The following is a 54661-nucleotide window of genomic DNA, read 5'->3' as shown; positions in this document are numbered from 1 at the left end:
GGCCGGGTCGCTGCTGTGCAGCCTCGCGCCCGGCCTCGGCTGGCTGGTCGCGGCGCGGGTCGTGCAGGCGGCCGGCGGGTCGATGCTCAACCCGGTGGCCATGTCGATCATCACCAACACCTTCACCGAGCCGCGCGAGCGGGCCCGCGCGATCGGCGTCTGGGGCGGCGTGGTCGGGATCAGCATGGCCGCCGGACCGCTGGTCGGCGGCGTCCTGGTCGACTCGGTCGGCTGGCGCTCGATCTTCTGGCTGAACCTGCCGATCGGGCTCGCCGCGCTCGTCCTGACCCGGCTGTTCGTGCCCGAGTCGCGCGCGCCGCACCCGCGCCGCCCGGACCCGGCCGGCCAGCTGCTCATGATCGTCACGCTCGGCGCGCTCACCTACGCGATCATCGAGGGCGCCGAGCTGGGCTGGACGTCCCCGGTGGTGCTCGGTTGCGCCGCGGCCGCCGCCCTCGCGCTCGCGCTGTTCGTCCGGCACGCGCTGCGCGTCCCCGAGCCGCTGATCGACGTCCGGTTCTTCCGCAGTCTGCCGTTCTCCGGCGCGACGCTGATCGCGATCTGCGCGTTCTCCGCGCTCGCCGGGTTCCTCTTCCTCAACTCGATCTACCTGCAGAGCGTGCGCGGGCTGACCGCGCTGCACGCCGGGCTCTACCTGCTGCCCATGGCCGCGGTGACCGGGATCGTCGCGCCGTTCTCCGGACGGCTCACCGGGTCGCGCGGCCCGCGCCTGCCGCTCCAGATCGCCGGGGCGACGATGCTGGCCAGCGCCCTGCTGTTCGCCGCGTTCGACGGCGAGACCCGCGACTCCACGCTGTTCGCCGCCTACATCCTGTTCGGCATCGGGTTCGGGACGGTCAACTCGCCGATCACCAACACCGCCGTCTCCGGCATGCCGCGCGCGCAGGCCGGGGTCGCCGCCGCCGTCGCGTCCACCAGCCGGCAGATCGGGCAGGCCCTCGGCGTCGCGGTCTTCGGCGCGGTCCTCGGCGTCGCGGGCGCCTCGACCGCGCACGGCGGCGGCGCGCATGGCGGCGGGGGCCGTCCGGCGCTCGCGGGCGCGGACTTCGTCGCCGCCGCCCGCCCCGCGTACTGGATCATGGCCGGTTGCGCGGCCGCCGTGCTGGTCCTCGGTACCATCACGACCGGACGGCGCGCCGTCCGCACCGCGGAGCGCACCGCCGCCGCCACCGCGACCGACACGCCGAGGACCCCGGTGAGGACCCCATGACGAGCACCCCGTCCACCCCCGGGACGTCCGGCTCCGGCGCGTCCGCGACGTCCGGCTCGGCCGAGGACGAGCCGGTCCGCCGGACGTGGACGAAGCTGCAGGTGCTGCTGCGCGTGCACGGCGACCGGCGGCAGGAGGCGACCGAGGCGCTCGGCATGAGCTTCTTCCGCATCAAGGCGCTGCGGCGCGTCGCGGCGCGCGGCCCGATCGCGCTGCGCGACCTGGCGGACCTGCTGCTCACCGACCGCCCCTACACGACCCTCGTGGTGGACGACCTGGCCGGGCGCGGGCTCGTCGAGCGCATCCCGAACCCGGCCGACCGGCGGTCCAAGCTCGTCCGCGCGACCGAGCCGGGCCTGGCCGCCGCCGCCGAGGCCGAGCGCATCCTCAAGACGCCGCCGCCCTCGATGTACGACCTGCCCGCCGACGATCTCGCCGCGCTCGACCGCATCATCGACCGCATCATGGCCGACCCCGAACCCGAGTCCCCGCCCTCGGCGGCATGGGCCTCGGAGTTCTAGTCACCGGACGTCGTAGTCGGCGAGATCCGGGCAAGCCGGACCCGATCAGCCGCTTGCACATCGGCTCGTCCGGCGGGGTGGGCTTGCGGCGCAGTGCGCCGCGCGTCAGGACGGGCGGTTGTGGCCGGCGTCGGCGTCCATGCGGGCCCAGTCGTCGTCCCACAGGGTGTCGCGGTAGCGGTCGCAGCGGCGGCGGACCGCCAGGTAGACGCCGAAGACGGGCAGCGCCACGGCCAGCCCGGCGCCCGTCGCGGCGTAGACGGTGTCGGTGACCGTCCGGCCGTGCGGGCGCGGCGGTGTGGTGGCGTTGCCGTGCAGGTCGACCCAGATCCTGTGGTGCGAGCCCGCCTTGGCGTTCTTCCAGGCCGTCAGCACGCCGACGCGGGTGCTGCCGTCGGGCGCGGTCCAGTGCGCGCGCAGCGTCTCGTGCACGTACCGGTCGCCCGCCGGGCCCACGCCGATCGCCTCGGCCGTCGCTACCGCGTGGTACCGGACGGACCGCTCCGCGTGCTCCGCCTTCATCCCGGCCCGGTACGACCAGGTCGCGCAGGACAGCGCGGCCAGCGGCGCCGCGATCAGCACCAGGCCGAGCAGGACGTAGGCGATGGCGCGCTGGACCCGGTCGACCGGACGGCGCAGCTCGCTCGGCAGCAGGCCCGCTCTTCGCGCCCAACGGCGCAGCCGCGCGCCGGCCGCCTGCCTCGCGTCCCCGTCCTCGGCGGCGTGGCGCCGCGCCCCGGAACGGAACCAGCTCATCGTCGTCACCTCCCCGGGAGAACCCGGCAAGAGGCCCTTGGCCATCCTTTGCCAGGATATTCCCGAGTGCGGCTCCGGGCACAGACCCGATACGTTTTCGGGAGGTCCGTTAGGCCCGTCGCGTGGCCCGCAGCCCCTGCCGTCACTGGCTTCCCGGCCGGTCGGGCCGCAAGGCAAAATTTCTGACCCACCCTGGTTATGGACGGTCCGGATGCAGTCATGATCCACCCGCGCGCGGGCGGCGGCGGCGTTTTGCGGTCATGTCCCGGACGGGCCGTCCTCGCGGACCAGGGCGAGCAGCTCGGCCACTCCGGCCGCGGCGCCCTTCGCGTAGGTGTCGACGTCGGGCATCGCGTCGAAGTCGGCGGTGATCCCGAAGTAGAGCGTCCCGCAGTAGGAGATGATCGCCGTCGCGACGCGGATCCCGCCGGTGAGCGGGACGTACGGGTGCAGTTCGAGCAGCCTGCGCCCCATCACGTACAGCGGGAAGTCGGGGCCGGGCACGTTCGTCGTCACCGTCTGGACGAGCCCCTGCCGCAGCCGCACGGGCATCCGCGCCGCGAGCGACAGCAGCGCCGGGGCGACGGCGGTGTCGGTGAGGCGGGTGAGCGTCCGGGTGCCCGCCGCCTGCTCGCTGCGCTTCACGTCGTCGGTCTGCTCGCGGATCCGGCGCAGCCGCTCCAGCGGGTCCGGCACGCCCACCGGCAGGTTCACGAACACGGCCGCGACGCGGTTGTTCATCTCGCCGCGCTGGCTCTGCTCGCGGACCGACACCGGCACCGCCGACCGGACGATCGAGTCCGGCGCGAGGTCGCCGCGCGCGTTCAGCAGGTCCCGGAACCCGGCGGTCACCGCGGCGAGGACGACGTCGTTGACCGTCCCGCCGAGGGTCCGCTTGACCGCCTTCACCTCGTCCAGCGGGACGGTCTGCCAGCACCAGCGGCGGTGCGGGCCGATCGGGCCGTTCAGCGACGCCGCCGCCGGGCGCGCGAACCTGGCCGTCGCCCGGCCCGCGCCGAGCGCGAACGCGCCGATCCGCCGCAGGTCCCGCGCGACGCCGAACTCGCGCGCCACGTCCACGCCCTGCGCGACGGGCCGGGTGACCGCGCGCCGCGCCGCGTCCGCGAGCAGGTCCAGCGCGGACGGCTCGGGCGCGGGCGTCCACGGCTGCGGCTCGTCCGGCGGGCGGTAGTCGGGGGACAGGTCGAACATGACGGTCGCCAGGTCCATGCCGGCGACGCCGTCCACCATGCAGTGGTGCACCTTGGCGATCAGCGCCCAGCGGTCGTCCGCCAGGCCCTCCACCAGCCAGATCTCCCACAGCGGCTTGTCCGGGTCGAGGCGCTGGCCGAGCACCCGGCCGGCCAGGTTGCGCAGCTGCTCGTCGGTGCCCGGGCCCGGCACGGCCGTGTGCCGCACGTGGTACAGGATGTTGAAGTGCGGGTCGTCCGCCCAGACGGGCCGTCCGAGGTGCAGCGGGACGCTCCGGACCCGCTGCCGGTAGCGCGGCACGAGCGGCAGCCGCGCCACGATCTGCCGGATCACGTCGCCGTAGGACGGCGCGGGGCCCTCGAACACCACCACCGACGCCACGTGCAGCGGGGTGTTCTCGTCCTCCAGGAGGTAGAAGCTGGCGTCGAGCCCGGACATGTGATGCACCGTCGCCTCACACTCTCGTGTTGTGCTGCCAGGGGTGCGTAAGAGGCTTCCCATTGACACGCCGTCCAACCGGCATAGGCGCCAGGCGTTGTTCGAGTGCACGCCGCGCGGGTTCAGCGGGCGACGCGTGCGGGCTCAGGCGGCGGCGGAGCGTGCGCGGCGGCGCGGACGGCGCGTCCTGGACGGGACGGCGCGCGGGATCGTCTGCTCGCGGACGAACGCGCCGATCTCGTGCAGCGCCGCCAGCCCCTCCGGAACCAGGTCGGCGAACACCTGGAAGACGTGCACCTGGTTCTCCCAGACCTGCAACCGGCACGGGACGCCCGCGGCGGTGAGGCGCTCGGCCATCAGCTCGGCGTCCGGGAGCAGCATCTCGCTGGAGCTGACCTGGATCAGCGTCGGCGGCAGGTCGCCCAGCTCACCGTTCACCGGCGACGCGGCCGGGTCCACGGCGCCCTCGGTGAGCAGCGCCGCGAGCCGCCGGACGCGGCGCGCCGGCAGGTAGGCGTCGGACCGCGCGTTGGCGTGCTCGACCTTGGCGGTGTGGTCGAGGTCGGTGAGCGGCGCGACCGCGACCAGCCCCGCCGGGCGCGGCAGCCCCTCCTCCATCGCGCGCAGCGTCGCCGCGAAGGTGAGGAACCCGCCCGCCGAGTCGCCCGCGACGACGATCCGGTCCGCGGAGTAGCCCTGGCCGAGCAGCCAGCGGTACGCCTTGACGCAGTCCTCGACGGAGGCCGCGAGCGGAGCCTGCGGCAGCTGCCGGTACGCGACCGACAGGACGGGCGCCCCGGACGCCGCGGCGATCCGCGCGATCATCCGGCGGTGCGTGCGCAGCCCGCAGGAGAAGAACCCGCCGCCGTGGAAGTACAGCACCGCCCGGTCGGACGCGGCGTGCGGCGCGCGCACCCACTCGGCGCGGAAGTCGTCGAACGGCACCGGCTCGACCTCCGCCCAGCGCGGCGTCGGCAGCGCGAGCGGCGCGGCGAGGTCGATCGCGACCGCCGGACGCAGGCCGCGGTGCGTCAGCGGCCACACCGACAGCAGCGGGCCGACCGTCAGGCGCAGCCCGCGCGCGGTCAGCCGGGACCGGACGGTCGTGCCGGGCCGGGACTCGACGAGAGGCTGCATGTTCTCTCCCCACGGTGCGCGGACGCGGTCGCCGTGCGCTCCCGGCGGCCGGTCGGGACACCTGGTGACCAAGCGGTCATTCGGGTGACCCTGCGTCAACCTCGCACCGCTGCGATCACCATGTCAAGAGGTTCACGCGCAGGAAACGTGACGTCCGGACGCGCCTTGTCACACGGCTACTAAATTCGACGGACCGGTGCGCACTCCAGTTCACCCCGCGCCGCTCTTTAGGGGTTCAGAGCATTTTCTGAGGGGTGGGGGCAGTCCTCGCGGGCGGGGCGGACCGCGAGTGCGGCGAGCGCGCCGAGCACGCACAGCCCCGCGGTGATCCAGAAGATCTCCTGGTACTCGGTGTGCAGCGCCGCCTTCACCGCCGCCTTGTACGCCGCGAACTTCTCCTTGAAGCCCTCGTCGAACGGCAGCGGCATCTCCAGGTGCGCCGTCAGGTCGCCGAACCGGTAGAAGCCCCATGCGGACAGCCCGGCGATGCCGAGCAGCATCCCCATCATCCGCGCGACGACCACCGCCGCCGACGCGACCCCGTGCCGCGCCGCCGGGACGAACCGCAGCACCGCCGACGACACCGGCGCGATCACCAGCCCGAGGCCCAGCCCGGTGACCACCAGGTCGGCGTCCACCCGGGGGACGGGCCCGTACGAGGCGTGCACGGCGTCCAGGGGCCAGGTCGCGATCAGGACGAACCCGACCGCCGCGACCGCCATCCCGGCGGCCATCGGCCACCGCTCACCGAACCGGCGCGCGAGCCATCCGCCGCCGACGGCCGCGATCGGCAGCGCGACCAGGAACCGCGTGAGCAGCAGCGCGCCGCCCACGTCGTCCTTGCCGAGCAGGGTGCGCGCCATCAGCACGACGTCCACCAGCGTGGCCATCAGCGCGGCCCCGGACAGCAGGCTGACGCCGAGCGTCGCCAGCAGCGGACCCCGCCGGACGCCGGACAGGTCGAACAGCCGCGTCCGCGCCCGCATCTCCCACAGGACGAACACGACCAGCGCGGCAAGCCCCGCCGGAAGCAGCGCCCACCCCCACGGCGGCAGCGCCGACCGCTGCGGATCCGGGTTGTAGAGCCCCACGACCAGCAGCCCGAGCCCGAGCGCCAGGAGCGCGCCGCCCACGACGTCCACGCCCTGAGCCCGCTCCTTCGGCCGTCCGCCGGGCACCGTGAAGAACACCGCGACCATCGCCGCCACGCTCAGCGGGACGTTGATCCAGAAGATCGCGCGCCAGCCCAGCGCCGCCGCGACGCCCACCCCGTACAGCGGGCCGAGCACGCTGCCGAGCTCCTGCGCCGCGCCGACCGCGCCGAGCACGACCGACCGGTTCCGCTCCGGCCACAGGTCCCCGGCGAGCGCCATCGTCACCGGCAGCAGCGCGCCTCCGGCAACGCCCTGCACGACCCGTCCGGCCGTCAGCGCCCAGATCGCGTCCTTGCCGTCCAGGTGCACCGGCCACTCCCCGGCGAGCGCCGTGACCAGCGACCCGACCGCGAACAGCGCCAGGCACCCCTGCAGGACGGCCCGCCGCCCGAACCGGTCCGACAGCTGCCCGAGCAGCGGCATCGCCGCCACGTACCCGAGCAGGAACCCGGTGATCACCGGCGTGATCCGCTCCAGCCGGTTCACCGGCAGGCTCAGGTCGGTCACGATCGTGACCAGCACCGTGGAGATCACGTACGCGTCCAGCGAGGCCAGCAGCACCACCGCCGCCCCGACCCCGATCGCGGTCCGCCGCCTGCCGTCCGCCGCCACCTCGGCGGCCCCGGCCGTCACGGTCACTGCGGCGCGCTGATCTTGTAGGGCTGGTCGTACTCGGTGAACACGATCGTCGCCGAGCCGCCCTTCGGCATCGTCCCCTTCACCTGGACGAGCCGGTGCGACGCCTTGTCGATCCACAGCTGCCCCGGCAGGTCGCTGTCGATGCCCGGAACGATCTTCCCGATGGACGCCTTGGGCAGCGTCCCGCCGACCCGGTAGCAGTCCTTGCCGTTGACCTTCTCCTCCGCCTGCGCCTTCGGGTCCGAGATCGACGACAGCATCTTCGCGACCCCCCGGTCCGGATCGAGCACCGCCGAGGTGTCGTACATCGTCCCGGCCAGCAGCTTCGGCACCTTCCGCCAGCTCTTGCCGGTCACGCCCTTGATGTACACCGAGTCACCGACCGCGACCAGCTGCATCTCCCCGACGGCCCCGGACTGCGCGACCTGCACCGTCCCCTCGCCGTCCCCGTTGCGCAGCAGCTTCAGGTCGCCCCCGTGCACCATCAGCCCCGGATCGCCCTCGGTCCGCAGCGTCACCCCGACGCTGGTGACCTTCCCCATCGCGTCCGCCGACTGCTTCACCACCTGCGCGGCGTCGAAATGGGCCGTGGTCTCCTTCGACCCGCCCCCGCCCTTGCACCCCGCCGCGACCAGCAGGGCGACCACCACGACCACGAACCGCCGCACAACCTTGGACATAGCCCGGACCCTACCGACCGGTCACCACCCCCGTCACTCGGCACGAGGTATGATCCCGCCCCACCCCAGAGGACTACGGTGGCCGCCCCACGCCTCCCGCCGCTAAGATGAGCCCCGACACGCCCCCAGACCGCACCAGCACACCCGGGGGTGACTCCAGGGGCGGTAGCTCAGCCGGTCAGAGCAGGGGACTCATAATCCCTGGGTCGCGGGTTCGAGTCCCGCCCGCCCTACCTGATCAAAACCCCCTGACCTGCGAAAACGCGATCCGGGCCTGGACTTTCCAAGATCATGGGAACACCATGGGAACACCAGGTTTTCCGGGAGCCCCGGGGGAGCGGCAAGCCACGACCGGAAAGGCGGCGCGGGGTTACCAAGGGACGGTCTGGCCGAAGCGGTCCAGATAGGCCAGGCCGGGCGTGCCCAGTCGGGAGAGCAGGACGTCCACGAGCAAGGGGACGGTGTCCTCGATGGTGAACGGCGCGTCCGGACCACCCAGGGCGGTGCGTATCCAGCCCGGCGCCATGAGGACGAAGGCCCGCTGCGTCTCAGGTTGCCGGGCCGCGAAGCTCCGCATGAACATGTTCAGGGCTGCTTTGCTTCCCCGGTAGACCTCGCGGCCTCCGGTCGTGTTGTTCGTGATGCTGGCCTGTCCGGAGGACATCGCCCCGAGGAGTCCCGCCGGTGGAACCAGGTCTTCGAGGGCTTCGATCACGCGCATGGGGCTGAGCGCGTTGGTGACCATCACGTCGATGAAGTCGGCTGTCGGAACCGCGCCGATGGGCGTCTGCTCGTTGTTGGTGGTGCCCGCATTGACGAAGAGCACGTCGAGTCGGCGGTGCGCCAGACGTTCGTGCAGCGGGGGCAGGTGGTCGGGGTCGTTGATATCGAGATGCTCGATGGTCACCCGACCGTCGGCGTGGTCCGCGAGTTCGTGCAGCGGCGTTCGGGCAGTGGTGTCGCGAACGGTGCCGACGACGTTCCAGCCCCTGTCGAGGAACTCCGCCGCCATCGCGTGGCCGAGGCCGCGCGAGGCGCCGACGATGAGGGCGGTCGGTGGGTGTTGTTGGGTGCCAGTCGATGACATCCAGCGTCATCTCCGTTCTTCGAGCGTTGTACTCCGTTCGGGCATCGTCGATGCCCCGGGATCGGCACAGGGCGCTGCCAACTGTGCGCTTCAAGTGTTCCGTCCTGCCTTCCTCGCAGGCGAGCCACGAGCGCTCGTTTGTAGGATTACCGATATGGCAAGGGGTGCTCATGACGGAATCCGCTTCAGTGCAGCCTGACGATGTGCGAATCATTCGGGCGCTGCAGATCGCTCCGCGGGCGTCGTTCGCGGCGATCGCGACCGCTCTCGGCCTGACCGAGGGCGCCGTCAACCGTCGGTATCGCCGCCTGCGCGCCGACGGCGTCATCCGCGTGGCCGGCGTGGTCAACCCGGGCGCCCTGGGGCAGAGCAGGTGGCTGGTGCGACTGCGCTGCCGCCCCGGCAGTGTCGCGGCGATCGCCGACGCGCTCGCCGACCGTGACGACGTGAATTGGGTGGCCCTGAGCGCGGCGGGCTGCGAGATCACCTGCGCGATCCAGTCGCGGACGCGGGAGCAACGCGAGGACCTCCTGGGGCAGCGGCTTCCCCGCACCGCAGCGGTGCTCGACATCAACGCCTTCGCCATGCTCCGCCAATTCCTCGGAGGCCGCGCCCACTACTGGTCCGCCCTGCAGGGCACCCTGTCCCCGGATGAGGAGGCGGCGCTGGGGAGCGGCGGGCCCCCCTTCGCCGAGTCTCCGGTCGTCACTCGCGAGCCCGTACACCTCACCCCCGAGGACGAGAAGATGCTCGATGCGCTCGCCGCGGACGGCCGCGCCAGCCTCGTCGATCTCGCCGCAGCCGCCGACCTCACCCCGGGACGCGTCTCGCGACGCCTTGACGCTCTGCTCCAGCACCGCGCCGTCCACATCGACGTCGAGATCGCCGCAGCGGCCATGGGGTATCACGCTCGCGCGAACCTCTGGCTTCGCGTGCACCCGTCGGCGGTGAAGAGCGCGGGCCGCGCACTGGCGCAGGAACCCGAGATCGCGTTCGCCGCGGCCATCTCCGGGCCCTGGAACATCCACGCCGTCGCACACTGCCGGGACCTCGACGAACTGTTCGAGTTCACCTCGGACCGCATCGGGTCCCTGACCGGACTGCAGAGCATGGAGGTCTCACCCGTGCTGAGGCACGTCAAGCAGGCCGGCACCCGGCTCTCCGACGATCGCCTCATCGAGCCGTCCAGCACTCGCCCGCGCCGCTGAGAGCCGGAGCCGCCACCACCTGCTCGCCCACCCGCACGAGCCGTCCCCGCCCCGAAACCCGCCTTCGAGCGACTGGAGCGAACGTGGCGACGGTGCCCGCTGTCGGCAGGTCGGCGGTGGAGGCGGAGTCGGCCAGCAGACCCCCCGCGCCGGCCGCGGCGTCGCCCAGCTCTTGGTCGGGCAGGTGCCCCGGCAGCTTGAGCGCATCAGCGACCAGCCCGTCCACCAAAACGGCCCTCGCTTGCGTCACCAGGCAGGGCCAGGACACCGGTCGCTACGCCAAGGCCGTCGAACAGCTCGGCTCGGCCCGGGGCGAGGTGCGGCTCGGCGGCATCTACGCGCTGCAACGCCTGGCCCAGGATTCCGGTCGCGACCGCCCGACCATCGTCCACGTGCTGGCCGCGTACGCGCGCACCCGATGGAGGCGCACCTGACCCCGCGCGAACCTGTGGCACGCAGACCTGTCCGGTGCGGACCTGACGGGGCGAATCTGCCGCAGGCGGTGCTGAGCTTTCGGGCGTTGAGCGGTTCCAAGCCGTCGCCGGTGGAGGCCCGTCGCCGGGGGCGCGGATAGTCGGCGGGCCCGCGGCTCCGGCGGCGGGCGTGGTGCGGGGCCAGTGGTCAGGGACCCGAGTCGGCGGGGTGGTCTGGGGACTGTTGCACTCAGTGCAGGGACGCGCAATCGACCAACACCACTTGCAACGGCTTTCCCGCAGGTCATCGGCCTGAGCTGCCGGTGTCAGGCGGACGCTGGGGCAGCGGCGTGAGTAGATGGTCGAGCATGGTGTGCAGGAACGTGCGGAAGCCTTCCAGGTCGCGGCCGCCGCTGTCGCTGTGGCGGTGGCGCCCTTGGTCCGAGCCGCTGCCGATGACGCCCCCGGACAGGAAGCCGTAGACGCACCAGACCACGCTCCAGACCAGGTAGTCGGGTGCGACGTCGGGCGGGAGGAGGTCCTTGATAGTGCCGGCGATCTGGACCGACAGGGACCGGGTGTAGCGCTCTTCAAGGTCGGGCAGGTCGGCGGCGTCGCCCATCCAGCGGTGCTGCCACAGCGCCAGGACGTGCGGATGGGCGACGAAGAAGTCCAAGTAGGCGTCCGCGAGCGTGATGACGCCCTGCTTGCTCGGGGTGAAGCGGGCGAGCGCGGCCTCCAGGGCGCTCCGTTCGAGGTCGTCGGCGTGCTGCATGACGGCCAGGTACATCTCCGCCTTGGTCCGGGCCACGCTGTGGACGACGTTGATGTCGTAGCCCGCCGCGTCGACGATCGTTTGCAGCGTCACCCCGTCGTACCCGAGTTCAGCGAATATCCGGAGGGCCGTCGCGATCAGGTGGTCGTGTTCTTCTCCCATCGTGTGATCACTGTAAGTCATGAGCGACCTGCGCTGTGTGCTCGCGGGGGTGGGAGTTGCGTTCCCACCCCTGTTCCCCCGGTCACCGTGTCCGGCCAGGGGCCATGGCGAAACGTCCTTGCCCGGGCGCAGAGGGGTGGACGAGGCGATCCAGCACGTTGAGGCCGAGGGCGGTGAGGCCAGGGACAAAGTGCGGCTGCCGGCCGGGTGCCAGGTGGGCGTGGTCGGTGAAGGACTGCCAGGCGGTGAGGGCGGCCAGCGGCAGGCTGGATGCGGCGACGCGATCGGTGGTCGTGGGCTTGGCGGCCAGCTGGGCCGCGGGGATGGTCACGTAGTCGGCCGCGCCGCCGCTGCCCGCGAAGTCCAGGAGTGCGTACACCGCGGCTGGGTTGGGCCCGGGTGGGTGCTCGACGGGTCGGCCGGCCGCGCTCCCCGATGGCGGCCATCGCTGTCTGCCGGGCCGCGACGGTGCCCCCCTCGCAGGGGGGTGCCTCTATGTCTTTCGTCAAGCGGGGCGTGGGGGTCTGTGTTCGTAGTGGGTGCCGTCGCGGAGCATGGCGAATAGGACGCTGATGCGGTGTCTGGCGAGGCGGAGGAGGGCTTGGGTGTGGGTTTTGCCGCGGGTGCGGCAGCGGTCGTAGTAGGTGCGGGAGGCTGGGTCGTGGAGGGCGGCGAAGGCGGAGAGGAACATGGCGCGTTTGAGTTGCCGGTTGCCGCCTCTGGGTGCGTGTTCGCCGGTGATCGAGGTGCCTGAGGACTTGGTCGCGGGGGCGAGGCCGGCGTAGGAGGCCAGGTGGCCGGGGGTGGGGAAGCTGGTGCCGTCGCCGACGGTGGCCAGCAGGACGGCGGCGGTCCTGGCTCCGACTCCGGGCATCGAGGTCAGGACCTGGGAAAGAGGGTGGGCCTCCAGCAGGGTTTCGATCTCGGTTTCAAGAGCCCGTCGCTGCTGGTGGACGGCTGCCAGGGAACGGGCGAGTGAGGGGATCACCAGGTCGAGGGTGCTGGTGCCGGGGACGATCACGGTCTGCTGGTCCAGGGCGTCGAAGACTTCGTCGATCAGCCGGGCTGCCATGCGCGGGGCCTTGGGTCTGATGGTCTCCATCAGTCTGCGGCGTCCGGCTTTGCGTAGAGCCTGCGGGGAGCCGTGGCGTTCCAGCAGCCAGGTGACGGCGGGGTGGTCCAGGCGCGGGCCCAGGATGCGTTCGAGGCTGGGGTGGAACTGGGTGAGCAGGCCGCGGATGCGGTTGCTGGTGCGGGTGGCCTCGGCCGCCAGGTCCTGGTCGAACCCGACCAGCACGGTCAGCTCGGCGGTGATCTGGTCGGCCAGCTCGAGTGTCCGCAGGGTGTGCGGCATGGTGCGTGCGGCGTCTGCGATCACCGCGGCGTCACGTGCGTCGGTTTTGGCCTCGCCCGGATACAGGTCGGCGATCCTGCGCATCGCCAGGCCGGGCAGGTAGGCGACCCTGCAGCCGGCGTCCCGGGCGACGGCCAGGGGCAGGGCGCCGATCGATGCGGGCTGGTCCACGATCACCAGGACGGTGCCGAACTTGCTGGTGAGCTTGTCCAACAGCGTGCGCAGCTTCGGTTCGCTGTTGGGCAGTTGCTTGTCGAAGACCTTCTTGCCGGACGGTGTCAGTCCGTGCCCGTGATGGAAGCTCTTACCGACGTCCAGACCGAGGAACACGCCCACGTCTTGGGTGCTGACCACTCCCACCATCCCAGGGAAGTTCCGGACGCCGGCCTCGGCGTCGGTGTCGTACTCGCGCATCCACGTTATGCAGACCTGCCGCCCGAGGACGGTCGGGCGTTGCGCCCGGCCAGGCGGTGGTCGGGCCTCTCATCAGCGTCTCCGACGACACCTCTCGGGCCCGGTGACACCACCCCCCAGGTCATCGGTTCGACAGGGGGGAACAGTCATACCGGGCCCGGAGGCCAGCGGCCCTCTTGCAGGACCACGAAAAACATAACGGGGGCACCGTGCTTCACCTGGCGGAGTCCCGAGGTGGACAGCTTTGTGCGGAGGTGGGGGGCGCTATTGCGGGGGGTTTTCTTCCGCTGTGCGCAGTGCCTGGCCGGAGGCGGTTTTCAGGGTGTCGACCCAGGCGTCGAGGCGCCGTTTGAGCGTGGCGCTCGCGCTGCCGTAGGAGTTGTTGAGCTGGTACGGGTCGGTGGTCAGGTCGTACAGCTCGTGCTCGCCGGTGTCGTAGGCGACGTAGTTGAGGGGGTCGGCGATGCCGAGGGTGTTGGGTTTGGCGCGGAGGCTGGCGTAGACGGGGGCGCCGCCGGTGGCCAGTGCTTGGGCGTCGCCGGGGTCCTGGGGTTCCAGGAGGTTGGTCTGGGTGTTGGTGTTCAGTGTGCTGGGTCCGGCGTGCTCGTTCAGGAAGGCCAGGCGCCACGGGGTGGGGGTGACCCCCTTGAGGAACGGTACGAGGGATCGGCCGTCGACGAAATCCGGGGGTGTCACGCCGGCCAGTTGGGCGAAGGTCGGCGCGAAGTCGGTGTTGAGCGTGAAGGCGTTGACGGTCGCGCCGGCCGGAACGCCCGGTCCGCGGATGACGAGCGGGACGTTGAGGTCTTCCTCGTAGGCGGTGTTCTTGCCGGAGTTCAGCCGGTGCTGGCCCTGGTGGAATCCGTTGTCGGAGGTGAAGACGATATAGGTGTTGTTCAGGACGCCCTGTGCCTGCAGGGTGTTGATGGTGTTCTGGAGCAGGTCGGTGACCGACCGGAGCGATTCCCGGCGCCGCTCGTACAGGTTGTCGATGTTGGTGATCTGGGTCTGGTCGAGCAGCGGCTTGTCGCGTATCCAGGCCGGCTTGTCGCTCACGTCGGCTTCGTTGAACGACGGCGTCCGCGGCGCCTTGGCGTTCGGGTAGATGCCGTCATAGCGGGGCGGCGGGGTCGCCGGTCCGTGCGGGATGAACGGGGCGACGTAGGTGAAGAAGGGCTTGTCCGGATAGGTGGTCGTGGTGTTCTTGATGAAGGCGGACAGCTTGTTGGATATGACGTCGACGCCGTAGTCCGCTGCCGTGCTGCCGTAGTGCACGGTCGTCCCGTTGTCGTTGACGTCGTAGTTGTACTCGCTGTAGGGGCTTCCGCCATTAGGGCTGAACCACCTGGTCCAGCCGGGGGGAATGTAGGTGCTGCTGGGCGCCCCGTTGGGGTAGCCGTTCAGATACTTGCCGAAAAGCGCGGTACGGTACCCGGCGTCCTGGAGCCAGGTCGCGACCGTTGAACTCTCCAGCCCCTTGTTGTAGACGCTCTGGAACCCGCCCCCGGTGGCCGCGTCGTTGGTGAAGATCCCGGTGTTGTGGGCGCACTGCCCGCGCAGCGTCGACGTCCGGGACGGGCAGCAGAGGGAGAGTTCGACGAACTGCTTGGTGAAGGTGGTGCCCTGGCTGGTCAGGAGCGACTGGAGCCCGTCGTCCTTGGCGAAGACGTCCTCGTTGAGATCATCGGTCAGGATGAAGACGATGTTGGGTCGCCCCGTCGTGGCGGCCGAGGCCGACGGGCCCTTGAGGCGCGGGCCCGCGGAGACCGCCCCCGCGAGCAGTACGAGCGCCAGCAGCACTGAGGGGAGCGCCGGTCTCCGGCGGTACACCGAGAGCAATTTCATACTAACAAGGTAGGTAAAGTATATTTTAGCGTCAACGGCCTCATCCGGCCGGGCATGATCGGTGCGCCCACCGCCTGGACCTGTCCCCGGGCCCGTCCGACCACTGGTGTGATGCGGATCACTGATCATTCTGGACGCCGTCGTGAAATCGGCGGGGCGTGCGGGCAATCAGCGATGATCTTTCTCCGAAGGAAGGCATCCGAGCATGCACCTGACCCACCCCCCGCCCGCGGCGAGCGCCGGGGCCACCGCGTCCGGCGGGAGCGCGGCGTCCGGCGGCGCCGACCGTGAGGCGGACGTCGCGGGCGAAGCGGAGTCCGACGCGTCGGTGATCGAGAGGTCCCGGGACGAACCGGAGCTGTTCTCGCTGATCTTCGACCGGTACCACGCGCGGATCCACCGCTACGCGGCAGCGCGCCTCGGCGCGGCCGCCGCCGAGGACGTCACGGCCGACACGTTCCTGGCGGCCTTCGACCAGCGGCACCGCTTCGACCCGGCGCACTCCGAGGCGCGCCCGTGGCTCTACGGGATCGCGGCCAACCTGATCAGCCGGCACCGCCGCGCCGAGACCCGGTTCTACCGTGCGATGGAACGCACCGCCCGCCGCGACGACGAGCCCGGCCACGCCGACCAGGTCATCGACCGGACGGCCGCCGGGCAGCTGCACCCGACGCTCGCCCGCGGCCTGGCCCGGCTGTCCAAGGACGATCGCGCGGCGCTCACGCTGATCGCCTTCGCCGGGCTCAGCTACGCCGAGGCCGCCGTCGCCCTGGGCGTCCCGCCCGGCACCGTCGGCTCCCGTGTCAACCGCGCGCGCCGCAAGCTGCGCGCCGCCCTGAAGGCCGTGACCGATGAATGACCTGCGCCCTCTCCACCGCTACCATGACGCGCTGCCCGACCCCGACCCGAGCACCGTCGGGCGCATGCGCGCGCGTGTGAACGACCACCTGGACGGCCGGACCGCCGCGGTCGCGCCACGGCGTCGGATCCGTCCCGCCTGGGGGTTGGCCGTTGTCGGAGCGGCCGCCGCCGCGGTGGTCGCCACCGCCACGCTGGTCCCGGGGAACACCGGCACTGGAAGCACCCGGCCTGCCCCGCACGCGTCGGACGACTCCGGCCGGACGGTCCTGCTCGCCGCCGCCGAACGCGCCGCGACGCAGCCCACCGGGAAGTACTGGCGCGTCGTGACCACCAGCGACCGCCGGGACGCGCCCGTGGACGCCGAGTGGGTCACTCTCGACGGGCGGCGCTGGGTCGCCTACCGCGATCCCCAGCCGGCTCCTGGGCAGAAGCCCGGAGAACTGCTCAAGTCGAAGGGACTCGGGCCGATCGCGACCTCGGTCCTCGGCGAGAACCCGCCGCTGTCCCGGCTGCTGGCACTGCCGACCCAACCGAAGGCTCTCCGGGCCCTCGCCGAACGCAACGCCGGCAGGCCGGGGGACATCGAGAGCGTCACCGAGGCCCTGGTCGGTCTGCTGACCGACCAGCCCACCACCCCCGGGACCCGCGCCGCCGCCTTCCGGGCGCTGGCCGACGTCCCCGGGGTGCGGTCGCTCGGCCCCCAGACCGACTCGCGCGGGCGGAAGGGCACGGGCCTCGCGTTCGACTTCACCACGCCCGCAGGGCGGTTCCACAACCGGCTCGTCATCGACCCCCGCACGTCCCAGGTGCTGTCGAAGACGACGTCGGGCTACAAGAACAAGCGCCTGGTGAGCGGGACGCTCCTCTACCTGGCGACCGGCTGGACCAATGAAAGCCCGAGGATTCCGTGAAGCGCCTTTCCCAGGCCGCCCTGCTGGCGGCCGGTCTCGTCTTGCCCCTCGCGTCGCCCGCCCTGTCCGAAACCCGAGCCCACGCCCAGGCCGCGCCGGGCAGGGCCGCGTCCGGCGTCCGCGCCGGCGTGAAGACGGTGAAGCTGCCCACCGGCGACCGGGTCCGCGTCCGGAACGGCGCGGTCGTCGGCATCGATCCCGGGCCGGGCCGCGACCGCGTCTCCTTCCAGCAGGCCGGGCATGGCGACGACCTGGTCGTCCTGCCCTCGGACGCCGTCCAGCGCCGGATGGACCCGCGGCTGTTCAGGCTCAGCGGCTCGACCGCGCCGCTGCGGCGCACCGCCACCGCGGCGGCCGATCACGCTTTCACGCTCAACGTCCTCGGACGGCAGGGCGAACCCGTCACCGCCGCGGCGTTCGTGACCAGCCGCGACGACCCCGCGTTCGGGACGTGGCTCGTCCACGCCGGTGAAGAGGCGCGCCTGCCCGCCGGCAGGTACGCGGTGTCGGCCTTCGCCGGCACGGGCGGCCCGGACGACCCCCGCCTCGAACTCGTCGCACCGGACGTGCGGATCGACGGGGACAAGACGCTGACGCTCGACGGACGCCGTGCCCGCCGCGTCAAAGTGGGCGTCGCCCGGTCCACCGCCAGGGCGGGCGTCTGGACCGTCGGGACGTTCGTGAAGGCGGCGCCCGGGTCGGACCACGCCTACGACGGCAACGTGACGTTCCTGCCGGACGGTGCCGAGTTCTACGCGGATGTCGTCGATCCGACCCCCGACTTCGTCTTCGTCGCCCGGGGCGTCTTCACCGAACCGCACATCCGGGTCGATGCCGGTGGCGAATCGCCGTTCCCCGTGGACGTCAACTACGCCAGGGACGACGACGGGCAGGACTCGCCCCCGCTGCTCGGCGTCTTCGATCTCAAGGCGGTGAACGGCGGCGCGGGCACGCCGGACGATCTCAAGGACGCGGCGGGCGCCCTGGTCGTCCTCGATCCGTCCGCAGGCGGCGCCCCGCTTCCCGAGAAGGTGCAGAACGTCGCGAAAGCCGGTGGACGAGCCGTCCTGCTGGCCGGGACGGCGCCGTCCTACACCGGTGAGCTGGCGCTGCCGACCTTGGTGGCCTCGAACGACGCGGGCCCGCGGCTGAAGCGGCTGACCGAGACCGCCCCGGTTTCGGTCACGACGCACGGGATCGCGACCAGCCCGTACAGCTACAACGTCGTCCACCCGACGGTCGGCGGGATTCCGGACAACCCGGCCTACACCGACCGGGACGAGGACCTCGTGGCGGGCCGCGTCACCTACCGCGCCCCGGGAGCCCCCGGGAACGCGATCCTGGCGCCCGGCGCCGTCTTCGGCGACGTGGAACTCGGCAACCTCGGGGAGCAGATCCCCGTGCCGACCACCCGGACCGAGTACGTCACGCCGCTCGCCGGTCTCAAGTACGGCCGCGTCCTGATGGGCGCCGGGGACGGCGCGCCGTACGTGGCCTCCGGGTCCCGCGAGTACCGTCCGGGGGACCGGTTCACCGACACGATGTTCAAGGGCGTCATGGGCCCCTGGCTCGCGACCCCGCCCGCGCCGCTGAAGGGCGTCCTCCGTCCCGCGTGGATCTTCCGCAAGGGGGACACCATCGACGTGAACGTCCCGACGTTCACCGACGACGGTCCGGACCACACCGGAGGCAACTACGCCGACTCCGAGGCGTCCGCCGGACTGACCCGCCTCTACCGCAATGGCGCCCTGGTCAGCGAGAACACCGAGCCGGGCCAGGGCGCGTTCCAGGTCCCCGCCGAGCCGGGCGCGTACCGGCTCGACGTCGCCGCCAAGGTGGGCGACCCGCGCTGGCAGGCCACGACCGGCGTCCACACGTCCTGGACGTTCACCTCCGCCGGGACCAGCGCCACGACACCGCTCCCGTTGCTGTCCGTCCGCTTCTCGCCCTGGCTGAACGACCTCAACCAGGGACCCGCCGGTAAGGACGTCGCCATCCCCGTCAGCGTCGAGCACCAGGCAGGATCGTCCGCGTCCCCGGTCACGTCGCTCGTCGTGAAGGCGTCCTTCGACGACGGCGCGCATTGGAACCCGCTACCGCTGGTCCGCGACGGTGACCACTGGGTCGTCCGCCTACGCAACCCCAGCCGCGGCCCCGTCTCCCTCCGCGCCGTCGCCCGCGACGCCGCAGGCACCACCATCGACCAGACCATCGACCACGCCTACACAGTGAAATAGCCCCCACAATTGCCCGGCCGCCCCGAAGCGGCCGGGCTCTCCACATCCCCGCAGGGGCGGGTGCAGTTCTCCCGTGGAGGGAGAACTGCACCCGTTCGGGTCAGGACCAGGTGGTGTTGATCCAGGGTTCGCAGGTGTCGGCGCTCAAGTGATTGGTGTCCCATTTGCAGGCGCTCCAGGAGAACGGAAGGGACGCCGAGCGTGGGCCGGATACCGAGAGGGACCTTTCCACGGGGTCGCAGTCGCCGTGGAGGTAGGCGACTCCGCCGCTGAGGCTGCCGTCAGGGTTCCTGCCGACCCACTTGACGTAGATGCTCCAGCCGTCACCGCAGAACAGGTCCTTGATGGTGAAGGAGTTCTGACCTTTGCTGGGGTTCGCCGATCCGCTGTTGAACCAAGCCTCGCCCGCCAGGTTGCCGGCGGCGTGGTAGACGAATTCGTGAGTGGTCCCGCCGTTGGCGGCCTGGGCCGTTGTCACGCCGGCCGTCGCCGTTGCCGCGAGGAGGCAGGTCAGGAACAGACCTGTTCTGGTAAGGGGGCGGATGCCGATTTTGTGCATGGGGATCTCCCTGCTGGTTGGGGCGTAACCCATGTATGGACCGTGGATTGTCCAGAACCAAGCGATCTGGACAAACGCGCCGGCGCCGTTTGTCCAGCGGTCACTGCCCAGGGGGATCTCGCCCGTGGGATCGAGGCGCAGCTCCGTCCCGAGCTCCCCGCGATGGATGAGCTGACCGGGGCGACGGATCAGGTAGAGCAGCCATCCTCCACAGCGTGGGGGCGTAGCCGGAGTGCGTAGCTGACTTGTCTGGGTGTGTTGGCATTGGTCATGGCTTGGTTTGAGGCGGGGTGCGGGGGCAATTCGCTCGTAGTGATGGGTGGGCGTTTCGTTGCCGGGGTGGGGGTGGGTGGGGCGTTTATAAAGAGTCCGTCCTGCTGATCTACTGATGGGCTCACAACATGTTCCAGACCGCTGTGCGGGTCGTTGCCGCTGCCTGTTTCGTCTCGGTCGTCCCAGTCGCCGCCTCGTCGGCGAATGCCTCGCCGGTCGTATCGGCCTCTGGGCGGGCGGCCGCGGAGGACGATCTGACCAGTGCTTGTGGGCCGGTCAGGAGTTATCGGGCCTGGGACTGGTGGCGGACGACGACCGAGCCGCAGATCGCCCGGACGGTCGCGTCCGCGGCGGCGAAGGAGCACTGGCAGTGGCGCAAGGACGTTAACGCGCTCTGGCGGGGGGACACGCGGGAGACCGTGGAGGCGATCTTCCACGACGGGTTCACCCCGCGGGGCGACCAGGTGACGCCGCTCGCCGAGTACATCGTCAAGGGCGGCGGGCAGACCAGCGCCCACCTGAGCACCAGCTGCGAGAAGTGGGTGGCGCAGAAGTTCGCCACCTACGGGGCGGCCAAGACGGGCTGGGTCTACGAGATCTACGCGCCCGGCGGCATCGACGTCAATGCCACCGCGCGCCGGAACGACTACCAGTCCCCGTACCTGTGGAACAAGGAGATCGACCTCCCGGGAGGCGTCAAGGGCCGGTACATCAAGGGCGCCTGCAAATACCACCTGACGCACACCGACCCGAAGACGAAGATCAGCACCTTCGAGAACCTCGGCTGCAAGTCCAACCCCGATTTCGCGCCCTATCGCGAGCGCACCCGCTGAGCCCCTGCTTCGGCCCTGGCCCCGTGGCCAGGGCCGTGCTTATGCGCGGGTGAAGAGCGCGGGCGCCGAGGTGGCCGCCGGTGACGGCGCAGGGCAGACGTCGCCGTGGCCGCCCAGGTACTTGGTCGCGCTGTGCAGGACCATCGAGGCGCCGAGGTCGGTCGTCGCTTGCGCGACAGGCTTCCTGACCCCTTCATTCGGATGGGCAAAGTGCTCAGCGCGCGCAAGTGGGCTGGGGCCGTTGTTGGCCAGTGGGCGGTGTGGTGGGGGAGGGATTGGTAGCGTCGCGCGAATGGGGTCACGGTGGGATTCGGTATTTCGAGGTAAGGGGATGGCGGGAGTCGCCGGGGTGTTTTTCGGTGGCCTCGTCCTGCTTGGCGGGTGGAACGAGCTGAACAAGGAGTCGGTGGATTGCGGCGGCAAGAAGATGCTGCAGGGGGATCGGTGCGTGAGCACCACCAACGGCCACCGGACCGGCGAGAACGGCTATGACGAGCAGCGGTCGGACAACCACTTGGAAGCGGCGCTGACCATGGGTGGCGGGGCGGCCGTGGCTTGCGGCGGGCTCCTGTATCTCGGGTTCGTGGTGTACCAGGCCGGGAAGGCCGCGCCCTTGCCGGTGGGGCCGTCCTCGTACGGGGCACTGCCGCCCTTCCCGCCTTCGCCCGGGGGCGATGCCCCTTATCCACCCGATGATGGGCGTCGGCCTCAATAGCCGGTGCTGAGGCGTTACAAGCGGTTGGTGGTTGTGGTGATGGGGGTTACCTGGGGGAGGCGGGTGTCGGTGGAGGTGGTGGGGACCAGGCGGGTGACCGACTCGGGCATTGCGCCGATGGTGAATGTGCGGGTGGACGGTCCGACCGTGACGGCGCCGAAGGACGCTTCGGACGGTACCTGGTCAGGAAGGGGGATGATGTGGGAGCCCGCGTCTAGGCGGCCGTCGAAGATGCGCAGGGTTGTGCTCTTGGGTTCCGGCGGGGTGAACGTGCCGAACCAGGTGTCGATGGTGACGTCGGCGGGGGCGTCGAGTGTCAGGCGCACCGAGCGGTGGGCGGCGTCGTAGTCCGCTTCGAGCGGTTCGGTGGAGTCCACCTCCTGGACCTGCGCGGCCAGGAGGCCGGCGATTCCGCTCAGGCCCTGGATGATCGTCACGCCCGGGTTGCGTTCCGAGACGTCCGCGCGCAGGCGGCGCTTCGTCTCGGTGGGGACCATGCCGCCGATGACCAGGAGGTCGAGTCCGGTGACGTCGTAGTCGTCGAGGACCTGGTCGAACTGGTTGGTGCCGTCCGCGGAGTAGCCCCTGGCCCGCAGGATGTCGACGGCTTCTACGAGTACGCCCGGGCTGCGCCCGACGATCAGAACGCGACCGACCCGCTTGTTCGGTGAGGTGCTCACTGGGGGCTCCTGCCTGTCGATGTTGGTACGGCCAACATAAGCAATGTTGGCCCGACCCACAACTGTTAGGCTGGACACGTGCCCACGCCCCATCACGACACCTGCCGCGCCCCGGCCCGGATCGAAGGACGCGCCACCTGGCAGGTCGGCCGGGCGCAGGCGCGCGCCGCGGGGCTGCTGAGCTCCGGATTCGAGGCCCATGGCGACGGGCTGCGCGGCTACCACTACCGGCTCCTCGCCGCGCTGGAGGAGTGGGGCCCCGCGAGCCAGGCCGACCTCGGCCGCAGGACGGGCATCGACCGCAGCGACGTCACCGCCGCCCTGAACGAGCTGGAGTCGCGCGACCTGGTCGCGCGCTCGGTCGACCCGGCCCACCGGCGCCGCAACATCGTCACGATCACCCCGGCGGGCATCGAAAGGCTTCTCGCGCTGGACGAGGTCGTCGACGGCGTCCAGGAGGCGTTCCTCGCGCCGCTGACGGCCGCCCAGCGCCGCCAGTTCCTGGCCCTGCTGTCACGAATCAACGACGCGCAGGCGCCACGAATCAATGACGCGCAATGCTGACGCCGATGTGGAATGCCGCCGTGGTCAGTCCTGCGGCGGAAGGCCGATGAGTTCGCAGTAGGTTTCGGCTACCGATGCCGGATCGAGCGAGCCTTCCTGGTGGTACCAGCGATGGCTTTCGCTGACCATGTTCAGAATCGCGAAGGTCAGGACCGAGGACGGTGCGTCCGGCAGCTTTCCGAGCGCCTGGACCTTTTCGACGACCCGGCGGACGGCGGCGACGAATTCGCGCTCGTCACGCTGGACCTCCTCGGCGACCGCCGGTTCGAGCCACCGCTGCTCGCTCCGGTAGACGGCGAAGGTGAGGTGGTTCGCGATGACCGCCGCCGTGAAGCGGGTGATGATCGCCCGCAGCTGCGCGACCGGATCGGTGCCCGCCGCCAGACCGTCGCGCAGCGCGGTGGTCATGTCGCGGTCGACCTGGAGCGCGATCTCGCGCAGCAGGTCCGCCTTCGAGCCGACGTAGTGGTAGATGGACGGCTGGCTGAGGCCGAGCTGCGCCGCGATCTCCTTGGTGGTCCCCTTGCCGTACCCGCGGGACGAGAAGACGGCGGCGGCGCCGTCGAGGATGCGGCGCCGCTTTTCCTCCCACGCCGATTCCCTTTCGGGCTGACTCGACGCAGCCACGTTCCGGCCTCCCGCGATCGGTTCCGTCGAAGTCGACCATGTCAGCCTAGCGTCCGCGGAGCGAGACCAAGACCCCGCAGGATCGCGGCGACATCGCGGATCACTCCTCCGCGGCCAGGGTGCGCAGTGCCCGCACGTCGATTTTGTTCGCGGCCGTCCTCGGCAGTCGATCCACCAATCGGACGGCCCGGGGCTGTTTGTAGTGCGCCAGGTTCGCCGTGCAATAGGCGGCCAGCGCCGCTTCATCGAGCGCCTTACCGCGGTCGGTGACGACGAACGAGACGGGGCGCTCCCCGCGCCGGTCGTCCGGTACGCCGACCGTCGCGGCTTCCACGATTCCCGGGTAGCGGCAGAGCGTCTCGTCGATCTCGCGCGGGTACACGTTGAACCCGCCGACGATGATCATGTCCTTCCTGCGGTCGACGATGAAGAGGTAGCCGTCCTCGTCGAGATAGCCGATGTCGCCGGTATTGAGCCAGCCGTCGACGAACGCGCCGTCCCCCTGCGCCGGGTCGTGGTAGCCGATCGTCATGTGGGGCGCCCGGACCTGGATCTCGCCCGCCTGGCCCGCGCCCGCGAGCCGGGACGGGTCCTCCAGATCGACCACCCGGACCTCGACCGAGGCGGCGGGCGGGCCGACCGAGCCCGGACGCGGCGGCACGTCCCACCGGTTGCAGGAGATCGGGGCCAGCTCGGTCATGCCGAACGCCTCGCGGATCGGCACACCCGTCCGGTCCAGCCAGCGGTCGTGCAGCGCGGCGGAGAACCTCGAACCGCCGCCGGGGCAGACGCGCAGCATGCGCAGGTTCGCGCGGCCCGTGTGCTCGGACGACAGCAGGCCCGCGTAGATCTCGGCCGGGCCGCCGCCGAAGACGGTGACACCGTGGTCGCGGATCGCCAGCGCCACCGCGTCGGGCTTGAACCGCCGGCAGGTCACCACCGTCGCCTGGCCGTACACCGGGTTGAGGATGCCCATCAGCAGCCCCCAGATGTGGAACGACGGCGCCACGTTCAGCCAGACCTCCGCGCCGGGCCGGGTCGGCCAGCACGCCTCCATGCCCTGGACGGTCAGCATCAGCGTCCGGTGGGTGTGGTCGACGCCCTTGGGCACGCCGGTCGTCCCGCCGGTGAACATCATCGTCGCCGGACGGTCCGGGGGCGGCAGCAGGTCGTCGGAGATGGCGAGCGTCGCGTCGGCCTGCCAGGCGCCCAGGGATAGGTCGCCCTCGCCGACCAGGAGGAATCCGAGACCGAGTGACTCGGCCGCCGCGGCGGCGCGTCCGGCTTCCTCGGGCGCGCCGGCCGACGCGAGCACGAGGTTCGCCCCCGACCGTTCGAGGAGGAGCCGCAGCTCGCGGTCGGTGAAGGCGGGGTTCATCAGGGCGACCTGCGCCCCGGCCATCCAGGCGGCGAAGGCCGAGACCGACAGCTCGGGTCCGTTCGGCATGAGCAGCGCGACGGCGCGGCCCTCCGCGACCCCGCCGGACATCCGGCGCGCCAGGCCCGCCGCCGAGCGGCCCAGCTCCGCGTACGACATCGTCCGGTCGTCGCACACGATCGCCGTCCGGTCGGGCGCGTCGGCCATCGCCCGCCGCAGGCACTCGACCATGCTCGCGGACGGCTCGCGCCCCGCGCCGGCCGGCATGCCCTCGGTGTTCACAGCGGCCACCACAACCTCCAGTGGAGCAGGTACAGGTCTTTCGAAGTCCTCACGGACGGTCGGACGGAACGGTCGGAAGGGACGGTCGGTCGAGCAGCCGCATGGCAGCGCGGCGCTCGGGTTCGGCATGCGGGACGGCCCGCAGGAGTGCCAGCGCGGCGTCGTACTCGGCACCGAGCGAGGCTATGGCCTCGGCCATCGTCTCCGGACGGCGGACCGCCCCGACGCCCTCGCCGGCCGACCACACGTCCCGCCACGCCTTGGATTCCGCGATCGCACCCGAGAAGTCGATCCCGGCCGCCCCGCCGGAGCCGGCCGCCGCGGTGTGCCGTCGCAGGCTCTCGCTCAGCCAGTTCGCGGGGACGCCGGTCACGGTGTCCGAGGTGGTGATGTCGGAGATCTCCGCCTCGATCACCATCTGCCGGTGCCCCTCGTCCGCGCGGCTCTCCGCCGTGGCGAGCAGCCGGGTGCCGACGTTCACGACGTCCGCGCCGAGGACGCGCATGGCGAGGACGCCCGCGCCCGAGCAGACCGCGCCGCCGGCGATCAGCGGCCCGTCCCAGAACTCGCGGATCGCGGTGACCAGCGCGAAGGGGCTGTACCTCCCGGTGTGCCCGCCGGCTCCCGCGCAGACGGCGGACAGGCCGTCCGCGCCCGCGTCGATGGCCCGGCGGGCCTGCTCCGGGGTGCTGATGTCGGCGAACACCAGCCCGCCCCAGCCGTGCACGGCGTCCAGCGCGCGCCGCGGGGACCCGAGCGCCGTGATCACGAGCGCCGGCGCGGCCTCGCGCAGCAGCGCCAGCTCGGTGTCGAGCCGGTCGTAGGTGCGGTGGACGATGAGGTTGACCCCCCACGCGCCGCCGCCCGCCCCGGCGGTGATCCCGTCGATCATGACGCCCAGGTCGTCGACGGTGCGCGCGTTGGCGGCGGGGAACGCGCCGATGATCCCCGCCCGCGCGGCCGCCGTGACCATCTCCGTCCCCGAGACCAGGAACATCGGCGCCGCCATGACCGGAATCCGCAGCGCGCCGGCCAGCTCGGCGAAACCCTGCCGGTCCGTCATCGCGCGGCACCGAGTTCCGGCTGGGTCGCGGCGTCGAGCACCTTGCGGGCCCGGCGGACGAGGTGGGGGGCGTCGATCGCCAGCACGGCCGTCGGGCGACCGCCGCGCGTCCAGGTCACCGACCATCCGGACCGGGCGTCCGTGCCGTTCCGCGCCGTGCCGTTCCCGGCCGTGCTGTTCCCGGCTGTGCCGTTCCCCGCCGTGCTGTTCCCGGCTGTGCCGGTCTCCGCCGGGCTGATGTCGGCCGTGTCGCCGGGATCGTGGCGTCCCACGTAGTGGAGGCTGTGCCCGAGCTGGTGCGACCAGAAGTAGGGGAGCGGGTCGTAGGTTTCGGCGCTGCCGAGGATGTTCCGGGCCGCCACCTGGGCGGATTCGGCCGCGTGGTGCCAGTGTTCGAGGTGCATGTCGACTCCGTATCGGGACGAGCGCCACGCGACCGCGTCGCCCGCCGCGTAGACGCCGGGCAGGGGGGTGCGCAGGTACTCGTCCGTGCTGATGAAGCCCGCCGGGTCGAGGACGACCTGCATCCCGCGCAGCCAGGACGTCGCCGGCTCCCCGCCGATCGCGGCGACCACCACGTCGGCGGGACGGAAGCCGGTGTCGCTCAGCAGCACCCCGGCGGGGGTGGTCTCCAGGACGCGGGTCCCGATCGTCAGCTCGACCCCGCGCTCGCCGTACCAGCCCCGGACCGCGTCGAGGACCGCGGCGGGGGCCGCGTCCAGGGCGGGCCCGAACTCGGGACCGACGACGGCGACCCGGCATCCGGCGGCGGCCGCGGCCGTCGCGACCTCGGCTCCGATCAGTCCCGCGCCGGCGATCAGGACGTTCCGCCCCGGTACCAGTTCGGCGCGCAGCCGGACGGCGTCGTCCAGCGTCCGCAGCACCCGGGCGGGCGGCGCGCCGGGACCGGCGGGCAGCCGCCGCGCCCGCAGGCCGGGCGCCAGCACCGCCGCGTCGAAGGGGACGCTCCCGGTCTCCGTGAGGACCTCGCCGCGGCGGATCCCGACCGCGGCGGTCGCGGTGCGCAGGTCGACGTCGAGGTAGTCGAGCCTCGGGTTGAGCGCGGGCTCGAACGACGCGTCCGACAGCAGCTCCTTCGACAGCGGCGGACGGTCGTACGGCGCCTCCGGCTCCCGCGTGACCATCGTGATCCGGCCCTGGTAGCCGCACGAGCGCAGCGTCGCGACCGCGGTGTGGCCGGCCAGGCCGCCGCCCACGACGACCACGGCGTCCGGGTGCGTCATCGGGGTCCCTCCTCTCGGGCCGGACGGGCGGGATGCCGCCGACCGCGGACTTCCAGCCCGCCGTCGCTCGCCCAGACCGCGCCGGTGACGAATCCGGTGTCCTCGGAGGAGGCCAGCGCGACGTAGAGTCCGGCGTGGTGGTCCGGCTCGCTGACGAACCCCAGCGGGACCGTCCTGGCGATGCCGTCGAGCGACCGCGGCTCGTCGCGCAGGCGGCGGTCCCCGCCGAGGTCCCCGACGCCGGTCAGGCCAGTGCGGGTGGCTCCCGGAGCGATGCCGTTCACGCGCACGTCGGGTGCCAGCTCGTAGGCCAGCTGCCGGACGAGCCCGACCACCGCGTGCTTCGACGCCACGTACAGCGCGCCGCCGCCCCCGGCGAACGACCCGCTGGACGAGCCGGTGAGGATGACCGAGCCGCCGCCGTCGCGCAGCGCGGGCAGCGCCGCCCGGACGCCGAGCAGGTACCCCAGCACGTTGGTGGCGAACAGCTCGTGGAAGGCGCCGGACAGCTCGGTGAGCTCCAGGTCCGCGAGCCTCGCGCCGTAGTCGTACACGCCGACGTTCCCGACGTAGACGGTCAGCCGCCCGAACACGTCGAGCCCGCACTGGGTGGCGGCGACGTGCGCGGCGGGATCGCGGACATCGCCGGCGAGGGCCGCGACCCGGCCGGGGTGCGCGGCCTCCACCGCCTTGGCGAGCCCGGCGTCGCGTTCGAGGACGACGACGTCCGCGCCCTCGCGCACGTACCGCTCGACCACGGCCCGTCCGATGCCGTCCCCGCCTCCGGTGACGAGGGCGACCTGCCCTTCGAGCCGTCCCGGTGCCTTTCTTTCGAGCCGCCCCGACGCCGTTCCTTCCGGCCGTTCTGGCGGCCGGTCCTCCTGCCCGCCCATCAGAAGAAGGTGTTGATGTTCTTGGCGGGCAGGGTCGCGTGGCTCAGCACGACCTTGCGCGCGGCGATGCGGAGGCGGCCTTCGACGCGCCGCAGCCGGTCGGTCCGCCGCCCGTACAGGACGGCCGAATCGGTGCTCCCCTGGCCGCGGTGGTTCACGAAGACCGAGCGGACGGTCAGCTCGTCCGGTGCCTCGCCCGCCTCGACCTCGACGTTGGAGACGACGTGCAGGTGCCGGGTGGCCGGGTCCTCGGCCCAGGCGGTCGGCGCGGTGAAGCGGTCCACGCGGTGCCGCAGGTCGGCGATGGTGTCGTCGAAGTACGCCATGCGTTCCGGCGCGTGGGTTCCGGAGCGGTCGTGGCGGCTGCGGTTCTCGATGCCCGGCACCCAGTAGGTGGCGTCCTCGGTGAACAGCGCCAGCCATTCGGGATAGCGTTCCTCGTCCAGGAGCCGCGCCTCGCGCGCCACGAACTGCAGCACCTCGACATAGAGGCCCGCGTCCACGCGGTCGGCCGTTTCGAGGACGGTGGCCGGGGTCGTGGCCGGGGTCATCGCGCGTCCTCCGTTTCCAGGACGCCGTCCCAGCCGGCCGAGTTCATCATCTTCGCCCACTGCCGGTAGAAGGCCCGCTGGTTGGCGTCGTTGATCTGCCCGCGGTGGACGTTGCCGGGCAGCTCCGGATGGTCGATACGGCTCTCCATGCCGAGCCCGTAGTGCAGCGGCTGCCGGCGGGTCACGACCCCCCGGTTGCTGTGCGTGGCCCCTTCCCAGTTCTCGCCGTCGTCCATCTCGAAGACGCCGGACGGGGAGAACGTCAGCATCGCGCCCTTCTTCCAGGCGTCCTTGACCTCCTGCGGGGCGTCGCGGTTCACCAGGACCCACGTCCGCAGCTCGGTCCTGTGCGGGCCGAGCGGCTGCCAGGTGCGGAAGGTGTTCTGGCCGGGCAGGAACGAGAAGTTGGGGAAGACGTTCGCCGAGCTCACCGAGCCGACCATCCTCGCCCGCACCGGACCGAGCCTCTCCTCGAACCGGCTCCGGTGCTCGCGCAGGTAGTCCACGACGCGCCGGTCGCCGATCGTGGCCGCGTTGCCGACGGAGTCGAGGTTGAACTCCCAGCAGTGGCCGTTGACGTTGACGTGGTAGCTCTCGTTGGACGGGTCGCCGAGCGCGGCGACCGGCCCGCCGAGCATCGCCTCGGCTCCGGAGGCGTGCGTCCATCCGGCGTGCAGCGCGTCCCCGGCGAAGTTCTCGGCGGCGAGCTTCCAGTTGCAGCCGAGGACCGACGAGATGCAGCCGCCCGCGAACTCGGTGCCGCCGGGGTCGTTGTCGAGCATGACGTCCAGGTAGAACCTGAAGTCGCCGAGGAACTCGGCGAGCGGGGGCGCGTCCGGATCGAAGGTCGCGAACAGCAGGCCCTTGTACCCGTCGAGCTGCGCCACGGGGGTGAGGCCCAGCTCCGACCGGTCGAAACCGGGTTCGCGGTCGTAGGCGCCGGACTCGTGCATGCCGCGCAGCGACCCGTCCAGGCCGAAGGACCAGCCGTGGTAGTTGCAGACGAACCCGCGCGCCTCGCCGGCCTCCGCCGAGCAGACGCGGTTCCCGCGGTGCGGGCAGCTGTTCAGGAACGCCGCCACCCGGCCGTCCCGCTTGCGGACGACGATCACCTCGTCCTCGCCGATCCTGGTGGTGAGGAACGAGCCGGGCTTCGGGAGCTGGCTCTCGTGCGCGACGAACACCCAGGCGCGGGCGAAGACGCGCTCCAGTTCGAGCCGGTAGACCTCCTCCGACCAGAAGATCTCGCGGGGCAGCCGGCCCTCGTCCAGCATGCGCAGGTCGAGCGCCATCGGCGCGGTCGTCCTCATCGTTCGTCACCTCCGTTGCCGTTGCTTTTCCTGTGCACGTGGATGCGGCCGTCCTCGACCGTCACCGCGAAGGTCTCCAGCGGACGGGTCGCCGGGAAGCACAGCGGGCGCCCGGTGCGGACGTCGAACTCCGCCCAGTGCACCGGGCAGACGATCGTGTGCCCTTCCAGCTCGCCCTCCGACAGCGACGCGGTGGCGTGGGTGCAGGTGTCGGACGTCGCGTAGATCTCGCCGTCGATGCGGTAGACCAGCAGCGGAGGCCAGCCGTCCGGAGCCATGCGGACCATGTCGCGGCCGTCGAGCGCGCCGACCGGCCCGAGATCGACCGCGGCGGACGTCCCGGCGATCACGAGGCGATCCCTTCGGCGGTGTCATCCCTCTCGGCGACGTCGCCCGTCCCGGCCCGGACGAGTTCGACGAAGCCGAGGCCGGTGATCCATTCCGGGACGGCCTCGTAGGCGATGACGCCCCCGGCGCACGGGCCGAGCGCGGCCATGGCGGCGACGAAGTTCCGGATCTCCAGGCCGCCGTTGCCGCCGTTCTCGCGGATGTAGTCGTCGCTGAACGAGACGAGGGTCTCCACGTCCCCGGCGGTCACCAGGTCGAGCACCCGCCGGTCGAACCGCTCGTTCACCCGGCCCATCTCGGGGGTGCCGACCCAGTGGCTGATGCCGCCGCTGCCGATGACGACGACGCGCTCGTCCGCGTCCCAGCTCTCGACGGCGTCCTTCAGGTTCGCGCCGATCTGCGCGGCCCGGGGGAGCGGCAGGAGCGGTTCGACCCCGCAGGCCAGGTAGATCGGGATCACCGGGAGATCGGTGTCCGCGCCGATGCGGAAGTAGGGGATCGCGACCGAGTGGTCGACGGTGAGCGAGTCGGCGACCGCCCAGTCGATTCCGGTGCGGTGCCCGTGGTCCACCAGGTGGCGGGCGAGGGGCTTGTTGTCCGGGAACGGCCGCCGGCGCATGCCGGGGAGGCGTTCCAGCGGGCCTTCGACGTCCCCGCTGCCGATCAGCGCCTGCGGCAGGCAGCCGGGGCCGAAGAGCAGGTAGTGGTCGGTGCCGATGATGATCAGCGTCGTCGCGGCGAGGCCCGCGACCCGCCGTGCCACCTCGTCGTACGCCGCGGCGATCCGGTCCCGGACCGCCTCGGACGGCGCGTGCGGATCGGTGATGACCATCGGGTCGTGCGGCACGAGGAAGCCGCCCACCAGCTCAGCCACGGTCGGGCTCCTTCCGGAGGGAGAGGGTGCGGTTCCCGTCCAGCTCGGAGAGGTAGCCGGACAGGCTGCGGTCGCCGAAGGTCATCCACATCCCCCACAGCAGCATCGGGTTGGCGCCGCATTCGAGCAGCACCGGGAGGTCCACGTAGCCGACGGCCCAGCGCTCCTCCGGGGAGAGCCGGTACCGGTCGAGGAACCCGTCGGCGTCGGACAGGAAGCCGGCGCGGGCCTGCCGGTCGGCGACGATGTCGTAGAGCGCCTTGTCCACTCCTGATCGGCTCATCTCACAACCCGCCCAGGAACGCGCGGACCTCGCGCAGGAAGCCGTCGGGCCGCTCCAGCTGCACCCAGTGGCCGCACTGCGCGAAGACCTTCAGGTCGGCGTTCGGCAGGTTGCGCGCGGCGCGCCAGGCCAGCTCGACCGGGATGACGCGGTCCTCCCTGCCGTGCAGGATCAGCGTCGGCTGCCCGATGGTGCGGAGCGACTCCTCCTGGACGCCCCGGACCGGCGTGCCCGCAGGGCCGGGTTCGGGGATGAGGCGGCGGAACGCCTCCTGCGCGCCCGGCCGGGCGCTGGCCTCGTACCGGCTCCGGACCATCGCGTCGGTGACCAGGGCGGGCTCGTGCGGGAAGAGCGTCAGGATCCGGCGCATCTCCGCCTCGTCCGGCTCGTAGTGCCAGCCGGAGCGGAGCCCCTCGGTCATCTCGAACGTCCCGACCGGGGTGCCGAGCAGGACGAGGCCGTCCACCCGGTCCGGGTGCCGCAGCGCCGCGGCGAGCGACAGGCCGCCGCCGAAGCTGTTGCCCAGCAGGGTCGCCGAGGGCAGCTCCAGCGCGTCCAGCAGCTCGACGAGCTGGCGCACCCAGAGCTTGATCCCGTACGCGGTGCCCTCGGGACCGACCGAGGCGCCGAAGCCCGCTATGTCGGGCGCGACCACCTGGAAGTCCCGGGCGAGCTCCGGGATCAGTCCGGACCAGTTCGCCTCGGCCGAGACCCCGGGGCCGGATCCGTGCAGCAGCACGACGGGACGGCCCGAGCCCGCCGTCAGGACCTTGGTCGGCACCCCGCCGGCCGTGACGACGCGCGTCCGCACGCCGGGGCGGTCGGCAACGCTCTGTGCCAAGGAGCTGGTTGGCATGGAAGCGACCCCTTCCGGAGATTCGATCGATTGATTGATCGAACGATAAATCCGCCTTTCGCCCGACGTCAAGCGGCACCGGGAGCCGACGACGTGTCAGTGCGTGGTCACGGCCGGGCGGCGCGGGGTCAGGGCAGGGCGGCGCGGGGTCAGCGCGGGGCGGCGCGGAGGCGGCGCGGGGTCAGTGCGGCGCGGGGTCAGTACGGCGTCGGCGCGGTGCGGCGCGCGAGGATGGACTGCACGCCGGACGCGGCGGCGCGGACCGGGGCGTGGTGGTCGGCGGGACGGAACCGGGTCGTCGGCCCGGTCACCGAGATCCCGGCGACCGGCAGGCCGTCGGCGCCGAGGATCGGCGCGGCGACGCAGGCGATCCCGGCCGCGGACTCCTCGAACTCGAACGCGATGCCGTCCCGCAGGACGCGGTCCAGCTGGGCGCGCAGCAGGCCCGGCGCGACGATCGTGCGGGGCGTCCGCCGGGGCAGGGGACCGGACAGGATCCGCTCCACGGTCGCGGGTGCGCAATGCGCGAGCAGGACCCGCCCGATCGCCGTGCAGTACAGCGGCATCCGGCCGCCCACCCGGGACGGCGCGGGCACCTGGCGGTGGCCGCCGATCTTGCTGACGTAGACGACCTCGTCGCCGTCCCGCACGCCGAGGTGCACGGTCTCGCGGGTCCGGGCGTACAGGTCCTGCATGAACGGGACGGCGACCTCCAGCAGCGTCCGCTCGACGGACGCGCGCAGCCCGAGCTCGAACAGCCCGCGGCCGAGGCCGTACCCCGCCGGTGACGAGGCGAGCAGGCGCGCGGCGACCAGGTCCCGGCACATCCTGTGCACGGTCGCCTTCGGCAGCCCGGTCCGCCGGGCCAGCTCGGACAGGCCGACGGCGCGGTCCTCGGGGCCGAACGCGTCCAGGATCAGCATGACCCGGCCCAGCACCGAGCGCGGATCCAAGTCTGCGGTCATGGGCGCCTCGTTTCGTGCGTCCGGTCCATCCAGCGGACCGGAGGTGGTGCGCGGGCCGCCACGGCTGGGGTGGACTGACCGGCGCCTCACGGTACGCCACGAAAGGAGGCCGCCTTGTCACCGGTCACGTCCCAGGTGGACGAAACGGTCGTCGCCGAAGCGGCGCGGCGGTTGGCGGACGCCGCCGCGTCCCGCCGTCCCTGCGCGCCCCTGCGGGACCTCATCGAACCGGACGACGTGCACACCGCCTACCGCGTCCAGGAGCAATTCAACCTCCTCCGGGCCGGGCCCGGAGCGGAGGTGGTCGGCCGGAAGATCGGTGCGACCTCGGAGGCCGTCCAGCGGCAGCTCGGCGTGGACCGGCCGGACTTCGGCGTCCTGTTCGCCGACATGGCCTTCGGCCAGGACGGCGCGATCCCGATCGAGCGCCTGCTCCAGCCGCGGGCGGAGGCCGAGATCGCGTTCATCCTCGGCGCCGACCTCGCCGACGGGCCGCTGGACGACGTCCAGTGCCGGCGGGCGGTCGGGGCGATGGCCCCAGCGCTGGAGGTCGTCGACAGCCGGATCGCCGGCTGGGACATCTCGTTCGCCGACACCGTCGCCGACAACGCGTCCAGCGGGGTGTTCGTGCTCGGCGAGGAGCGCCGGTCCCTGGACGAGCTGGAGCCCGCCGAGGTGACCATGCGCATGGAGATCGACGGCGAGACGGCGTCCACCGGGACCGGGCGGGCCTGCCTCGGCGACCCGCTGCACGCGCTGTCGTGGCTGGCGCGGCAGGCCCGCGACTTTGGCGACCCGCTGCGTGCCGGGCAGGTGATCCTCTCCGGAGCCCTCGGCCCGATGCGCCCGGTCTCCGCGGGTGCGGTCGTCGACGTCCACATCCCCGGACTCAGCCATGTGTCGGCGTCCTTCGAAGGTAAGGCAGAGCGTTGAGCGACAGAAGGGCAGAGCGTTGAGCGACGGAGTCCGTACGAAGGTGGCGGTCATCGGATCCGGGAACATCGGGACCGACCTGCTCGTCAAGCTGCTGCGCCGGTCCCGGCTCCTCGAACCGGCCGCCATGGTCGGCATCGACCCGGCGTCCGACGGGCTCGCGCGGGCGGCCGCCCTGGGCGTCCCGGTGACCCACGAGGGCGTCGAGGGGCTGGTGGCGATGACCGGCTTCGACGAGATCGGCATCGTCTTCGACGCGAGGTCGGCGAAGGCGCACCTGGAGAACCACGCCCGGCTCGCGCCGCTGGGCAAGCGGCTGATCGATCTGACCCCGGCCGCGATCGGCCCGTTCGTCGTGCCCGCGGTCAACCTCAAGGAGCACCTGGACGCGCCGGTCGTGAACATGGTGACGTGCGGCGGCCAGGCCACCATCCCGATCGTGGCGGCCGTCTCGCGCGTCGCGCCCGTCGCGTACGCCGAGATCGTCGCGTCCATCGCGTCCCGCTCCGCGGGCCCGGGGACGCGGGCCAACATCGACGAGTTCACCGAGACGACCGCGCACGCGATCCAGGCCGTCGGCGGAGCCGCGCGCGGCAAGGCGGTCATCATCCTCAACCCGGCCGAACCGCCGCTGATCATGCGCGACACGGTCTACTGCCTCGTGGACGCCGCGGATCCCGCGAGCCACGACCGGATCCGCGCGTCGGTCGAGCTGATGGTCGCCGAGGTCGCGGCCTACGTGCCGGGCTACCGGCTCAAGCAGGACGTCCAGATCGACCCGATCGCGCCCGGCGAGCCGGTCCACACCCTGCTGGCCGAGGACGCCGCGACCGTCCCGACCCACCGCGTCTCGGTGCTCCTCGAAGTCGAGGGAGCCGCGGACTACCTGCCCGCATACGCCGGCAACCTCGACATCATGACCTCGGCCGCGGTCCAGGTCGCGGAGCGCATCGCGCAGGCGCGGGCCGAGGCTCCGGCGCGGAAGGAGAACGCCCGATGAGCCCCACCGCCCTCTTCGTCCAGGACGTCACGCTGCGGGACGGCATGCACGCCGTCCGGCACAGGATCAGCCCCGAGAGCGTTGGGCGCATCGTGGCCGCGCTCGACGCCGCCGGTGTGGACGCCATCGAGGTCGCCCACGGCGACGGCCTCGCGGGCGGATCGGTCAACTACGGGCCCGGGTCGCACAGCGACTGGGCGTGGATCGAAGCGGCCGCGGCCAACGTGGACCGCGCGCGCCTGACCACGCTGCTGCTGCCCGGCGTCGGCACGGTCGACGACCTGCACAGGGCGTACGACCTCGGCGTCCGGTCCGTCCGCGTCGCGACCCACTGCACCGAGGCGGACGTCGCCGCCCAGCACATCGCGACCGCCCGCGAAATGGGCATGGACGTCGCGGGCTTCCTGATGATGAGCCACATGGCACCGGTCCCTGAGCTGGCCGCCCAGGCGAAACTGATGGAGGGCTACGGCGCGCACTGCGTCTACGTCACCGACTCCGGTGGGCGGCTGACGATGGACGGCGTGCGCGAGCGTGTTCGTGCCTACCGCGACGTCCTCGACGAGGGGACCGAGATCGGCATTCACGCGCATGAGAACCTCTCGCTGTCGGTCGCCAACTCGGTGACCGCCGTCGAGAACGGCGCCGTCCGCGTGGACGCGTCCCTCGCCGGGCACGGCGCGGGTGCCGGGAACACGCCGATCGAGGCGTTCATCGCGGTCGCGGACCTGCTGCGATGGCAGCACGGCTGCGACGTCTTCGCCCTTCAGGACGCGGCCGACGACCTCGTCCGTCCCCTGCAGGACCGTCCGGTCCGGGTGGACAGGGAAACGCTGACGCTGGGCTATGCCGGGGTGTACTCCAGCTTCCTCCGCCATGCCGAAACCGCCGGTGAGCGCTACGGCATCGATGTGCGCACCCTGCTCATGGAAGCCGGTCGCCGCGGCCTGGTCGGCGGCCAGGAGGACATGATCGTGGACATTGCGCTGACCCTGACCGCCGCCGGTTCCCGCTGAATTCCGTTCGCACGCACTGAATTTCCGTTCGCACGCAAAGACGCGGGACGCCGGACGGCGGCCCGCGCCTTTGCCTCCACGGTGACCGGGGTCGTCCCGGCCTTACGCGTGCTGCTGGATGGCCTTCTCGATCTCCGGGTAGGTCTTGCCCTTGGTCTCGGGGACCTTCTTCAGGATGAAGATGAGGGTGACCAGGCAGAGCGCGCCGAACACCCAGAAGGTCTCGCCCTGGCCGATGCCGTTGGACATGGGCAGGAAGGTCTGGCTGACCAGGAAGTTGGCGAGCCAGTTGACCATGGTGCCGAGGCTGGCGGCCTCGGCGCGCACCTCGGGCGGGTAGATCTCGGAGTTGAGCGTCCAGAAGATCGGGCCGAGGCCGATGGCGAACGCCATGATGTAGACGGCGATGGAGCAGAGCGCGGCGATGCTGGACGTGGTGCCGTGCAGGGCGGTGAACGCCAGGCCGAGCGGGATCGTCGCGATGAGCATCAGCGACGCCGAGGCGATCAGCAGCGGCCGGCGGCCGAGGGTGTCGGTGAGCTTCAGCGCGACCAGGGTCATCAGCAGGTTGACCACGCCGATGATGATCGAGTACCAGAGCGAGTTCGAGGCGTTGAGGCCCGTCTTCTCCATGATGGTCGGCGCGTAGTACATGATCGTGTTGATGCCGGACAGCTGCTGGAGCGCGGCGAGCCCGACGCCGATGACCAGGGCCGGGCGGATGACGGGCGACTTCCACAAATCCTTGTAGCTCTTGCGCTTCTCGGATTTCGGCGCCGCCTTGCCGAACGACTTGACGACCCCGTCCACCTCGCTCTCCGGGTAGAGCTTGCGCAGGACGTTCTTGGCGTCCTCGACGCGTCCGTGGGTGGCGAGCCAGGCGGGGCTCTCGGCCGAGCCCGCCATGCCGAGCGCCATCGCGACCGACGCGATCACGCCGACGCCGAACATCATCCGCCAGTTGCCCGAACCGGAGAAGGCCAGGTCGACGATGTAGGAGACGAGCAGGCCGATCGTGACCATCAGCTGGTGGCACGAGGTGAGCAGGCCGCGGATCTTGGCAGGCGAGATCTCCGACAGGTAGACCGGCACGATCGCCGAGGCGGCGCCGACGCCGGCGCCGAGGATGAGCCGGGCCAGCAGCAGCACCCAGACGTCGGGCGCCAGTGCCGCCATGAGCAGCCCGATGGTGAAGATCACCCCGGTGGCGACGAGGGTCTGGCGGCGTCCGAACCGGTCGGCGACGTCGCCGGCGAACGGGGCGGTGGCGGCCGCGCTGAGCAGCAGGACGCTGACGACCGCGCCCTGCATGAAAGCGTTGAGGTGGAAGTCCTGGCGGACGAACAGAATGGCGCCGGAAACGACGCCGGTGTCATATCCGAACAGGAAGCTGCCCAGCGTGGCGAAGAAGGCCCACGTGAACAGCGACCTCTTCTTGTGTTCGGCGGACACCGGTTTGTGCGTGGCCGTGGCCGTGCCGCCGATAGCGTGATATTGGGCCACCAGGATTCCCCCGAATCTGGCTCGTGGGTGATCGACAACCATCCCCTTTTTCCGGACTTACCCCCACCCCGAACGCGCAGAGCCCCCGAACGCGTCAAGTTCGGCCATGCCGCCCTTGGCCGAACCTTGCCCAACGTGGGACGGCCGCGCCCGCGGTCCGGCGCCTTCGCCCGATCGGCCGCGGTCAGGCTTCGGCGTCGAGCCGGACGTCCGTGATGTCCTGGTCCAGGAAGGCGGCCAGCTCGTGCGCCTCGGCGCGGACGGCCTCCTCTTCCGGGACGGTCAGTGCCCGCAGAAGGCCGATGCGGAGGACACGGTCGCGCGCCGTCCAGGTGGCGGTGACGCGTCCGTCGACCAGCACCATCCGGTGGCCCTTGACGGACAGCCCCTGGTGGTCGGCGTCGATGATGCGGCTGCGGTCCTGGTAGCCGAGGACGGCGTTGTCGAAGGCCGGCAGGAACCGCACGGGCGCCGGAGCGCCGGCATCGGGACGCGGCGCGTCGGGCAGGTCGAGGAGTTCGCGCCCCCGCTCGTCGCGGAAGACCACAAGCTCGTCCCGGACGGCCTTGACGGCCGCGGGAAGCCCGGTGAGCCCGCACCAGGCGCGAAAGTCCGAGCCGGTGGCCGGACCGTAGGCGGCGAGATAACGCCTTAGCAATTGCTGCCCGACCGAGTCGCCGTCATCAGTCGGCAGCGAAGGAACCTCGCGTCCCAGCCAGGTCTCCAACGGCAGATTGCGCACTCCCGCACTCTGCTGCCAGAGCCCGCGCGGAGGAAGCTGGATCATAGGGATAAGCGCCGCGACCAGCAATTCACCCAGCGCCCGCGTAGGCGGCTCAGGCCACCGATCCTGGACGGCCCGGACCAGCTCGCTCATAGTGCGCGGTTGCCCATCGGCCATGACCGCACGTCCGGCGGCGGCGACCTCCTCGACATCGATTCCGGCCAGCTCGTTCCGGTAAGTGGTCAGGACCTTCTGCCGGAGCATGCCGTCATGCCGCGCGCGCCAGGCGAGCGCGTCCGCCGCCGTGACCAGGTGGACGGTCCGCCGCATCAGATGGGTGCGAACCACCTCGCGACCGCTGAGCGCCTCGTCCAACTGGCGTGCCTTGAAGCCCGCCACCCGGGACCACAGCCCGACGAACGGCTCCTGGGGCTCCTGCGCCTGCACCCCGCACAAGTGCCCCACAGCCCCGACGACCGAGGTATCGGCCCGTTCGAGTAGAAGTTGGCGGGCGAGCGTGGCCCGGTTGAGGGAACGGCTGTCAAGAACGGTCAACGCACTCCTCCAAGATGAGCCGCGCCGACGCGGCCCCGAACGGCACACGCACACCATGCCGGAAGTAGAGGACAGGACGCGTCCTCTACTTCCGATTGAGGTGGCCGGCTATCGCGGCGTCGGGGCGTTCTACCGGGGTGAAGTGGCCGGTGCCTTGCAGGTGGCTCAGCTGGACGTCGCTGAAGAAGGCGTCCAGGCGGTCGGACCAGGTGATGGGGAACAAGGGGTCGTGGTCTGGCCAGAGGACGGTTGTCGGGGTTCGGATGCGGTCGGCTGGGGCGGGCGGCTGTTCGGCGAGGGAGCTTGCCACGGCTCCTGCGCCCGCGCGGTACCAGCCGATCGAGGCGGTGAAGGCGCCTGGGGCGGCGTAGGCCGCGACCAGGTGGTCGAGGCGGTCGGCGGGCAGGTCGAAGTCGGGGCCGGACCAGTGGGACCAGAAGTGGGACAGGTAGGTGCGGACGGCGTCGGGACGGCCGTCGATGAGGTTTTCGGGCAGGTCGAGCTGGTGGAACGCCTGGTACCAGAACTCGTCCTGGGCGGTCAGGACGCGGTCGCCGATGCCGGGGAGCGGCGGCGAGACGACCAGGGCCCGGACGAGGTCGGGCCGGACGCGGGCCACGGTCTGGGCGATGCGGCTGCCGATGTCGTAGCCGCCGATGACCGGGGGAGCCAGGCCCAGTTCCTCGATCAGGCCGATGATGCTGCGGGCCTGGGCGTCAGCGCCGTAGGCGTCGGCGCTGTAGGCGCCGTCCGCGTGTGTGTCGGAGTCGCCGAAGCCGCGCAGGTCGGGGACGACGACGTCCGCCTCGCGGGACAGCAGCGCAGAGACGCCGGCGTGGTCGTCCCGGTCGCCTGGCCATCCGTGCAGCAGCAGGACCGGGGGACCGGCGCCCGAGCGGTCGTAGGCGAGCCGGAATCCGTCCACTGGGTCCGTGCGGCGCATCGTGCCAGTATGGGGGCCGGGTCGGCGATCTCGCGTGGCTGGGAGGTTCACCTGCGAAGCGGACTTCTTGCCGGACGGTACCGGTTGCGGGAAGTGCTGGGACGCGGCGGAATGGGCGAGGTGTGGCGGGCCACCGACACGCTGCTCGGACGGTCCGTCGCGGTGAAGGTGCTGTTCGTGGGCCCGGACACCGACCGCTGGCTGGTCGAGCGGTTCCAGCTGGAGAGCCGGACGGTCGGCGGGCTGCAGCATCCCGGGATCACCGTCGCGCACGACGCGGGCGCGGACGACGGCGTCCTGTTCTACGTCATGGAGCTGCTCGACGGCCGCGACCTCCAGGCCCTGCTGCGGGAGTCGCCGGGCGGGCTGTCGGTGGAGCGGGCGCTGCACCTGGCCGGGCAGGTGGCGGACGCGCTGGCCGCCGCCCACGAGCGCGACATCGTGCACCGGGACGTCAAGCCCGGCAACCTCATGGTCCTGCCCGGGGACCGGGTCAAGATCTGCGACTTCGGGCTGGCCCGGCTGGTGCGGGACGCCGACGCCGCCGCGCCGAGCACGATGGCCGGCACCCCGGCCTACATGGCCCCCGAGCAGTGCGAGGGCTCGCCCGTGGACGGGCGGACCGACCTCTACGCGCTCGGCTGCGTCCTGTTCGCGATGCTCACCGGCGGGCCGCCGTTCCGGGGCGACCACCAGGCGGAGGTCATCCACCGGCAGCTGACCGCGGCGCCGCCCGCGCCCGGGACGCTCCGGGACGGCGTGCCGCCCGATCTGGACCGGCTCGTCCTGGCGCTGCTGGCCAAGGACCGCCGCGACCGCCCGGCGGACGCCGCCACCGTCGCCGAGCAGCTCCGCGCGATCGCCGACGGCCGCGCGGTCGGGATCGAGGCCCCGGCGCCGCCGGTCGCCGCGTCCCTCCCGGACGCCCGGTGGGACCTGGAGGTCATGCAGAACGAGTACCTCCCGCCGGACGGCCGGGACGTGCACGCGATCGTCACGCTCGCCTGCGCGCCGGAGCAGGCCCGCGGCCTGCCGGTTTCGGTGGTGTTCGTCGTCGGCTGCTCGCGGGACCTCCCGGACGACGAGGCGGAGGCCGTCCGCGAGGCCGTCGCGGACGCCGTGGACCTGCTCGGCGAGGACGACGGCTTCGCGGTGATCGAGGGGTCGCAGACCATCGACATGGTGTACCCGCGCACGTCCCGGATCGTCGCGGCGACCCCGGCGGCCAAGGCGGAGGCGCGCCGCGCGCTCCGGCTGCTGCGGCCGGCGCCGCACGCGGCGTTCGGGCTGTGGCTGCGGTTCGCGGCGAGCCTCCCGGCCGTCCGGCCCGCCCCGGTCCGGCACGTCGTGCTGGTCACGGACATGCGCGGCGACCTGGACGGCCCGGACGAGCTGCGCGCGGCGGCCGAGGCCGCGAGCGGCGCGTTCTCCTTCGACATCCGGGGCGTCGGCACCGACTGGGAGGTGCGCCAGATGCGCGCCCTCGCCGAACCGCTGCAAGGCGGCATCGACATCGTCGTCTCCGCGCGGAACGGCTTGGCGGACGACCTCGGTGAGATCGTCCGCCGCGTGCGCGGGAAGGCCCGGCCCGGCGTGCGGCTCCGGCTGGCCATGCCGCAGAACGCCGAGGTCGAGTTCGTCAAGCAGGTCGCGCCGTCGGTGCACGACCTGACCCCGGCAGGCCGTCCCGCCGAGCCAGGCGCGGGCGGCCCAGCCGTCCCGGCCGCGGAGGCAGGTCGCCCCGCCGGGCCGCGGGTGGTCGACTATCCGCTTGGCGACTGGGGCGCGGAGAGCCGCGACTTCCACGTGCTCGTGCACGTGGAGCCGGGACGGCTGGACAGCGTCCGGCTGGCGGCCCGGGTCCACGCGGTCGCGCCGTCGGACGGCCCGGACGGCGAGGAGGTCCTCGCGCGCGGCGAGATCATCGCCACCTGGACGGACGACGGCGGCGCCTCGACGCGGATCAACCGGAACGTCGCCCACTACACCGGCCAGGCCGAGCTCGCCCGGGCCATCCAGGAGGGGCTCAGCTCACGCGGTGACGCACGCGCCACAGCCCGAAAGCCGCCAGGAGAGCACTGAGCAGCACGTAGACGACGGTCTCCAGGATCTGGAACGTCCAGAAGCGGCCGCCCGGCTGGTAGGTGACCCGGATGTGCAGGTCGAGCCGTCCGAGGCAGACGGCGGTGTCGCCGAACGTGCCGCCCGCGCCCGTCCGGGGCGGGGAGTTGACGCACTTGTTGAACTGGCCGCCGCTCAGCGGGCGGCCGTCGGACCTCAGCAGCGGGCTGACGCCGCTGATCCACGCGCCGCGCTGGTCCGGCAGGGTGATGCCGCCGACGACCGCGCCGCCGCCGATGCTGCCGAGCGACTTCGCCCGGTTGATCGCGTCGGCGGGCATCGCCACGGTCTCCGTCCTGGACGGCATGAGGTGCGGCCGCACCACGTTCGGGACGAGGAACTGGACGGCGATGAACGCGGCGAGCGTCACGGCGATCGCGGGCAGCGTCCGGCGGATGAGCAGGCCGATGACCGTGCCGAGGGTGACGGCGAACAGCGCGTAGCCCATGGGCGCGATGTCGCGGGTGCCGAAGAGGATCGTGTCGAACCGGTTCGCGGCCACCTGGTCCACCGGACGCGCGGCCCAGGTCAGCAGGGCGCTGACGATCCCCGCCGCCGCCATCGCGGCCAGGGCGGTGACCAGGAGCCGGACGCCGAGCCAGCGGCGGCGCGTGACGCTCTGGTTCCACACCAGCCGGTGCGTGCCCGCCTCCAGCTCGCGCGCGACGAGCGGCGCGCCCCAGAACGCGCCGAGGAGCGCGAGTCCGAGGCCGAGCCCGGCGGCGATGAACAGCATGTCCTCGCGGTAGGTGGCCTGGAACTCGGCCAGCGGCCCCGCGCAGCCTCCCCGGGCCGAGCAGTGCCCCTGCGCGGTGGAGTACGCGTCGCGGATGCCGTTGCCGAAGTAGAGCAGCCACGCCCCGGCCAGGACGAGCACGACGGCGGCGACGAGCGCCTGGAGGCGGAACTGCCGCCAGCTCAGCCACATCATCGGGAGACCTCCTGGAATGCACCGGAACGCGGCATTTCGGCCCGCGCCATGTAGGCGAGGACGAGCTCTTCGAGCGAGACCGCCTCCAACCCCGGACCGCCGGGCTCGACGCTCTGCACGGGGGCGGCGCCGATGCGGACCACCGTGCGGCTGCCGTGGTCGTCCCGCGCCACGCCGATCACCTCGACGCCGGGCGGCGGCTCGGGCGGCCGTCCGGGCGGTCCGGTCATCTTGCGGTGCCGGGCCAGCAGGTCCCGGACGTCGCCCGCGACCTGCACGCGCGCGTCGCTGAGCACGATGATGTGGTCGCAGACGCGCTGGACGTCCTCCAGCAGGTGCGAGGACAGCACGGCGCTCGCGTCCAGCTCGGCGACGAACCGCAGCAGGCTGTGCAGGAAGGCCTGCCGGGCGAGCGGGTCCAGCGCGGCGGCGGGCTCGTCGAAGATGAGCAGGTCGGGGCGCTTGGCCGCGGCGACCGTCAGCGCGAGCTGCGCGCGCTGGCCGCCGGACAGCCCGCCCGCCTTCTGACCCATGTCCAGCCCGGCCTCGCGGACGCGCCGCTCGGCGAACGCCATGTCCCAGCGCGGGTTCAGCTTCGCGCCCAGCCGCAGGTGCTCGCCCACGGTGAAGGAGCGGTACACCGGCGCGTCCTGCGCCATGAAGCCGACGCGCGCGACATGCGCGGCGTCCGCCGCCGGACGCGAACCGAGCACGCGCAGGCTCCCGGACGTCGGCTCGATCAGGCCGCACGCCATGTGCAGCAGCGTGGACTTGCCCGCGCCGTTCGGCCCGACCAGTCCGATGATCCGGTCGGCCGGGACGGTCAGGTCGACGGCGTCCAGCGCGGCCCGGCGGCGGCGCCCGTAGCGTTTGGTGAGCCCCTCGGCCTGCAGCACGGGGGGACGGAGATCTTCGTGAGGCATGCCTCCGATGCTTTCCGGAACCGCGCCTCCGGCCATCGGCCCAAAGCACGCTCACCCGCCGTCCACCCGGTACTTTCGGCCGGTACTTTCGGTCGGGTACCGGGCCAGCCGGATGCCCGGCCAGCCGGGTAGCGCGTCAGGCGCCTGTGACGAGGCGGTTCTCCCACGCCCACGCGACGATCTCGACCCGGTTCCGGAGGCCGAGCTTCGACTGGACGCTCGCCATGTGCCCCTTGACCGTGCTGAGCGAGATGAACAGCTCGGCCGCGACCTCCTGGTTGGTGCGTCCGCGCGCGACGGCCCGGACGACCTCCAGCTCGCGTTCGGTCAGCGGCGGGCCGTCCGGGCCGTCCGGGGCGGGGCGGACGGCCTCGGCCAGGTGCCGCAGCAGCCGGACGGTCACCGACGGCGACACCAGCGCCTCCCCGGCGACCGCGGCGCGGACGGCCGCGACGAGCAGCGCGGGCCCGGCGCCCTTGAGGACGAACCCGACCGCGCCGCCGCGCAGCGCCCCGTACACGTACTCGTCCAGGTCGAAGGTGGTGACCACGACGACGCGCAGCGGGTCCCGCACATCCGGCCCGGCGAGCGCGCGGGTGACCTCGATGCCGTCCAGGCGGGGCATGCGGATGTCGACGAGGCACACATCCGGGCGCAGCCGCCGGGCGGCCTCGACCGCCTCGACACCGTCCGCCGCCTCCGCGACGACCTCGATGTCCGGTTCGTCCTCCAGGATGAGCCGCAGCCCGCCGCGGATCATCGCCTGGTCGTCGGCGACCAGCACGCGGATGGTCATGCCCCGCCCGCCGGCATGGGCAGGACGGCCCGGACGCTCCAGCCGCCGTGCTCCTCCGGACCCGCGGCCAGCGTCCCGCCGAGCGCCTCGACGCGCTCGCGCATGCCGAGCAGGCCGTATCCGCCGCGTCCGCGTGCCCGCGCGGAGGGCGCGTCGTCCACGACCTCGACGTTGAGCTCCGGCCCGTCCCGCCGGACGGTCACCGCGACCGAGCGGGCGCCGGGCGCGTGCCGGGCGACGTTCGTCAGCGCCTCCCGGACGATCCGGTAGACGGTCCCGGCCACCTCGGGCGGCCAGTCGCGGTCGTCCTCGGGCATGTGCAGCCGGACCGGCGGGCCCGTCCGGCCGAAGCGTCCGACCAGGTCGTCCAGGCGCTCGGGGCCGGGCGCGAGCGGCGCGGCCTCCCCGCTTTCGCGGAGCACGCCGACGGCGCGGCGCATCGCGGCCAGCGCGTCGGCGCCCGCCGTCTCGATGCCGGCGAGCGTCCGCGGCATGTCCTCGGGACGCCGCCGCGCGACGATCTGGGCGGCCTGCGTCTGGATCAGCATGCTCGCGATGTGGTGCGCCACGACGTCGTGCATCTCCCGCGCGAGCGCCAGCCGCTCGTCCCGCCGCACCCGCTCCATGGCCGCCTGCGCCCTCGCGGCCGAGCGCCGCAGCGCCAGCCCGGCCACGACCGCGACGAACCACCCGATGAGGTTCATGTTGGCCACCGACGAGCCGCCCGACGACGTCCGGGAGGCGATCTCGCCGCCCAGCGCCACGGCCAGGCCGCCGCCCGCGACCACTCCCGCCGGGACGGGCGGGAACGTCCGCACCACCCGGACGATCGCGACGGCCAAGCCGAGCGTCATCGCCGGGCTCGGCTCGGCGGGCAGACGCAGGACGCGCGCAATGAGAACCGCGACGGCCGCCACTGCCAGCGTGCCTCCGGCCGCCCACAAGCCCCGCGATGTGTGGGTGAGCAGGGACAGTGCGCAGACGGCCAGCGCCATGGCGGCGTCGAACGGCCAGTAGGACGCGCCCCAGCTCGTCCCGATGGCGGCGGCCTGGACGGCCGTGGCCGCCAGGAACAGCGCGGCGAGCCCGGCGGTCGGCGCGAGCCGCGTCCGGGAGGCCGAGAAGATCGCCGAACCCGTGCCCTCCCGCATGGCCTCATGATCGAGGACCGGACGCCGGGGCGGCAACCGGCCGAAAGTACCGTCCGCCGTCCCGCGTCGCCGGGGCCGGAGCGCCAGGACGTCTGCGGGCATTGATGACCATTCCTCGCGGTTACTTTATGGCTTCACAGGAATACTTTCTGTGATCAACTGATCGAGACATCAGGGGGAAGCATGGCCATCAGGCACCTCGCCGGCGCCGCCACAGCGCTGGGTGTCGTCGCCGCAGGGACGTTCGCGGTCGCCGGTCCGGCGTCGGCGGGCACGTCCGCCGCACATCACCGGGACCACCACCGGACCACCGTGACCGAGGAGGTGCTGTCCAACTCGGCGCTCGCGCGGGCCGCCCGGGAACTGGTGAGGTCGGCGCTGCGGCATGGCAACCAGCGCGTGACGATGGTCATCATGGAGCGGTCCGGCGTGATCCGCCTGTCGGAGAAGACGGTCAAGGCGGGCCCGCAGACCTTCGAGTCCGCGAAGCGGAAGGCGTACACCGCCGTGGCGTTCGGCCAGCCGACGAGCAGGCTGGTCGGCAACGCCACCATCGAGAAGCTCCCCGGGACGCTGGTGCTGCCCGGCGGCGTGCCGGTCATCAGCCAGGGCTTCCCGATCGCGGGCATCGGCGTCGGCGGCGCGCCGGACGGACGCATCGACGAGGCCATCGCGAACGACGTCCTGGCGGCCCTGTAGTAGCCGGCGGAACGCGGCACCGGACCTCCCTCACGGGGCCCGGTGCCGCGACGTTTCACGCCAGATGCCGCGCCGATTCTGCGACGTCTCGCGTGAGATGCCGCGCTGGTGCTGCGGCGTTTCACGTCAGGCGCAGGTCAGGTGAGCCATGCGCCGTCGCGCATGAGGTCGCGTCCGGCCAGTTCGTTGGCCTCGCGCCACGCCTGGATGCGGTTCGGGCGGATGCGGAAGTAGAGGTAGTCCTCGTCCTGCTCGCGCGGGTCGAACCCGGCCCTGGTCGCGAACGCGTCGGCCAGCTCGTCCGGCATCTCGGCGGTGGGGACGGCCTCCTCCAGGACGGCGTCCATCAGGACGAGGTCGCGGGTCGGCCCGAACCCGAGCCGCGCCTTCCCGCCGTCCCGCAGGTTCCGGGACGTCGGGCTCGCCGCGAGCGTCGACACCAGCACGTGCGTGCCGTCCCACATGAACGACAGCGGGACCAGGTACGGCGTCCCGGTGGACGGGTCGGCCGTCGCGACCCAGACATCGACGTCGTTGCCGAGCCGCCGGAGCGTGTCGTCGCTGCGCTGCTGCCGGCTGCGGGGCGGCGGAGTGTCCATGAGCGCCTTCCTGGTTCCCGGGTGCAGCGCAGATTAGATCACACGAGAACTCCGGCGACCCGGGACGCGCGCCGCATCAGTGGGTGAGGGCGGCGGTGACGGCCGCGTCGACCAGCCGGTCGGTGCGCTCGTGCGTCAGGGGACGGCCGGTGACCAGCAGGTAGTACCAGATGGGGGCGGCGACCAGGTCGTCCAGAACCTCGGGGTCGAGCGGCGGGACCTCGCCCCGGTCCACGGCGTCGCGGACGCGTTCGAGGTTGCGCCGCGACAGCGCCGCGCAGATCTCCGACCGGACGGCGGCGGCCAGCTCCGGGTCGTGCTGCACCGAGCCGAGGACGCCGGTGAGGATGCGCCGGACGGCCGGGTCCCGGGTGAGGTCGACCAGGGCGCGGGCCCAGCTGCGCAGGTCGGCGGGCAGATCGCCGGTGTCGGGGTAGAGGAACGGCCCTTCGCCGACCGTGCTCAGCAGGGCGTCCAGCAGGAGCGCGCCCTTGGACGGCCACCAGCGGTAGACGGTCGGTTTGCCGACGGCGGCGCGCGCGGCGACGGCCTCCATGGTGACGGCGGAGTAGCTGCGCTCGCCGCACAGCTCGATGGCCGCCCGCAGGATCCTGTCGCGCGATCGCGCGCCGCTCGTCGTCGCCCTCACGCCCGGCAGCGTACCAAGTAGAACGATACGTAACGTTCTTGACGATCACCGCCGCGGGGGCTAGCGTCCTCGCGACGAAACGTTACGTTTCGTTTTATTCGGACAAGGAGCGGTGCCATGAAGTTCCAGCTGGCCACGGCCTCGGCCGGCCTGTCGATCCTGATGACGGCCGGGATGGCGGGGACGTTCTTCGGGTTCTCGGTCGGGGTGATGCCCGGCCTGAACGCGACGCGGGCCTCCTCGGCGATCGCGGCGATGAACGCGATCAACCAGAAGATCCAGAACCCGCTCTTCCTGGGCGCCTTCATGCTGGCGCCGGTGGTCGCGGTGGTGGCGGGGGTCCTGCTGATGATGCTCGACCAGAAGCACGCGGCATGGCTGTTCTTCGCCGCCGCCGGCGTGTACTTCGTCGGCGCGTTCCTGCCTACGGCGGCGGTCAACGTGCCGATGAACAACCACCTGGCGCACGTGAAGGTCCCGCACGACCTGGCGGCGGCGACGAAGGTCTGGACCGACTACTCCGGACGCTGGACGACCTGGAACAGTGTCCGTGCGGTGTGCTGCGGCGCCAGCCTCCTCCTGATGGGCGCGGGCGCCTTCCTCTGGGGCCGCTCCCGCTGACGCGGACCGCGGTTCAGGCGGCGGGGCGCAGCCCGTCCAGGACGCGCCCGATGATCTCGGGCACCTGGCGGACGGTCATCACGTCCGTCCCCAGAAGGGCGCGGTAGAAGAACGGCGCGTAGAGCATCTCGACCATCGCGCGCGTCGGGACGTCGTCGCGGAGCTGACCCTCCGCGACGGCCTTGGCCAGCCGGACCTGGCAGGCCCGGGTGCGCGGTTCGAGCACGGTGTCCCGGACGGCGGCGGCGATCTCGGGCGAGCTCTGCCCCTCCGCGATCACGCCCCGGAACACCGTCCCGAGGTCCCCGCCGAACAGCGCGACCATCCGCCCGATCTGCGCGGCCAGATCCGCGGCGACGTCGCCGGTGTCGGGGAAGTCGAGCGCGTCGCCGACCGCGTCGTCCAGCGCGTCCAGCGCGAGCGCGCCCTTGGACGGCCACCACCGGTAGATCGTCGGCTTCCCCACCCCGGCCGCCGCCGCGACCGCCTCGATCGTCAGGCTCCCGTACCCCCGCCGCGCGGCCAGCTCAAGTGTGGCGTCCAGGATCGCACGCCGCGACCGCGCCCCCCGCCGAGCGGCCCCGCCCCCTCCAGAAGCACCCGTCACACCCCCACCTTACCAATCGTTACGAAACGTACCGTCCCACTTCCCCCCCTCACCTCTCCCGAACGCGCCGCACGAGATCCCGGGCGGCGTCAGCCCAGTCCTCGTACTCGAACGTGAAGCCCGCCTCCGCAAGCCGCCCCGGCGTGACCCGGCGGTTCTTGAGCAGCAGCTCGGTGTCGGAGCGCAGCGCGAGCGCCCCGAGCTCGGCCATCCACGCGGTCGCCGGAAGCCCGATCGGCATTCCCCACGCGCCGCGCAGCTCCCTCATGAACGCGCGCTGGGGGAGCGGGTTCGGCGAGGAGATGTTGACCGGGCCGTCCAGGTCGTCCCGCTCCAGCAGGAACAGGACGGACCGGACGAAGTCGACGTCGTGCACCCACGAGACGTACTGCCCTCGGTGGACAGGACGCGCGAGTCCATCATGTCCTGGAGGTTCGCCGGGGTGTAGCGGCAGCTGACACTGCGTCCGGCGAGGTTGATGACCGCGTCGGCGCCGTCGAACTCGTCCGCCCAGGGGCCGAGCGTCCGGCCGTCCCAGGCGACCTGGCGCGGTCCGGCCGGGCGGCGGGTCAGCACCGTCACGTCGTGGCCTGCCGCGGTCAGCGCGCGGTCCAGGATCGCTCCGACCTGCCCGGTTCCGCCGGGGATCAGCACCTTCATGATCCCAGCGTAGACCCGTTTTGAACGCGTTCAAGGACTTGTGGGCGGGCTCACGGTTGCGGGGTCAGGGGGACCCTGAGATGGGTCGGGGGTGGGTCGTTCGGGGGGTGGAGGTGGGCGTGGCTGAATGGTCGAAGTGGGGTGGGGGGTGGGCGGGTCAAGATCATTTGTATGAGTGGTCTTCTGGTGGTGCGGTTGGCTTGGCGGAATGTTTGGCATGACCGGTGGGGGTTTGCGGCCTGTTTCGTCGCAGTGGTGGCGGCGGTGGTGCTGGTCGGGGGGAACTCGCTGCTGGTGGCGGGGGCCGCGCCTCGGGAGGAGCTGGACGGGGTCACCGGGATCCTGATCCTTTCGGCGGTGGTGTCGGCCTTCGTGGCGGTGTTCGTGGTGGCGGGGATGCTGGGGTTGCACGCGTCCCGGCGGCGGAGGACGTGGGGGTTGCTGCGGTCGGTCGGGATGACCGGGCGGCAGATGCGCGGGCTCGTGCTCGCCGAGGCGCTGACGTTGGCTCTGGTAGCCGGGGTTGTCGGCTCAGTGCTGGCCGTTCCGTATGCGGGAGTCGCCGGGGCGTTCGTGCGGGGTGTGGGTTTGGCGCCCGGCGGGATTCCGCTGGTGGTCACGCCGGTGCCGTTCGTGGTGGCGATGGCGGTCGGGCCGGTGGTGACGCTGATGGGGTCGCTGGGCGCGGCGAGGCGGGCAGTGCGGCTGCGGCCGGTCGAGGTGCTGCGGGAGGCGCACGTCCAGAAGCGGATCATGCCGTGGCCGCGTGCCGGGTTCGGGGTCGTGGCGCTGGCCGCGGGGCTCTGGATGGCGGTCGAGATGTCGCGGATGCCCTACAAGGACGCCGAGGCCACGGTGTTCGGGACGACGTTGATCCTTTGCACGGGTGTCGCGGCCCTCGGTCCGGCGGTGTTGTACGGGCTGGTCCGGGTGGCGGGCGCCGTGCTGGTTCGCGCCGATCCGTGGGCGGGGCGGCTCGCTCGGTCGGGGCTGCTGGCGGCGCCCGGACGCGCCTGGTCGATGGTCGCGCCCGTGATGCTCACCATGGCGCTGGCCTGCACGTTCCTGTTCGGCGTGAGCACCGGGGACGCTTTCAAGGGCGTGCACCGGCACGGGCCGTCCGCGTGGGTCGCGCCGCTGATGGTCGGGTCGGCGGTCATGTTCACGGTGATCGGCGTCGTGAACGCCTCGGCCGTGGCGATGGCGGACCGGCGCGACGGCCTGCGGCTGCTCCGCCAGCTGGGGGCGCTGCCCGCCCAGCTCGTCCGGACGGTCTGCTGGGAGTCGCTCGCGGCGACGCTGGTCGGCGTGGCGCTCGGCACGGCGATCGCGATGATCTCGCTGCTCGCGCTGGGGAGGTCGATGACCGGCGGGCTGTGGTTCGAGTGGTCTCCGGGGCAGTACCTCGGGCTGCTCGCGGTTTGTGTCGGGGGTGGCCTGGCGGGCGGGCTCGGAGCCACGCGGAGTGCCCGGAAGGGGGCGCTGGTGCCGGCCGGTATGACGCGGTAGCCGTGCTATGCCGTGGACGGTTCCAAGAAGCGACTTTGGTCGGGCCATGTCCGACCAACGGTCGCTGCCGGGGGTGACTACGCTCAGTAGCGTTCCCGGTATGAGACGCGCACTGCCCGCCGTGGGCCTGTTCTTCCTGTCGCCGGTCGTCGGGGAGATGCTGCTCGGCGCGACCTCGATCGACGCGATCGGGCTGCTGCCGCTGCTGGCGCTGCTGTACGGCGGCGGGACGCTGCTGATCCGCGAGGTGGTCCGGCGGACGGGGTGCGGCTGGTGCTCGGTGCTCCTGCTCGGCGCGGCGTACGCGCTGCTGGAGGAGGGCCTGCTCGATCAGATGATCTTCAACGCGCACTACTCCGGCAACTACGACATGGTCTACGTGACCTACGTGCCGTTCCTCGGGACGGGCGTGTACGGCGTGCTGTCGGTGCTGGCCGTCCACGGCGTGTGGAGCGTGACCGTCCCGATCGTCCTGATGGAGGGCATGATGCCGGACCGCGCGGACGAGCCGTGGCTCGGACGCGTCGGGCTGGCCGTCACGGTCGCCCTGTTCGGCCTGGGCATCGTGATGGTCGGCGCCGGGACGTACTCCGACACGCACTTCATGGCGCCCTGGCCGAAGCTCGCCAGGACGGCCGTCGCGGTCGTGCTGCTCGTGGCCGCCGCGTTCCGGATCCGCCGGCCGCGGCCCGGCAGCGCGGACCGGGACGCTCCGCGCCCGCTGCTCGCGGGCGCGGCGGCCTTCGTCCTGACCAGCGTCTTCATGAAGGTCCTGCAGCCGACCTGGTGGGGTGTGAGCGCCGCGCTGGTGGTCGCGGCGGTGGCGCTGGCGCTCGGGCTGCACTGGTCGCGGGCGCGCGGGTGGGGACGGCCCACGTGTTCGCGGTCGCGGCCGGGGCGACGCTGACCTACGTCTGGGTGGGTTTCGGGCAGACCCCGGACCAGGGGTCCGCCGGTCCGGTCAACCTCGCCGGACACGTCGTCCTTGCGGTGGCGGCCGCCGCGTTCCTGTACGTCGCCGGGAAGAGGGTGCGGCTCGGTTCCGGCTCGGCGGGGTGAGCCGCACCGGCGCGCCGTCAGGACCGCTTGGTGTCGGTGAGCCACCAGAGCCCGGCGAGGACGGCGCCGGGAGGGGCGAACGTCCACAGCCACCACGGCGACTCCCAGTGCAGGCCGGTCACGCAGACCGCGGCCCAGACCGTCACGTTCACCATGTTGAGGATCAGCCAGGCCGCGGTGATGAAGCGCAGCACCGGACGGTCAGGGCCGAACCAGGAGACCGTCCCCGCGCGCCCCGCCGGACGCTGCCCGGACGGGCTCCGGTCGGACGGGGCGGGGGCCTGGGTCTGCTCGTCGGTGAAGGTCATGACGGTCGCTCCTCGCGGGATCCGGCCGCCGCCGGTGCGGCGGCCTGTGGGTTCCATCCTGCGATTCGGGGCCGTCCGCGGCACGGGGCCCTGACCGCCACTTCCAGGGGACCTAAGCCCCCTAACCAGGAGGTCTAGGGCGCGAAGGTGAGGGTCGCCGAGAGCTCGGCGAAGGTGGCGGTCAGCAGTGCGGTCAGCCCGCGGCGGCCGCCTTCGCCCTTGCGGGCCGTCCAGGTGAGGGCGGCGGTGCGCCAGCCGGCGACGACGATCTCGACGGCGAGCCGGAGGTGCACGTCGTCCGGGGCGACGGCGCGGAGGGCGCTGACCCGGGCGATCATCGCCTGCGTGGTCTCGTGGCAGTAGCGCAGGCTGTGCGCCTGGAGCGCGGGGACGGTGTCGCACAGGTCGCGGGCGGCGAGGAAGCGGCGGTCCCAGTCGGGGTCCATCGCGTCGAGCGTGGTGTGCAGGGCCGCGTGCAGCTGGTCCACCAGCGGGCCCTCGGCGGTGAGCGTGGCGACGTGGTCCAGGTAGGCCGACCACAGGTCGCTGTCGGCGGCGAGCGCCACGTCCTCCTTGGACGGGTAGGTGCGGAAGAACGTGCGCTTGGACACCTCCACCTCGTCGCACAGCTCGTCCAGCGTGGTCGCGTCGTAGCCGCGCTCGACGAACAGCCGGAGCGCCGTCTCGGCGAGGGCGCGGCGGGTCTGGAGCTTCTTGCGCTCCCGCAGCGGCAGCTCCCGCAGCGGCTGATCGTGCGGCGGCCGGTCGTGCGGCGGCGGGGTGCTCGCCGTCACGGCGTGCGGCGGCAGGTCGCGGAGGGGCGGGTCGCGGAGGTCCTCGGGCACGTGGCCCAGCGTACCACCCGGACGCATTCGCCCTTTGACAGCTTTTGCCACTGAGTGGCACTATCCCCTCGGTGGCCATCCCGGGCCGCCCCTCGAATCACGGCTGGAGTGCGCCCAGTGACCAGTAGCCCGTCCGAACCCGCCCGGCGGTCCCGCCCGGCGATCACCCTCGCGGTGGTGCTCGCCGCGTTCGTCACGGTGCCGATGTCGATCTCCGGGGCGGCCGTCGCGCTGCCCGGCATCGGCACGGCGCTGCACGCGTCCGGCGGGCCGCTGCAGTGGGTGATGAACGCCTACAACCTGACCTTCGCCGCGTTCCTGCTGGTCGCGGGGTCGCTGGCGGACCTCTTCGGCCGCCGGAGGGTGTTCGCGGCGGGCGCGGCCCTGTTCGCGGCCGGGTCGGTCGGCGCCGCGCTCGCGCCCGGCATCGCCGCCCTGGACGCGACCCGCGCGGTGGCCGGCCTCGGCGGCGCCGGGGTGTTCGCGAGCGGCGGCGCGATCCTGGCGACCGCGTTCGACGGCGCCGCGCGGACCCGCGCGTTCGCCGCCATGGGCAGCGCCGCCGGGCTCGGCCTCGCCCTCGGTCCGACGCTGTCCGGCTGGCTGGTCGGCGGGCTCGGCTGGCGCGCCACGTTCGCGCTGCACGCCGTGATGCTGGTCGCCGCGCTGGCGGGCACCGCGTTCGTGCCCGAGTCGCGCGCCGCGGTCCGCCCCCGGATGGACGCGCGGGGCGCGGTCGTGTTCGTCACCGCGCTCGCCGCGCTGGTGCTGGGCGCGGTCCAGGGCCCGCAGTGGGGCTGGGCGAGCCCGGCCGTGCTGGCACTGCTGGTGGGCGGCGTCGCGCTGCTCGTCCTGTTCGGGCTGCTCCAGGCCCGCACCGCCGCGCCGCTGCTCGACCTGTCCCTGCTCGCGGACCGCCGGTTCCTCGCGCTCTGCCTCGTCCCGGTCGTCACGACGTTCGGGTTCGTGACGCTGCTGACCTACCTGCCCACCTACCTGGTCGGCGCTGGCGGCATGTCCGCCGGACGCGCCGGGACCGTGATGCTGCTGCTCACCGCGCCCGTCCTCGCCGCGCCGCCGGTCGGCGGGGCGCTGGTCACGCGCGGCGCGTCCCCGCGCGCGATGGTCGGGCTCGCGCTGGCGCTGTTCGCGGCCGGGGACGCCTGGCTCACCGTG

General features: G+C 72.3%; 58 protein-coding genes, 1 tRNA gene and 1 pseudogene (2 of these 60 cut by a window edge). 22 read left to right on the top strand and 38 right to left on the bottom strand.

Annotated elements, in window-relative coordinates:
* Both FHU30_RS19980 and FHU30_RS19975 read left to right on the top strand, forming a co-directional pair.
* Window positions 1-1231, top strand: the 3' portion of a protein-coding gene (locus tag FHU30_RS19980; protein ID WP_253877757.1) for an MFS transporter. 260 nt of this gene lie to the left of the window's left edge; 1231 of the gene's 1491 nt are visible here — the last part of the coding sequence; its start codon lies off the left edge, out of view; its stop codon occupies window positions 1229-1231.
* Window positions 1228-1752, top strand: coding sequence for a MarR family winged helix-turn-helix transcriptional regulator (locus tag FHU30_RS19975; protein ID WP_253877755.1), 525 nt, complete (start codon window positions 1228-1230; stop codon window positions 1750-1752). The genes FHU30_RS19980 and FHU30_RS19975 overlap by 4 nt, the downstream gene beginning before the upstream one ends.
* A 105-nt stretch (window positions 1753-1857) precedes the next feature.
* On the opposite strand, the gene FHU30_RS19970 is transcribed toward FHU30_RS19975, so the two are convergent.
* From FHU30_RS19970 to FHU30_RS19950, 5 genes are all read right to left on the bottom strand, one after another.
* The gene (locus FHU30_RS19970) at window positions 1858-2508 is read right to left on the bottom strand and encodes an Rv1733c family protein (protein WP_253877753.1); all 651 of its coding nucleotides are present in this window, start codon (window positions 2506-2508) and stop codon (window positions 1858-1860) included.
* Between the two features lie 258 nt (window positions 2509-2766).
* On the bottom strand, window positions 2767-4158 hold the full coding sequence (locus tag FHU30_RS19965) for a WS/DGAT/MGAT family O-acyltransferase (protein ID WP_253877751.1): 1392 nt from the start codon (window positions 4156-4158) through the stop codon (window positions 2767-2769).
* Window positions 4159-4302: 144 nt separating this feature from the next.
* A complete protein-coding gene (locus FHU30_RS19960; RefSeq protein WP_253877749.1) occupies window positions 4303-5295 on the bottom strand; it encodes an alpha/beta hydrolase in 993 nt (330 codons plus the stop codon).
* Between the two features lie 227 nt (window positions 5296-5522).
* A complete protein-coding gene (locus FHU30_RS19955; RefSeq protein WP_253877747.1) occupies window positions 5523-7088 on the bottom strand; it encodes an MFS transporter in 1566 nt (521 codons plus the stop codon).
* Window positions 7085-7768, bottom strand: coding sequence for an LppX_LprAFG lipoprotein (locus FHU30_RS19950; protein ID WP_253877745.1), 684 nt, complete (start codon window positions 7766-7768; stop codon window positions 7085-7087). Before FHU30_RS19950 ends, FHU30_RS19955 begins: the two co-directional genes overlap by 4 nt.
* A 159-nt stretch (window positions 7769-7927) precedes the next feature.
* On the opposite strand from FHU30_RS19950, the gene FHU30_RS19945 reads away from it, so the two are divergent.
* A tRNA-Ile gene (locus FHU30_RS19945) sits at window positions 7928-8001 on the top strand.
* A gap of 137 nt (window positions 8002-8138) precedes the next feature.
* Here the strand turns inward: FHU30_RS19945 and FHU30_RS19940 are convergent.
* Window positions 8139-8855: an SDR family oxidoreductase gene (locus FHU30_RS19940; RefSeq protein WP_301323298.1), complete on the bottom strand. Its 717-nt coding sequence runs from the start codon at window positions 8853-8855 to the stop codon at window positions 8139-8141.
* A gap of 203 nt (window positions 8856-9058) precedes the next feature.
* On the opposite strand from FHU30_RS19940, the gene FHU30_RS19935 reads away from it, so the two are divergent.
* From FHU30_RS19935 to FHU30_RS47680, 3 genes and pseudogenes are all read left to right on the top strand, one after another.
* Window positions 9059-10063: an Lrp/AsnC family transcriptional regulator gene (locus tag FHU30_RS19935; protein ID WP_253877742.1), complete on the top strand. Its 1005-nt coding sequence runs from the start codon at window positions 9059-9061 to the stop codon at window positions 10061-10063.
* 197 nt (window positions 10064-10260) lie between these two features.
* Window positions 10261-10497 carry a hypothetical protein gene (locus tag FHU30_RS19930; RefSeq protein ID WP_253878075.1) on the top strand — a complete coding sequence of 79 codons (237 nt, stop codon included), beginning with the start codon at window positions 10261-10263 and terminating at the stop codon, window positions 10495-10497.
* Between the two features lie 6 nt (window positions 10498-10503).
* Window positions 10504-10572: pseudogene (locus FHU30_RS47680) on the top strand (pentapeptide repeat-containing protein); the annotation flags it as partial.
* 208 nt (window positions 10573-10780) lie between these two features.
* On the opposite strand, the gene FHU30_RS19925 reads toward FHU30_RS47680, so the two are convergent.
* The 4 genes from FHU30_RS19925 to FHU30_RS19910 form a co-directional block, all read right to left on the bottom strand.
* Window positions 10781-11413 carry a TetR/AcrR family transcriptional regulator gene (locus FHU30_RS19925; protein WP_253877740.1) on the bottom strand — a complete coding sequence of 211 codons (633 nt, stop codon included), beginning with the start codon at window positions 11411-11413 and terminating at the stop codon, window positions 10781-10783.
* A gap of 82 nt (window positions 11414-11495) precedes the next feature.
* On the bottom strand, window positions 11496-11792 hold the full coding sequence (locus FHU30_RS19920; RefSeq protein ID WP_253877738.1) for a hypothetical protein: 297 nt from the start codon (window positions 11790-11792) through the stop codon (window positions 11496-11498).
* Between the two features lie 126 nt (window positions 11793-11918).
* Window positions 11919-13130, bottom strand: coding sequence for an IS110 family RNA-guided transposase (locus FHU30_RS19915; protein ID WP_301323427.1), 1212 nt, complete (start codon window positions 13128-13130; stop codon window positions 11919-11921).
* Window positions 13131-13445: 315 nt separating this feature from the next.
* Window positions 13446-15026: a sulfatase family protein gene (locus FHU30_RS19910; protein ID WP_253877736.1), complete on the bottom strand. Its 1581-nt coding sequence runs from the start codon at window positions 15024-15026 to the stop codon at window positions 13446-13448.
* Between the two features lie 205 nt (window positions 15027-15231).
* Here FHU30_RS19910 and FHU30_RS19905 point away from each other — a divergent pair, with 205 nt between their 5' ends.
* The 3 genes from FHU30_RS19905 to FHU30_RS19895 all read left to right on the top strand — a co-directional run bounded on the left by FHU30_RS19905 (window position 15232) and on the right by FHU30_RS19895 (window position 19035).
* Window positions 15232-15885, top strand: a complete 654-nt coding sequence (locus tag FHU30_RS19905) for an RNA polymerase sigma factor (protein ID WP_253877734.1) — start codon at window positions 15232-15234, stop codon at window positions 15883-15885.
* A 64-nt stretch (window positions 15886-15949) separates the two neighbouring features.
* Complete coding sequence (locus FHU30_RS19900) at window positions 15950-16798, top strand: CU044_5270 family protein (protein ID WP_253877733.1); 849 nt, start codon at window positions 15950-15952, stop codon at window positions 16796-16798.
* Window positions 16795-19035 carry a protease-associated domain-containing protein gene (locus tag FHU30_RS19895; protein ID WP_253877731.1) on the top strand — a complete coding sequence of 747 codons (2241 nt, stop codon included), beginning with the start codon at window positions 16795-16797 and terminating at the stop codon, window positions 19033-19035. Before FHU30_RS19900 ends, FHU30_RS19895 begins: the two co-directional genes overlap by 4 nt.
* Window positions 19036-19135: 100 nt before the next feature.
* Here the strand turns inward: FHU30_RS19895 and FHU30_RS19890 are convergent, their stop codons facing one another.
* Window positions 19136-19594, bottom strand: a complete 459-nt coding sequence (locus FHU30_RS19890) for a hypothetical protein (RefSeq protein ID WP_253877729.1) — start codon at window positions 19592-19594, stop codon at window positions 19136-19138.
* A gap of 401 nt (window positions 19595-19995) precedes the next feature.
* On the opposite strand from FHU30_RS19890, the gene FHU30_RS19885 reads away from it, so the two are divergent.
* A complete protein-coding gene (locus FHU30_RS19885; protein ID WP_253877728.1) occupies window positions 19996-20700 on the top strand; it encodes a scabin-related ADP-ribosyltransferase in 705 nt (234 codons plus the stop codon).
* Between the two features lie 331 nt (window positions 20701-21031).
* Complete coding sequence (locus FHU30_RS19880) at window positions 21032-21415, top strand: hypothetical protein (protein WP_253877726.1); 384 nt, start codon at window positions 21032-21034, stop codon at window positions 21413-21415.
* Window positions 21416-21429: 14 nt separating this feature from the next.
* Here the strand turns inward: FHU30_RS19880 and FHU30_RS19875 are convergent, their stop codons facing one another.
* Entirely contained in the window at window positions 21430-22095 is a 666-nt protein-coding gene (locus FHU30_RS19875) for a hypothetical protein (RefSeq protein ID WP_253877725.1), read from the bottom strand.
* Window positions 22096-22173: 78 nt separating this feature from the next.
* Here FHU30_RS19875 and FHU30_RS19870 point away from each other — a divergent pair, with 78 nt between their 5' ends.
* A complete protein-coding gene (locus FHU30_RS19870) occupies window positions 22174-22659 on the top strand; it encodes a MarR family winged helix-turn-helix transcriptional regulator (RefSeq protein ID WP_253877724.1) in 486 nt (161 codons plus the stop codon).
* 24 nt (window positions 22660-22683) lie between these two features.
* On the opposite strand, the gene FHU30_RS19865 is transcribed toward FHU30_RS19870, so the two are convergent.
* The 12 genes from FHU30_RS19865 to FHU30_RS19810 all read right to left on the bottom strand — a co-directional run bounded on the left by FHU30_RS19865 (window position 22684) and on the right by FHU30_RS19810 (window position 33333).
* Window positions 22684-23286 (bottom strand): TetR/AcrR family transcriptional regulator, encoded by a 603-nt coding sequence (locus tag FHU30_RS19865; protein WP_253877723.1) that lies wholly within the window; start codon window positions 23284-23286, stop codon window positions 22684-22686.
* A 100-nt stretch (window positions 23287-23386) separates the two neighbouring features.
* Window positions 23387-24955, bottom strand: coding sequence for a class I adenylate-forming enzyme family protein (locus FHU30_RS19860; RefSeq protein WP_253877722.1), 1569 nt, complete (start codon window positions 24953-24955; stop codon window positions 23387-23389).
* Window positions 24956-24995: 40 nt separating this feature from the next.
* Window positions 24996-26009: an NAD(P)H-dependent flavin oxidoreductase gene (locus FHU30_RS19855; protein WP_253877720.1), complete on the bottom strand. Its 1014-nt coding sequence runs from the start codon at window positions 26007-26009 to the stop codon at window positions 24996-24998.
* Window positions 26006-27253 carry an FAD-dependent oxidoreductase gene (locus FHU30_RS19850; protein WP_253877718.1) on the bottom strand — a complete coding sequence of 416 codons (1248 nt, stop codon included), beginning with the start codon at window positions 27251-27253 and terminating at the stop codon, window positions 26006-26008. The genes FHU30_RS19855 and FHU30_RS19850 overlap by 4 nt, the downstream gene beginning before the upstream one ends.
* On the bottom strand, window positions 27250-28146 hold the full coding sequence (locus FHU30_RS19845; protein ID WP_253877716.1) for an SDR family NAD(P)-dependent oxidoreductase: 897 nt from the start codon (window positions 28144-28146) through the stop codon (window positions 27250-27252). The genes FHU30_RS19850 and FHU30_RS19845 overlap by 4 nt, the downstream gene beginning before the upstream one ends.
* On the bottom strand, window positions 28146-28697 hold the full coding sequence (locus FHU30_RS19840) for a 3-phenylpropionate/cinnamic acid dioxygenase subunit beta (protein WP_253877714.1): 552 nt from the start codon (window positions 28695-28697) through the stop codon (window positions 28146-28148). Before FHU30_RS19840 ends, FHU30_RS19845 begins: the two co-directional genes overlap by 1 nt.
* Window positions 28694-30007 (bottom strand): aromatic ring-hydroxylating oxygenase subunit alpha, encoded by a 1314-nt coding sequence (locus FHU30_RS19835; protein ID WP_253877712.1) that lies wholly within the window; start codon window positions 30005-30007, stop codon window positions 28694-28696. The genes FHU30_RS19840 and FHU30_RS19835 overlap by 4 nt, the downstream gene beginning before the upstream one ends.
* Window positions 30004-30357, bottom strand: a complete 354-nt coding sequence (locus FHU30_RS19830; protein WP_253877711.1) for a non-heme iron oxygenase ferredoxin subunit — start codon at window positions 30355-30357, stop codon at window positions 30004-30006. Before FHU30_RS19830 ends, FHU30_RS19835 begins: the two co-directional genes overlap by 4 nt.
* The gene (locus FHU30_RS19825; RefSeq protein ID WP_253877709.1) at window positions 30354-31229 is read right to left on the bottom strand and encodes a DODA-type extradiol aromatic ring-opening family dioxygenase; all 876 of its coding nucleotides are present in this window, start codon (window positions 31227-31229) and stop codon (window positions 30354-30356) included. The genes FHU30_RS19830 and FHU30_RS19825 overlap by 4 nt, the downstream gene beginning before the upstream one ends.
* Window positions 31222-31512, bottom strand: coding sequence for a hypothetical protein (locus FHU30_RS19820; RefSeq protein WP_253877707.1), 291 nt, complete (start codon window positions 31510-31512; stop codon window positions 31222-31224). Before FHU30_RS19820 ends, FHU30_RS19825 begins: the two co-directional genes overlap by 8 nt.
* 1 nt (window position 31513) lies before the next feature.
* Entirely contained in the window at window positions 31514-32353 is an 840-nt protein-coding gene (locus FHU30_RS19815; RefSeq protein ID WP_253877705.1) for an alpha/beta fold hydrolase, read from the bottom strand.
* 212 nt (window positions 32354-32565) lie between these two features.
* The gene (locus FHU30_RS19810; RefSeq protein ID WP_253877703.1) at window positions 32566-33333 is read right to left on the bottom strand and encodes an IclR family transcriptional regulator; all 768 of its coding nucleotides are present in this window, start codon (window positions 33331-33333) and stop codon (window positions 32566-32568) included.
* Between the two features lie 114 nt (window positions 33334-33447).
* On the opposite strand from FHU30_RS19810, the gene FHU30_RS19805 reads away from it, so the two are divergent.
* The 3 genes from FHU30_RS19805 to dmpG are packed head-to-tail and all read left to right on the top strand — an operon-like array spanning window position 33448 to window position 36282.
* Entirely contained in the window at window positions 33448-34266 is an 819-nt protein-coding gene (locus tag FHU30_RS19805; protein WP_253877701.1) for a 2-keto-4-pentenoate hydratase, read from the top strand.
* Window positions 34267-34309: 43 nt separating this feature from the next.
* Window positions 34310-35266: an acetaldehyde dehydrogenase (acetylating) gene (locus tag FHU30_RS19800; protein ID WP_308211342.1), complete on the top strand. Its 957-nt coding sequence runs from the start codon at window positions 34310-34312 to the stop codon at window positions 35264-35266.
* On the top strand, window positions 35263-36282 hold the full coding sequence (dmpG, locus tag FHU30_RS19795; protein ID WP_253877698.1) for a 4-hydroxy-2-oxovalerate aldolase: 1020 nt from the start codon (window positions 35263-35265) through the stop codon (window positions 36280-36282). The genes FHU30_RS19800 and dmpG overlap by 4 nt, the downstream gene beginning before the upstream one ends.
* A gap of 102 nt (window positions 36283-36384) precedes the next feature.
* On the opposite strand, the gene FHU30_RS19790 is transcribed toward dmpG, so the two are convergent.
* The 3 genes from FHU30_RS19790 to FHU30_RS19780 all read right to left on the bottom strand — a co-directional run bounded on the left by FHU30_RS19790 (window position 36385) and on the right by FHU30_RS19780 (window position 40007).
* Window positions 36385-37785, bottom strand: coding sequence for a sugar porter family MFS transporter (locus FHU30_RS19790; protein ID WP_253877697.1), 1401 nt, complete (start codon window positions 37783-37785; stop codon window positions 36385-36387).
* 184 nt (window positions 37786-37969) lie between these two features.
* Entirely contained in the window at window positions 37970-39064 is a 1095-nt protein-coding gene (locus tag FHU30_RS19785; protein WP_253877696.1) for a winged helix DNA-binding domain-containing protein, read from the bottom strand.
* An 85-nt stretch (window positions 39065-39149) separates the two neighbouring features.
* Window positions 39150-40007 carry an alpha/beta fold hydrolase gene (locus FHU30_RS19780; protein ID WP_253877695.1) on the bottom strand — a complete coding sequence of 286 codons (858 nt, stop codon included), beginning with the start codon at window positions 40005-40007 and terminating at the stop codon, window positions 39150-39152.
* Window positions 40008-40016: 9 nt separating this feature from the next.
* Here FHU30_RS19780 and FHU30_RS19775 point away from each other — a divergent pair, with 9 nt between their 5' ends.
* A complete protein-coding gene (locus FHU30_RS19775; RefSeq protein WP_253877694.1) occupies window positions 40017-42089 on the top strand; it encodes a serine/threonine-protein kinase in 2073 nt (690 codons plus the stop codon).
* Here the strand turns inward: FHU30_RS19775 and FHU30_RS19770 are convergent.
* From FHU30_RS19770 to FHU30_RS19755, 4 genes are all read right to left on the bottom strand, one after another.
* Window positions 42034-43059, bottom strand: a complete 1026-nt coding sequence (locus FHU30_RS19770) for an ABC-2 membrane transporter-related protein (protein WP_253877693.1) — start codon at window positions 43057-43059, stop codon at window positions 42034-42036. The genes FHU30_RS19775 and FHU30_RS19770 overlap by 56 nt on opposite strands.
* Window positions 43056-43982 (bottom strand): ABC transporter ATP-binding protein, encoded by a 927-nt coding sequence (locus FHU30_RS19765; protein WP_253877692.1) that lies wholly within the window; start codon window positions 43980-43982, stop codon window positions 43056-43058. The genes FHU30_RS19770 and FHU30_RS19765 overlap by 4 nt, the downstream gene beginning before the upstream one ends.
* A gap of 136 nt (window positions 43983-44118) precedes the next feature.
* Window positions 44119-44778, bottom strand: coding sequence for a response regulator transcription factor (locus tag FHU30_RS19760; RefSeq protein WP_253877691.1), 660 nt, complete (start codon window positions 44776-44778; stop codon window positions 44119-44121).
* Window positions 44775-45929 carry a sensor histidine kinase gene (locus FHU30_RS19755; RefSeq protein ID WP_253877690.1) on the bottom strand — a complete coding sequence of 385 codons (1155 nt, stop codon included), beginning with the start codon at window positions 45927-45929 and terminating at the stop codon, window positions 44775-44777. The genes FHU30_RS19760 and FHU30_RS19755 overlap by 4 nt, the downstream gene beginning before the upstream one ends.
* A gap of 183 nt (window positions 45930-46112) precedes the next feature.
* On the opposite strand from FHU30_RS19755, the gene FHU30_RS19750 reads away from it, so the two are divergent.
* The gene (locus FHU30_RS19750; RefSeq protein WP_253877689.1) at window positions 46113-46628 is read left to right on the top strand and encodes a heme-binding protein; all 516 of its coding nucleotides are present in this window, start codon (window positions 46113-46115) and stop codon (window positions 46626-46628) included.
* 137 nt (window positions 46629-46765) lie between these two features.
* Here FHU30_RS19750 and FHU30_RS19745 read toward each other — a convergent pair whose 3' ends face one another.
* Complete coding sequence (locus FHU30_RS19745; protein WP_253877687.1) at window positions 46766-47227, bottom strand: pyridoxamine 5'-phosphate oxidase family protein; 462 nt, start codon at window positions 47225-47227, stop codon at window positions 46766-46768.
* A gap of 76 nt (window positions 47228-47303) precedes the next feature.
* Window positions 47304-47876, bottom strand: coding sequence for a TetR/AcrR family transcriptional regulator (locus tag FHU30_RS19740; protein ID WP_253877685.1), 573 nt, complete (start codon window positions 47874-47876; stop codon window positions 47304-47306).
* 117 nt (window positions 47877-47993) lie between these two features.
* Here FHU30_RS19740 and FHU30_RS19735 point away from each other — a divergent pair, with 117 nt between their 5' ends.
* A complete protein-coding gene (locus FHU30_RS19735; protein WP_253877683.1) occupies window positions 47994-48497 on the top strand; it encodes an anthrone oxygenase family protein in 504 nt (167 codons plus the stop codon).
* Window positions 48498-48510: 13 nt separating this feature from the next.
* On the opposite strand, the gene FHU30_RS19730 is transcribed toward FHU30_RS19735, so the two are convergent.
* Genes FHU30_RS19730 through FHU30_RS47675 form a run of 3 tightly spaced genes read right to left on the bottom strand, consistent with a single transcriptional unit; the run spans window position 48511 to window position 49764 of the window.
* On the bottom strand, window positions 48511-49104 hold the full coding sequence (locus FHU30_RS19730; protein ID WP_253877681.1) for a TetR/AcrR family transcriptional regulator: 594 nt from the start codon (window positions 49102-49104) through the stop codon (window positions 48511-48513).
* A gap of 49 nt (window positions 49105-49153) precedes the next feature.
* Window positions 49154-49480 carry a DUF1731 domain-containing protein gene (locus FHU30_RS47130; protein ID WP_253877679.1) on the bottom strand — a complete coding sequence of 109 codons (327 nt, stop codon included), beginning with the start codon at window positions 49478-49480 and terminating at the stop codon, window positions 49154-49156.
* Complete coding sequence (locus FHU30_RS47675) at window positions 49369-49764, bottom strand: NAD-dependent epimerase/dehydratase family protein (RefSeq protein WP_372503919.1); 396 nt, start codon at window positions 49762-49764, stop codon at window positions 49369-49371. Before FHU30_RS47675 ends, FHU30_RS47130 begins: the two co-directional genes overlap by 112 nt.
* Before the next feature lie 255 nt (window positions 49765-50019).
* Between FHU30_RS47675 and FHU30_RS19720 the strand changes: the two genes are divergently transcribed.
* From FHU30_RS19720 to FHU30_RS19710, 3 genes are all read left to right on the top strand, one after another.
* Window positions 50020-51273 carry an FtsX-like permease family protein gene (locus tag FHU30_RS19720; protein ID WP_308211340.1) on the top strand — a complete coding sequence of 418 codons (1254 nt, stop codon included), beginning with the start codon at window positions 50020-50022 and terminating at the stop codon, window positions 51271-51273.
* 100 nt (window positions 51274-51373) lie between these two features.
* Window positions 51374-52180, top strand: coding sequence for an AF_0692 family protein (locus FHU30_RS19715; protein ID WP_253877677.1), 807 nt, complete (start codon window positions 51374-51376; stop codon window positions 52178-52180).
* Entirely contained in the window at window positions 52150-52332 is a 183-nt protein-coding gene (locus FHU30_RS19710) for a hypothetical protein (RefSeq protein ID WP_253877675.1), read from the top strand. Before FHU30_RS19715 ends, FHU30_RS19710 begins: the two co-directional genes overlap by 31 nt.
* 17 nt (window positions 52333-52349) lie before the next feature.
* Here FHU30_RS19710 and FHU30_RS19705 read toward each other — a convergent pair whose 3' ends face one another.
* Together FHU30_RS19705 and FHU30_RS19700 are read right to left on the bottom strand one after the other, a co-directional pair.
* Window positions 52350-52640, bottom strand: a complete 291-nt coding sequence (locus FHU30_RS19705; protein ID WP_253877673.1) for a hypothetical protein — start codon at window positions 52638-52640, stop codon at window positions 52350-52352.
* Between the two features lie 134 nt (window positions 52641-52774).
* A complete protein-coding gene (locus FHU30_RS19700; protein ID WP_253877671.1) occupies window positions 52775-53485 on the bottom strand; it encodes a TetR/AcrR family transcriptional regulator in 711 nt (236 codons plus the stop codon).
* A 117-nt stretch (window positions 53486-53602) separates the two neighbouring features.
* Between FHU30_RS19700 and FHU30_RS19695 the strand changes: the two genes are divergently transcribed.
* Window positions 53603-54661 carry the 5' portion of an MFS transporter gene (locus tag FHU30_RS19695; protein WP_253877669.1) on the top strand. 456 nt of this gene lie beyond the right edge of the window, so the window shows 1059 of its 1515 coding nt (coding positions 1-1059); its start codon is at window positions 53603-53605; the stop codon falls past the right edge of the window.

Source organism: Actinomadura rupiterrae (assembly GCF_024172125.1).
GTDB lineage: Bacteria > Actinomycetota > Actinomycetes > Streptosporangiales > Streptosporangiaceae > Spirillospora > Spirillospora rupiterrae.
The sequence above is the reverse complement of the archived record's forward strand: the minus strand, read 5'-3'. Positions and strand labels throughout refer to the sequence as shown.

Coding starts and splice junctions, on each gene's coding strand:
- FHU30_RS19975 (WP_253877755.1), top strand. CDS start 1,228: ATGACGAGCACCCCGTCCACCCCCGGGACGTCCGGCTCCGGCGCGTCC.
- FHU30_RS19970 (WP_253877753.1), bottom strand. CDS start 2,508: ATGAGCTGGTTCCGTTCCGGGGCGCGGCGCCACGCCGCCGAGGACGGG.
- FHU30_RS19965 (WP_253877751.1), bottom strand. CDS start 4,158: ATGTCCGGGCTCGACGCCAGCTTCTACCTCCTGGAGGACGAGAACACC.
- FHU30_RS19960 (WP_253877749.1), bottom strand. CDS start 5,295: ATGCAGCCTCTCGTCGAGTCCCGGCCCGGCACGACCGTCCGGTCCCGG.
- FHU30_RS19950 (WP_253877745.1), bottom strand. CDS start 7,768: ATGTCCAAGGTTGTGCGGCGGTTCGTGGTCGTGGTGGTCGCCCTGCTG.
- FHU30_RS19940 (WP_301323298.1), bottom strand. CDS start 8,855: ATGTCATCGACTGGCACCCAACAACACCCACCGACCGCCCTCATCGTC.
- FHU30_RS19925 (WP_253877740.1), bottom strand. CDS start 11,413: ATGGGAGAAGAACACGACCACCTGATCGCGACGGCCCTCCGGATATTC.
- FHU30_RS19915 (WP_301323427.1), bottom strand. CDS start 13,130: ATGGTGGGAGTGGTCAGCACCCAAGACGTGGGCGTGTTCCTCGGTCTG.
- FHU30_RS19910 (WP_253877736.1), bottom strand. CDS start 15,026: ATGAAATTGCTCTCGGTGTACCGCCGGAGACCGGCGCTCCCCTCAGTG.
- FHU30_RS19905 (WP_253877734.1), top strand. CDS start 15,232: ATGCACCTGACCCACCCCCCGCCCGCGGCGAGCGCCGGGGCCACCGCG.
- FHU30_RS19900 (WP_253877733.1), top strand. CDS start 15,950: ATGCGCGCGCGTGTGAACGACCACCTGGACGGCCGGACCGCCGCGGTC.
- FHU30_RS19890 (WP_253877729.1), bottom strand. CDS start 19,594: ATGCACAAAATCGGCATCCGCCCCCTTACCAGAACAGGTCTGTTCCTG.
- FHU30_RS19885 (WP_253877728.1), top strand. CDS start 19,996: ATGTTCCAGACCGCTGTGCGGGTCGTTGCCGCTGCCTGTTTCGTCTCG.
- FHU30_RS19880 (WP_253877726.1), top strand. CDS start 21,032: ATGGCGGGAGTCGCCGGGGTGTTTTTCGGTGGCCTCGTCCTGCTTGGC.
- FHU30_RS19855 (WP_253877720.1), bottom strand. CDS start 26,009: ATGACGGACCGGCAGGGTTTCGCCGAGCTGGCCGGCGCGCTGCGGATT.
- FHU30_RS19850 (WP_253877718.1), bottom strand. CDS start 27,253: ATGACGCACCCGGACGCCGTGGTCGTCGTGGGCGGCGGCCTGGCCGGC.
- FHU30_RS19845 (WP_253877716.1), bottom strand. CDS start 28,146: ATGGGCGGGCAGGAGGACCGGCCGCCAGAACGGCCGGAAGGAACGGCG.
- FHU30_RS19840 (WP_253877714.1), bottom strand. CDS start 28,697: ATGACCCCGGCCACGACCCCGGCCACCGTCCTCGAAACGGCCGACCGC.
- FHU30_RS19835 (WP_253877712.1), bottom strand. CDS start 30,007: ATGAGGACGACCGCGCCGATGGCGCTCGACCTGCGCATGCTGGACGAG.
- FHU30_RS19820 (WP_253877707.1), bottom strand. CDS start 31,512: ATGAGCCGATCAGGAGTGGACAAGGCGCTCTACGACATCGTCGCCGAC.
- FHU30_RS19810 (WP_253877703.1), bottom strand. CDS start 33,333: ATGACCGCAGACTTGGATCCGCGCTCGGTGCTGGGCCGGGTCATGCTG.
- dmpG (WP_253877698.1), top strand. CDS start 35,263: ATGAGCCCCACCGCCCTCTTCGTCCAGGACGTCACGCTGCGGGACGGC.
- FHU30_RS19780 (WP_253877695.1), bottom strand. CDS start 40,007: ATGCGCCGCACGGACCCAGTGGACGGATTCCGGCTCGCCTACGACCGC.
- FHU30_RS19775 (WP_253877694.1), top strand. CDS start 40,017: ATGGGGGCCGGGTCGGCGATCTCGCGTGGCTGGGAGGTTCACCTGCGA.
- FHU30_RS19770 (WP_253877693.1), bottom strand. CDS start 43,059: ATGATGTGGCTGAGCTGGCGGCAGTTCCGCCTCCAGGCGCTCGTCGCC.
- FHU30_RS19765 (WP_253877692.1), bottom strand. CDS start 43,982: ATGCCTCACGAAGATCTCCGTCCCCCCGTGCTGCAGGCCGAGGGGCTC.
- FHU30_RS19760 (WP_253877691.1), bottom strand. CDS start 44,778: ATGACCATCCGCGTGCTGGTCGCCGACGACCAGGCGATGATCCGCGGC.
- FHU30_RS19755 (WP_253877690.1), bottom strand. CDS start 45,929: ATGCGGGAGGGCACGGGTTCGGCGATCTTCTCGGCCTCCCGGACGCGG.
- FHU30_RS19750 (WP_253877689.1), top strand. CDS start 46,113: ATGGCCATCAGGCACCTCGCCGGCGCCGCCACAGCGCTGGGTGTCGTC.
- FHU30_RS19745 (WP_253877687.1), bottom strand. CDS start 47,227: ATGGACACTCCGCCGCCCCGCAGCCGGCAGCAGCGCAGCGACGACACG.
- FHU30_RS19735 (WP_253877683.1), top strand. CDS start 47,994: ATGAAGTTCCAGCTGGCCACGGCCTCGGCCGGCCTGTCGATCCTGATG.
- FHU30_RS47675 (WP_372503919.1), bottom strand. CDS start 49,764: ATGAAGGTGCTGATCCCCGGCGGAACCGGGCAGGTCGGAGCGATCCTG.
- FHU30_RS19715 (WP_253877677.1), top strand. CDS start 51,374: ATGAGACGCGCACTGCCCGCCGTGGGCCTGTTCTTCCTGTCGCCGGTC.
- FHU30_RS19705 (WP_253877673.1), bottom strand. CDS start 52,640: ATGACCTTCACCGACGAGCAGACCCAGGCCCCCGCCCCGTCCGACCGG.